We start from the raw sequence: 57,671 nt of genomic DNA, 5'->3' as shown, positions 1-57,671 counted from the left end.
CCGCTCCTGACAAACAGCGCACCATAGCAAACGGCCTGACCACAATGTGGTCAGGCCGTTTCGTTTTCCTCTGGGGCTAGGCTGCCGATCACCCCTTCAACTTGAAGTTCGCCGCCTCGATGCTGTGGCGATTCAACAACTTGTAGAAATCGGTACGGTTACGGCCCGCCATGTTGGCCGCCAGGGTCACGTTGCCTTCCGTGGTACGCAGCAGGCGGATCAGATACTCCTTCTCAAACTCGGCGCGGGCCTCGTTGAAGGAGGGGATGCCACCGACCCCACCGCTCAGGGCCGACTCCACCATGGCCGCCCCTATCACCGGACTGCAGCAGAGGCTGGCGAGCTGATCCACCACCCCGCAGAGCTGGCGCACGTTGCCGGGCCAGGCCGCTGCCGCCAGCAGGGCCAGCGCCTCCGGCGAGAAGCCGAGGGCGGCACAATTGTCGTGGCGACTGCGATAATCATCCAGCGCCTGGCGCGCCAGCAGGGGAATATCCTCGCTGCGGGCACTCAGGGGCGGCAAGGTAATGTTGGCGACGTTGAGACGGTAGAAGAGATCCTCCCGAAAACGCCCCTCCTCCATGGCCGTGACCAGATCCTGGTGGCTGGAGCTGATGACCCTCACCTCCGGGGTGCCCTGACCATATTCTGCCAGCACCTGCAGCAGCTTGGCCTGCAGAGACTCCGACAGGTTGCCTATCTCGTCGAGGAACAGGGTCGCGCCCTTTGCCTGGGCAAACAGGCCGGACTGGCCGTCCTCCCCGAACAGTTGCAGATCCAGCGCGGCCCAGGGCAGAGCGGCGCAGTTGATGGTGTGCAGCGGCTTGTCGTGCCGAGTGCTGGCCTGATGCAGCGCCTGGGTCATGACCCCCTTGCCGGATCCCGACGGCCCCAGGATCAGCACCGGCACCTCCATGGTGGCGATGCTGCTCGCCTGGATCAGCAACTGTTCCATCTGTGGATTGCGGGTCTGGATGAGGGACTGCCACTCCTGCTGCTGCTTGGGGCGAGTGAGGCTGAGGGCATGTTCGATGGTCACCAGCAGCTCATCCTTGTCGATGGGCTTGGTGAGGAAGCTGAACACCCCGGAGCGGGTCGCCTGGATGGCATCGGGAATGGTGCCGTGGGCCGTCATGATGATGACCGGCATGCCGAGCCACTGGGACTGGATCCGCTCGAACAGCGCCAACCCGTCCATGCCCCCCATGCGCAGGTCGCTCAGAACCAGATCGGCCCGCTGCTGGCGCAACCTGTCCAGCGCCCCTTCGGCGCTGTCGGCGGTATCCACCTCATAGCCCTGGCTGCGCAGGCGCATGCTCATCAGTTTGAGCAGGCTGGCATCGTCATCCACCAGCAGAATGCGGCTCATGCCCTCCCCCCTTTCACCAGGATTGCCCCCTTCATGGCCTTGCCAGACGCAATTGTCATGGTTGGGTACCACCATTGAGCTTACGCTGATTCAGCTGCTCATCGATGGTGGTGAGCTGTTCAATCTGGCGGCGCAGACGCTGCACCTCCTGATTCTGGTCATCCCGGCGGCTGTCACGGGCCAGCAGCTCCTCGCCGAGGGCGATCCAGCTGCGCAGAAAGGCCTGGGCATCCAGCCCGAGTTCGGGCAACAGGGTCTTGAGCTGATCCAGCCCGGCCCGGCGGCTCGCCACCGATTCGGAGGGATGGGTGTTGACCATGGCCAGGCTGACCCGACTCTCGAGGTCACTGGCCCCCTTGAGGCGCTGGCGCTCCTGCACCCGCTGCTGGGGATGGCTGGCCAGCAGCCAGTCCGAGTACTGCAGGCGAACCTGCATCTCTTTATTGGCAAATTCCATGCGCTTGGCGATGGCTTCATCAGACGGGGTCGTGAGACTGCCCGACGGCAACAGGGAGCAGCCCGAGAGCAGGCTCATCATCAATATGGGCACAACGAATCGTTTCATTTTGGACTTCACTTCAGATCCAAGCAGGAGACAGGCAACGGCCTGTCTGACGTCAATCAATCTCATCTTCAATCACCCAGGCACCGGATATTCTGAATGGCGCCGGCTCGGGGTTCACTTCAGCGTCAGGCGAAAACAGACATCCGCCTGCTCATCCTCGACCAGTTTCAACTCGCCCCCCAGACTCATCGCCGACTCGCGGGCGATGGAGAGGCCCATGCCTGAACCCTTCAACAAGCCCTGGCGTACCGTGCTGCCCTGTTCGAACGGTTCGAAGATCCGTTCACGCTCGGCAGGGGGAATGGCGGGGCCTTCATTGGCCACTTCCAGCCAGCTACCGCCCGCCTCCACGCCGGCCCGGATCCAGATCTGCCCCCCCTTGGCGCCGTAGCTGACGGCGTTGGAGAACAGGTTGTCCAGGATGAGCCGCAGGCGATAGGGCTCAGCTTGCAGGCTGAGGGGTTCGGACGGCAAGTGTACACTGATTTGCTTGGATTCCAGCGCCAGCCGGTACTCTGCAGACAATTCTGACAACAAGGGACCCAAAGGTACCGCAGTCAAGCTGAACGCCTCCTGCTGGCTGAGTCGATTGAAGTCCAGCAGCCGCTCGATCAGGGTCTGCAGACGGCGGCTGTTCTCCTCCAGCATCTGGCAGATCTCCTGCTGATCCGGGTTGAGGGGGCCCACCAGCTGTTCAGACAGCAGATCCGCCCCTTCCCGCAACACGGCCAGCGGGGTCTTGAGTTCATGGGAGACGTGGCGCAGGAACTGATACTTCTGCTGCTCCAGCTCCTTGAGCTTCTCGTGCAGCCAGCCGATCCGCTCCCCCAGCAGCACCAGCTCGGCGGGGCCGTCCACCGGGCGCTTGTCCGGTTCCACCCCGGCGCCCAGGCTCAGGATCCGCGACTCAATCTGACGTACCGGGTGGATGATGAGGTAGGTGAACAGCAACACCAGCAACAGGCTGAGCACGGCCACGAAGCCGCTGGCCCACAGGATCTCGGTCTTCAGGTCGGCGATGGCGGAGCGCATGCGTATGACCTGCTCATCGACCTGGCCGCCGGTGATCGCCTCCAGCTGATCGTTGAGCCGGTTGAACTCTTCAAACCTGCCGTTGTTCTCGTCGCTCTTGGCCTTGCGCAGATCCTGCAAACCGTCCAGCCAGCTCAGGGCCGCGTCGAGATCGGTATAGATGGCTACGTCAGGAATGGACTCTTGATGGGTGGCAAGCAGGGCGCGATAGCTCGCCAGCTGCTGTTGATAGCTGCCAAGGATGCGTTCGTCCCCCAGGATCGCGTAACGGCGCAGGGTGCGCTCCAGATCGACCGCCTGGGCGCCGAGCAGGGTCGCACGGCGAGTATCGCGCACCGCCCGCTCCAGCTCATCGCTGGTCAGCTGGCTCAGGTGGGAGAGCGCCTGGCTGTCGTGCCAGATCATGCCTCCCAGGGGCATCAAGACCAGCACGAAGCCCATCAACACCACCTGAAGAAGAGAACGGGGCCGAACCTTGGTCATCTCGAACTGTCTCGCTTTTTCATGGGTGGGTCAGCATATCCGCACTCCCCCAAAAAGCAAAACCGGCCAGAGGGCCGGTTAGTTTCGATCGGAGGACTCACGCCAACCCGACGGATAACACACAGATGACGATAATAAAGGCCAATGCCCCGGAGGCGGTCAACAACGCCCATTTCATTTCAACACTCATATGAACCTCCTTTCTGCCAATCAGATTTGGATCACAACAGCTAAAACCATGTTAATTCATAGTGAACACGATAACCGTGAGCTGCGTATATATTTCAGACGAGCCCATCCCAAGGAAGCGGACAGCATGTTTTATCTCTGTAGCATTGGATCGAATCTGGAGCCTGCCCAACATGTCGGTCAGGCCGTCGCCGAACTGCTTGCCCGTTTCGGCCATCTGCGGCTGAGTTCGGTGATCCAGACCAAACCGGTGGGCATGCACTCGCACCACGACTTTCTCAACTGCCTGTTCATCATCGAGAGCGAGCTCTCCCTGCCCCAGCTGAAAGCCGAGTTCGTCCTCATGGAGCTGGCCCATGGCCGGGATCGCAACAACCCCCTGTGCAAGGTGGCGGACAGACCCCTGGATATCGACATCCTTGCACAAGGAGAACGGGACGACTTCGCGAAGGCCGGGGTGGATGCCTATCTGGAAGAGCTGCTGGCCGAATTCTATGGCCGGGGTCAGGTGCGCGATCGCAAGGTGGCGCTGCGGCTGCCGACCAGCAAGGTCTTCACCGCCCCCCTGCTCGGACAGGAGCCCGTCGAACTGTGGCAACCGCTGGAGGAGGGCAAGATCCCGGCCCCGCCGCAGACGGTGCATCCCCATCCCGGCGTCCCCCGCCACTGACCCATCCTGCTCCCCGGCCTGAGGCCGGGGCTTGTCCCTAGATGACCGCCAGGGAGCGCCCGCCATCCACCCGGATGCTGGCCCCCGTCATGTAGTCATTGCTCATCAGCAGCTGTACCGCCTGCCAGATGGGCTCCAGTCCTCCCTCTCTGGCCAGCGGGGTGCGCGCCAGCACCTGCTGGCGCCAGGCTTCCCCGTGTTCATCGAGAAACAGGATGGGGCCGGGCTCTATGGTGTTGACCCTCACCCCTGGTGCCAGCTCGCGGGCGAAGCTCATGGCGAGGGAATGGGCCCCGGCCTTGGTGGCCACGTAGGCGGCAAACTGGGGAGCGGGGGCGTGGATATAGATGTCGGTGATGTGGATGATGCCGGCATTGGGCTGACTTGAAAGCTGGGATGCCAGGGCCCGATTGAGCGCAAAGGGTGCCGCCATGTGCACCCGATAGAAGCGATCGAACTGCTCGTGCTGCGCCGCCGCATCCGTCGCCTCGGGCTCGAAGGCGGAGGCGTTGTGGATGATGAGCGCCAGATCCTCGTGGGCACGCAGGGCATCGATGAGCCGCTCCACCTCCCCAGCCTGGGCAAAGTCCGCCTGCACCAGTTCCACCCCGAGGGCGCGCAGCCGCGCCAGCTCCGGCCGCTCGCTGCGATAGCTGCCCGTCACTTGCCAACCGGCAGCCACCAGCCGCTCACACAGGTAGAAACCCAGTCGGCGGCCGCAGCCCGTCACCAATGCACGCATACCCTCTCCTTGTCTGACAGCGCCCGCCGACGTCTCCGGCGGGCCACAATCTTGCGCCCCGCGCCTATCAATGGGCGAGGCAAAACCCATTGGCCCACCCGTCCTTTCGACGGGCATAGTGACTCCATTGAAACGTACGGAGACTCAAGATGCTACAAGTTCGCGATCATATGCAGCGCCTGACCCAGGCACTCACCCCCGGCATGGGCCTCGCCGAGGCGCTGGATCGGCTGCACGGCACCGGCCTGAGCGGTCTGCCGGTACTGGATGCCCAACGGCAGCTCGTCGGCTTCCTGTCAGAGCAGGACTGCATCCCCAGCCTGCTGAGCGGCAGCTACTACTGCGATACCCGCACCCGGGTCGAGGATCTGATGAACCGCAACCCGCTCAGCGTCGGCCCTGACGACAGCATTCTGGATCTGGCTCGCCAGATGACCGGCGCCAAGCCCAAGATCTACCCGGTGTTGCAGCAAGGCAAGGTGACCGGCCTCATCAGCCGTCGGCAGGTGATGGCCGCCCTCAACCAGCAGATGAAACAGTGCCAGGCGACCTAGAGCTGGTAGCGGCTGCGATCCCCGATATCGAAATGGAGCGGCATGCGCCACTTGGCCAGACTGAGCAGGCCGAGCAGCAGGCCGCTCGCCAGCGCCACCAGGGCACTCGCCCACGCCAGGTGCAGCACCTCCAGCAACCAGCAGAGGGGGAGCAGCACCGGTAGCAGCCGGATACCCGGGATGGCGAAACAGAACTGCTCCTTGAAGACCAACCCGCTCAGGGTGGCCAGCGCCGCCCCCAGCACCAGCGCATCCGGCGCCCCGCAGGCGGCCAGCAGCAGTGCCCCCCATCCCAATCCCTGCAAGAGGAAGCGTATCCGCTTGTCATAGAGGTGCAGGCAGAACGCGCACAGGCCGCTCGCCACCGCCAGCGCCGTCAGCCAGTGGGATGGCGACAATAAATCCAGCCCCGTCAATGCACGACTCCCTCGACACAGGAGCAGCAAAGCTGCCAGACTGAGGCCGAGCCGATAGAGCATGACCGCCACCTTGTCGATGCCATCCAGTTCGCTTTCTATTTCAGGATTCGCCATCTGCTGTCGTCTCTGTGACATAGGTGTCGGCTACTATACCCAAATGATCGCGAGCCTGCCCCGCCCACTCAGGAGATGTGATTTGCGAGCCTTGCTGCTGTGCTGTCTGCTGTTGCCCTGCTGGCTGTCTGCCAAGACGCTGGTCATCGGCGGTACCATAGAGCCGCCCCTGAAGTGGCTCGATGCCGCTGGCCGGCCACAGGGGCTGGATGTGGATCTGGTCAGCACCATCTTCGGCGCACTCAGGGTGCCGATCAGAATCGATCTGATAGAAGCGGGAGCCCGCCTTACCCGCAACGCCCAGAATGGCGAGTACGATCTGGTGCTGACCCACTCCTACAAACCGGAGCGGGACGCCTACCTCCTCTATCCCAAGCAGGCTCACCTGCTGCACAGCTGGCACTTCTTCGTGCGCAAGGAGGACAAGGAGAAGATCCACTACCAGCAGCTCGCCGACCTCAAGCCGTGGCGCATCGGCATCACCAGGGATTTCGCCTATACCCCCGAGCTGATGGCCGCCAGCCGGGATCCGGCTTATCACTTCCAGGAGATCCCCATCAATGCCTTGCAACTGCGCAAGCTGATCGCCGGGCGCATCGACCTGGTGCCCATGCCCCTGGTGACCGCCTTTGCCCAGATCCATGAGGAGCATCTGGAGGGCCAGCTCGACTACCTGCCCAAGCCCCTGCGCACCAGCCCCTATTTCAACGCCTGGACCCGTGCCCGCGCCGACGCCGATACCCCGGCGCTGATGGCCGCCTATGACACCGAGCTGCTGCACATGAAGCAGGATGGGCGTCTGCAGGCCCTCTACGAGAAGCACGGCATCCCCTATCTTGTCCCCTGAAGTGGCTCCGCCGTGCCTGGGCTGCCGATTCCAGCCTGGCTGAGGCAGTCAAAGCCACTACTAAATTAAAAATAACCTCTATCTACATCCGTCATATATCAATAAATCAGCGTATTTATCTGCCTCATCCGCCATCGCCTCGACAAGTCGCCACTCCATTCACCCCGCCACCACGGCCAGCCGCCATGCTCAGGGCTTCACGTCTCGCAGGATGGGGTTTTGCAAGGAGATCAGGGTTTCGGTGGACTGGATCTCGTCGATGGTCTGGATCTTGTGGATCAGCACCGTCTGCAGCTCGTCGATGGAGCGGGTCATCACCTTCATGAAGATGCTGTAGTGGCCCGTGGTGTAGTAGGCCTCCACCACCTCGTCCAGGGCCTGCAGCTTGGCCAGGGCCGAGGGGTAATCCTTGGCGCTCTTGAGGTTGATGCCGATGAAGCAGCAGACGTCGTAACCCAGCTTCTTGGGGTTCACCTGCACCCGGGTGCCCTCGATGATCCCCCCCTGCTTCATCTTCTCCACCCGCACATGAATCGTGCCCGGGCTGACCGCCAGCTGCTTGGCCAGCTCCGCATAGGGGATGCGCGCATTCTCCATCAGGGCGGTGAGGATGGCCTGATCGAGATTATCGATCCGATAATTTTCCGGCACTTTTTTGCACTCCCGTTAACGATACAATATTAATCCAGGGCTTATTTTGAAGAAAAAAACACGACAAGCCTATTTCTATTATCGAATATTGAATTTGATGGTCCATCTGTTGAAGAATCACCACATCCAACGGGTTCGAGACAGGTACTTCAGCATGAAACAGCACTACATTCGCAGCCAACAGCAGATCAGCTTCGTCAAAGAGATGTTCTCCCGCCAACTCGCACTGCAACTCGGTCTGATGGAGGTGCAAGCCCCCATCCTGAGCCGGGTCGGTGATGGCACCCAGGACAATCTCTCCGGCTGCGAGCATGCGGTGCAGGTCAAGGTGAAGACCCTGCCCGAGCACAGCTACGAGGTGGTGCATTCCCTGGCCAAGTGGAAGCGCCAGACCCTGGGTCGCTTCGGTTTCGGTCCCGGCGAGGGCATCTACACCCACATGAAGGCGCTGCGCCCGGACGAAGACCGCCTCACCCCCATCCACTCGGTCTACGTGGATCAGTGGGACTGGGAGAAGGTAATGCCGAGCGAGCGCCGGGATCTGGCCTACTTGCAGGAGACGGTACGCGGCATCTGGAGCGCCATCAAGGCCACCGAGCGCGCGGTCTGCGCCGAGCACGAGCTGACCCCCTTCCTGCCGAGCGAGATCCAGTTCCTGCACAGTGAAGAGCTGCTGAGCCGTTACCCGAACCTCGACGCCAAGGGCCGCGAGCGCGCCATCGCCAAGGAGCTGGGGGCCGTGTTCCTCATCGGCATCGGCGGGGCCCTGTCTCACGGCGAGCGCCACGACGTGCGCGCCCCGGACTACGACGACTGGAGCAGCGAGAACGATCTCGGTCAGGGGCTTGCCGGTCTGAACGGCGACATCCTGGTATGGAACCCGGTGCTCAAGGACAGCTTCGAGATCTCCTCCATGGGGATCCGGGTTGACGCCGAGGCCCTGCGCCGCCAGCTCGCCACCACAGGGGACGAGGATCGCCTGCAATATGACTGGCACCAGGCGCTGCTGGCGGGCGAGATGCCCCAGACCATCGGCGGCGGCATCGGCCAGTCCCGCCTCGCCATGTTGCTGCTGCAAAAGGAGCACATCGGCGAGGTCCAGGTCGGCGTCTGGCCGGCGGAGATGAAGGCTGCCGTACCGGGTATGCTGTAAGAGATTGATTTGATTGCATCTGGTCCCGTGTTGTGGGAGCCGATGCGATAGCGAAGCTGGTCAGCCGGGGTGGAGAGCGTATCCCGGCTGATTGTAAGGCGGGCGTGCCTGCCGACCCTGGGGCTTGCCCCTGCGATCCGCTCAACCCACCTCAGATCGCATCGAATACATTCCTCTCGGCAATCTTCGGATTGCCGCTTTTTTTGTCTTTTCCACCCGATTCAAGCCAGAAAAAAGGGGCCTGAGCCCCTGCTTTCATCATCACTGCCGTCAGTACGCCTTGCTGCCCAGCAGATGGCCATCCACCGGCGAGGCCAGCCCGTACTGGGAATACTTGCCGTGAAACTCCTTGGTGGTCTGGCCGAGATCTCCCTTGTATCGGGGATCCTGGGGGCGCTCCTGACTGTTGATGTAGAAGGAGACGTCCCAGGCCTGCTGATCGCTCAGGCTCCCACCCTGGGAGAGGGGCATGTTGCTCTTGATGAAGGCGGCGGCCTTGTCGATGCCATGCATGCCCGCCCCCCAGTTGTAGCTCTCCTTGCCCCACAGCGGCGGGAACACGAAGCGCTCGGCTACCTTCTTGCCCTCGCCGCTGGCGCCGTGGCAATCGGCGCAGCGCTCCCCATAGACGGCCTGACCCCGCTTGAAGTCAGGGGCCTGGGGCGGCTCGGCCACCGCGAAGAAGTTGCGGCCCGGCAGCTTGTCGCTGATGGCCGCCCCGCTCGCCAGCCAGTAGGAGTAGGCCACCAGATCCCGAATGGCCGGGCTATCATAGGCCGGTGGCTCGCCGCCCTTGGCATTCATGGAGAACAGGAAGCAGCCCTGCAACCTGTCTTCATAGGTGTTCACCTTGTTGTTCTTCTTGCGATAGGCAGGATAGGCGGGATAGGCCCCCCACAGCGGGCTGGCGCCGGGGATGATGCCGCTGCCCAGATGGCAGTTGCTGCACTGCAGGCCGTTGCCTGACTGCCCCTGTCCCTTGAGCTGCTGGGTGTTGACGAACAGGCTGTAGCCACGCTTGATGGCGGCCCCCATTTCGCCGTCCGGTACCTTCGACCAGTCGGGCACCTGATGATACTGGCCATCCGGCGCCTTCTCGCCGAGGGGGACGCTGAACTGATCGTCGAAGGATGCGGCCTGGGCAAATCCGGCCAGCAGGCAAAGCAGCAGATAGGACTGTCTCATTTCGCCACCCCCAACGTCGCAAAGTAGTTGGCCACCGCATCCACCTCGGCGTCGCTCAGGGCCTTGGCGATGGCGGGCATGGAACCCATGGCGCCATCCGGGCGCTTGTTCGCCTTCCAGTAATGAAGCTGGCGCTTGAGGTAGGCGGGATCCTGCCCGGCGAGGCGCGGGAACAGCGGGCTTACGCCGACACCGCTCGGGCCATGGCAGGCCACGCAGGCGGGCAGGTTGCGATCCGGCTTGCCCGCCAGGGCCAGCCGCTCACCCGCTTCCATGTCCCCCGGCCACTTGTCACCGCTCCAGTGCAGGGGGATCTCCTTCGCCTCTGCCTGACTCGAAAAGTGCTTGGCGGCGCGGGCAATCTGCTCATCGCTGAGCTGATAGATGATGGGATTCATGAAGTCGCTGACCCGCTTGCCGCTGCGAAAGGCGCGCAGTTGTTCGCTGATGTAGGCTTCGGACTGCCCCCACAGGTTGGGGATGTTCGGCTCCTTGGGGACGCCGTTCATGCTGTGGCAGGTGGCGCAGATCTCGGGCACATCCTGAACGGCCTGCTCCGCCATCGCCAGGGGCGACCCCAGACTGGCGCAGAGCAGGATGAGTGAGCATGGTATTTTCATCGGCAAAGGTCCCTCTTCTGAAAATAACAACATAATCATCAATGATATGCAGAGTAGCATCCCGATCAGAGGAGACACAGCCCTATTTCCCTCATCCGGGCATGGATATATGAACAGAGACGACAACGCCAGCCCCCAAGGCTGGCGTTTTGCACAGAACAGCTTGCTGAGCCCTTATGTCATTGTGCGACATACCGACACGATACGCCGTTCAACAAAAGCGATATTCAAACCCCGCCCCTATGTGAGTTTGCCGCGGCAGCTCCTTCTTTCGAGCACCTGTACAGTGGCATGCAAAGAGCTGCGTCACCTCTTCTTGCTCCAGATAGGCTCCCAGCGCCTTGGCACGCCCCGCACCCGAAAACTTCAGATGCAGGCCGCCGATGATGGCATGCACCCGCTCATCACCGCAGACCTCTCTGGCCCGCTGGACAATATTCTCGACTCCGGCATGACCACAACCGATAAAGATGATAAGACCTTCGGGACTCTTGTAAGCCAGAGCCGAGTCATCGCTAATAAGATCCTTCTCCACTCGCCCGCCACGCACTATATAGCCGAGCAAGGAGGGTTTGGCCCGATCCCGCCTCAGGATGGATCCCAGAAACACCAGATGTTCAGACAGCCAGACCGGCTCGGCCGAGCACTGGGGGATCAGCCCCCTCGCAGCCAGGGCCGAGAGTTCAAGCCCCCCCGAGAGGCGATAGAGGTTGAATCGCCGAAACGGCAGCGGCAGGAAATAACCCCGTTCATGAAACACGTCAGGGCAGGCGATCAGGGGAATGGGTTCGGTATAGGGTGGCAGCATGTCTATGCCACCCACGTGATCGTAATGGCCGTGGGATAACACCACATGGGAGAGGGAGGCGAGATCCACACCCATTGCCTCGGCATTGGGGCGCAAGGCCCGCCCTCTGCCACTATCAAACAGCACCCTGAGACCATCGCACTCCAGCAGCAGGGCCAGCCCTCTTTCGGGAACACAAGCCGGGTGATGAACTTCGTCATCCACCAGCACAGAAAACTTGATCATCTCACCTCCCTGAACACAAAAACGCAGGCACCAGGCCTGCGTTTTTCATCAATGACACCCTTATGGCTGACTCATGGTGAGACCATTGCTGTCGGCCCCCAGCAGCAGTTTCTTGCCGGGGATGACCCGACCGCTGAGCAGGGCCTGGGCCAAGGGGTTTTCCACCTTCTGCTGGATCGCCCGCTTGAGGGGACGCGCCCCGTAGACGGGATCGAAACCGGCGTGCACCAGCTTGGTCAGCAGCTCCTCGCTCACCTCCACCTCGAAGCCCTGGGACTCCAGGCGGCCCATCAGGCTCTTGAGCTGGATGCGGGCGATGGACTTGATGTGATCCTCGCCAAGCGGGTGGAACACCACGGTCTCGTCGATCCGGTTGATGAACTCCGGACGGAAGCTGCGGGTCAGCAACTCCATCAGCAGGCCCTTCATCTCCTCATAATCCTTCTCGGCATAGTGCTCCTGGATCAGATCCGAGCCGAGGTTGGAGGTCATGATCACCACCGTATTGCGGAAGTCCACGGTGCGGCCCTGACCATCGGTCAGACGACCGTCGTCCAGCACCTGCAACAGGATGTTGAACACATCCGGGTGGGCTTTTTCCACCTCGTCCAGCAGGATCACCGAGTAGGGGTGACGGCGCACCGCCTCGGTCAGATAACCTCCCTCTTCATACCCCACGTATCCCGGAGGCGCACCCACCAGACGGGCCACGCTGTGCTTCTCCATGAATTCGGACATGTCGATGCGCACCATGGCGTCCTGGGTATCGAACAGGAACTCGGCCAACGCCTTGCACAGCTCTGTCTTGCCCACCCCGGTGGGACCGAGGAACAGGAAGGAGCCGATGGGACGGTTCGGATCCGACAAGCCCGCCCGGGAGCGGCGAATCGCGTTGGAGACGGCGTCCACCGCCTCCTCCTGGCCGATCACCCGGCTGTGCAGCTGATCTTCCATCCGCAGCAGCTTGTCCCGCTCCCCTTCCAGCATCCGCGCCACCGGGATGCCGGTCCAGCGGGCCAGCACATCGGCAATCTCCACGTCGGTGACGCGATTGCGCAGCAGGCTGGTCTCCTGCATCTCGGCCTGAGTGGCGAGGTCGAGCTGTTTCTCGAGCTCGGGGATACGGCCATACTGCAGCTCGGACATGCGGGCCAAGTCCCCTGCGCGGCGCGCCACATCCAGATCCTGACGGGCCTGCTCCAGCGCCGCCTTGATGTGCTGGGTGCCGGCGAGGGCTGCCTTCTCGGCCTTCCACACCTCTTCCAGCTCGTTGTATTCCCGCTCTTTTTCAGACAGCTCCTGATTGAGCAAGTCCAGACGCTTGCGGCTGGCATCGTCATCTTCTTTCAGCAGCGCCTGCTGCTCCAGTTTCAACTGGATGATGCGCCGCTCGAGCCGATCCAGGGACTCCGGCTTGGAGTCTATCTGCAGCCGGATGCTGGCCGCCGCCTCATCGATGAGATCGATGGCCTTGTCCGGCAACTGGCGATCCGCAATGTAGCGGTGGGACAGCTGGGCCGCCGCAACAATAGCGGGGTCTGTGATCTGCACGTGGTGGTGCAGCTCGTAGCGTTCTTTAAGGCCGCGCAGGATGGCGATGGTGTCCTCCACCGAGGGTTCCTCCACCAGCACCTTCTGGAAGCGGCGCTCCAGGGCGGCATCCTTCTCCACGTACTGACGATACTCGTCCAGGGTCGTGGCACCGACGCAGTGCAGCTCACCGCGCGCCAGGGCCGGCTTGAGCATGTTGCCCGCGTCCATGGCCCCCTCGCCCTTGCCGGCGCCCACCATGGTGTGCAGCTCGTCCACGAACAGGATGACGCTGCCCTCCTCCTTGGCGAGATCGTTCAGGACCGCCTTGAGGCGCTCCTCGAACTCGCCGCGATACTTGGCACCGGCCACCAGAGCCCCCATGTCCAGGGAGAGCACCCGCTTGTTCTTGAGCCCTTCCGGCACCTCACCGTTGACGATGCGCTGGGCCAGCCCCTCGACGATGGCGGTCTTGCCCACGCCCGGGGCCCCGATCAGCACGGGGTTGTTCTTGGTGCGGCGCTGCAGCACCTGGATGGTGCGGCGGATCTCGTCATCACGACCGATGACGGGATCGAGTTTGCCGAGTTCGGCCCGCTCGGTGAGATCGATGGTGTACTTCTCCAGCGCCTGGCGGTTCTCCTCGGCGTTGGCGTCATCCACCTTCTTGCCACCACGCACCTTGTCGATGGCGGCCTCGAGTTTCTCCTTGGTCAGCCCCTGGGCACGCAGCAGCTCACCCAGGGTGCCCTTCTCGTCCAGAGCGGCCAGCACGAACAGTTCGGATGAGATGAACTGATCCTTGCGTTGCTGTGCCAGCTTGTCACAGACGTTGAGCAGACGGCCGAGGCCGTTGGAGAGCTGCACGTCCCCCTCGACCCCGCTGACGCGAGGCAGGCGATCGAGCTCCTCCCCCAGGCGCGAGCGCAGGGCATTGATGTCCAACCCGGTCAGGGTCAGCAGCGGACGAATGGAGCCGCCATCCTGATTGACCAGAGCGGTCATCAGATGGACGGGTTCGATGAATTGATGATCACGACCCAGTGCCAATGACTGGGCGTCGGAAATTGCGACTTGGAATTTGCTGGTCAGGCGATCGAGGCGCATTGCACTCCCCCTCTTCAGACAGACGCCGCCGGGGCGGCAACAACAGAACTTTCTGACAGGGAAGATGAGGTCTTGGAATGGGATTTCAAGGGGTGACTGTTTATTTTTCCCTCAATAGCGGTGCCAAAAGAGCGCCGCCCTGCATCACAGGGCGGCGCCGGGAAAGGCGCTCGCGGGTATCCGAGCGCTTCTCGAATTATTCCGCCAGCCAGATGATGGAGGCCATTCGGCCGGTCTGGCCGTCACGGCGATAGGAGAAGAAGCGCTCCTCCTCACCGAAGGTGCAGTGTTCGCCACCATAGACGGCGGTCACCCCGGCACGGGCTAGGCGCAGCCTCGCCAGCTGATAGATATCCGCCAGCCACTTGCCCTCGTTGGCCGACTGCACGAAGGCCGCGACCGCCTCAGCCTGCTCGGCCAGAAAGGCATCGCGCACCTCGCCCCCCACCTCGAACGCGGTGGGGCCGATGGCGGGGCCGAGCCAGGCGAGAATGTCGCTCGGCTCGCAACCCATGGCGGCGATGCTGGCTTCCAGCACACCGGCATGAAGACCGCGCCAGCCGGCGTGGGCGGCAGCCACCCGAGTGCCAGCCTTGTCGCAGAACAGCACCGGCAGGCAGTCGGCGGTCATGACTATGCAGGCAAGACCAGCGTCTCTGCCACAGGCAGCATCGGCATCCGGCGCGGCGTCGTAGTCATTGCTGACGGGATGGACGGCAACACCGTGCACCTGATTGAGCCAGTTGAGCCGACCTGGAATGTTCGCGGCCTGTTGCAGCAGGGCGCGGTTCGCCTCGACCCGCCCGGAGTCATCCCCCACGTGGGCTCCCAGGTTCAGCCCCTCGAAGACGCCCTCGCTGATGCCCCCATTCCGGGTAGTCGACAGGGCTCTGACGTTGGCAGCCGCCGGCCAGTGGGGGACTATCCAGTTCATCCGCGATTCCTTCATTGATTCACCTCATATGAAAACGGGGCCCCGCCAAGGGAGCCCCGCTCGATTCATCGTTCAGGCCGAATGCCGAATAACGGCAAGATCCGACGCAGACAGGCTGCATCAGTTCCAGACCAGATCATCCGGGTTGGCCAGGGTGTCTGCCCGCAACACCTCCATCAGATCCAGCATGTCCTGCGGCGTGGAGGAGTGCCACTCCATGACTTCGCCGGTGATGGGGTGAGCCAGCTTCAACATGGTGGCGTGCAGTGCCTGACGGTTGAAGTTGCGCAGGGCCAGGGTCAGCTCCGGGGTCGCATTGCGCAGCAGACGCAGACGGCCACCGTAGGCGGGATCCCCTACCAGCGGGTGCTTGATGTGAGCCATGTGTACCCGGATCTGGTGGGTACGTCCGGTCTCGAGGCGCAGCCGCAGGCGGGTATGGCCGCGGAACTTCTCGTGCACCCGGAAGTGGGTCACGGAGGGACGGCCATTGGGCACCACGGCCATGTGGGTACGCTGGGTCGGGTGACGGCCGATGGGGGCATCGACGGTGCCACCTGCGGTCATGTGACCGATGGCAACGGCCTCGTACTCACGGGTGATCTGGCGTGCCTGCAGGGCTTCCACCAGATGGGTCTGGGCCGGAATGGTCTTGGCGACCACCATCAACCCAGTGGTGTCTTTATCCAGACGGTGCACGATACCGGCGCGGGGCACCTCGGCAATGCCGGGGTAGCGGTGCAGCAGGGCGTTGAGAATGGTGCCATCCGGCGTGCCCGCACCCGGGTGAACCACCAGGCCGGCAGGCTTGTCGATCACCAGAATGTGTTCATCTTCGTAGACGATGTTGAGTTCGATGTGCTGGGCATCCCAGCGGGTATCGTCTTCCAGTTCGACATCTACATGTACCTGTTGCCCGGCCAGGATCTTCTCGCGCGGGGTATTGGCAACCTGACCATCCAGGGTCACTCTGTCCTGTAAAATCCACTCCTTGATGCGGGTTCTGGAGTAGTCTGGAAACAATTCAGCCAGGGCCTGGTCGAGTCGCTGCCCGAATTGGTGATCCTGAAATTCGCCTGTCAGTTCAATATGCTGGCTCATGTATGGTCTCTTGAGCGGGGGTATCAATTCGAAATAATCCGGGTATTCTAGCTTTTCTTTTAGCCAAGCATAACGGATACTTTGCCAATTTCGTGGAAATGGACCGGATGTTGTTGATGGGAAAGAAGTCTCACCTGCTGATGTCACTCGCCTTGATCGCTACCCTGATCACTGGTTGTTCCAGCACCAAACCCAAGGTTCCCGACGAGCCGCCGGAAGTTCTGTACCAGCAAGCCCGCCTCAAACTGGACACTGGTAACTACCTGAACGCCATCGAATTGCTGGAAGCCCTCGACTCTCGCTACCCGTTCGGCGCCTACTCAAACCAGGTCCAGCTCGATCTCATTTACGCCTACTACAAGCAGGACGATACCGCTCAGGCCATCGCCAATATCGACCGCTTCATCCGTCTGAACCCGGCCCACAAGAACATCGACTACGTGTTCTACATGCGCGGGCTGACCAACATGGCGGCGGATTACAACTTCTTCCAGGATTTCCTCGGCATCAATCGTGATGACAAGGATCCGGCCTACGCTCGTCAGGCGTTCCAGGACTTCAAGACCCTGCTGCAGAATTACCCGACCAGCCAGTATGCCGCCGATGCCCGTGCCCGCATGATTGGTCTGAAGACCCGTCTCGCCCGCTACGATCTCAGCGTGGCCGAGTACTACGTCAAGCGTGATGCCCTGATTGCCGCCGCCAACCGTGCCAAGTTGATCGTCGAGACCTACCCCGACACGGTCGAAACCGAGAAGGCGCTGGAGATCATGGTCGAATCCTACGACACCCTGAAGATGCCGACCCTGGCACGCCACGCCCGCGAAGTGCTGGCCAAGAACTACCCGGACAATCGCCTCGGCCGCGGCTGAAAGCGCATCGTTCTGCCATAAAAAAACCGGAGCCTGGGCTCCGGTTTTTTTATGGGCGTTTTTCATCCATGTCGGCCGTCCGCATGGGGAGAGATGGGGCCGATGAATCGCATCACCTCTTACTTGGCCACGTTGCCCGCCACGTTGAGGGCATCCCAGGTGCGGGAGAAGGGCGGGGCGTAGGCGAAGTCCAGCATGCCGAGCTGCTCCGTCGTCACCCCCATGGTGATGGCGACCGCCAGGGCGTCGATACGGTGCACGGCTCCCTTGCGGCCCAGGATCTGTCCCCCCAGCAGGCGCTTGCTGCCCGCCTCATACACCAGCTTGATATGGATGTCGGACTGACCTGGGCTGTAGTTGGTGTGGCACTTGTCCTTGATGACCACGGTGCGATAGTCGATGCCCATCTGCTGGGCCTCTTTCTCAGAGAGCCCGGTGCGACCCGCCTCCAGTCCCAGCACCTTGAGGGCCGCCGAGCCCAAGGTCCCCGGGAACACCTGTTCGGCCCCCGCCAGGTTCTCTCCTACCATGCGACCCAGCTTGTTGGCGATGGTGGCAAGCGGCACATAGACCTGCTGCTGCTTGACGCCGTGCCAGACGCTGGCGCAATCCCCCGCCGACCAGACGTTCGGCAAGGAGCTGCGGCCCTGACGGTCGATCTCGATGGCGCCGTTGGTCAGCCGTTTGATGCCGGTCTCGGCCAGAAACTCGGTGTTGGGCCTGACTCCGGTGCAGACCACCACGATATCGGCCTCGTATTCCCCTTGATCGGTACGCACGCCGGTTACCCGACCATCACCGAGCAAGGCCTCGACCCGCTCGCCGAGGTGCAGGCTGACTCCCTGCTCCCGCAGCTCGGTCTCGATGTGCCGGGTGATCTCGCTATCGAACGCATCCGGGATGACCCGCTCGGCCAACTCGATGAGGCGCACCTCCTTGCCCTGATGGACCAGCGCCTCCACCACCTCCAGCCCGATAAAGCCGGAGCCGATGACGATCGCCTTCTTGTTGTCCTTGTTCTGCACCGCAGCCTTGAGGGCCAGGCCGTCCGCCATGCGGCGCAGGCCGAATACGCCCTCCTGCTGCAGGCTGGGAATGGGTGGCATCACCTCACGGGCGCCGGTGGCGATCATCAGCCGATCGTAGCGATCGGTGAAGGTGTCACCGTCGTGTTCCACCACCAGGGTCTGGGCGGTCGGATCCAGGCTCAGCACCCGGTGACCGGTCTTGACCTCGATCCCCTTGGCGGCGAACTGCTCGACGCTGAGCTCGGCCATGAAGCCGGGATCTTGGAAGTCGTCGCCGACGAAATAGGGCAGACCACAGGCTCCGAAGGAGATCACCTCGGACGCCTCATAGACCAGGATCTCCGCATCCTTGGCCAGCCGGCGAGCCTTGGCGGCCGCACTCATGCCGGCGGCTTCGCCCCCTATGATGACAATACGCATTGCTTGACTCCTGTAACGACAGGGGAGGCCTCGCCTCCCCGTTTCATAGTTCGATGATTAAGAACGTGGGCCCGCTCAGACCCGGGATTCTTCCCCGTCCAGGCTTATCTCGGCATCGTTATTGAACACCGTCATGTCGGTCTGTCCCATCAGCTTGCTGGTGATGGTGCCCGCCGTGATGGAGCCGGAGACGTTGAGGGCGGTGCGGCCCATGTCGATGAGGGGCTCGATGGAGATGAGCAGACCCGCCAGGGCCACCGGGAAGTCCAGGGCGGAGAGCACGATCAGCGCCGCGAAGGTGGCACCGCCCCCGACCCCGGCCACCCCGAAGGAGCTGACGGTGATGATGGCAATCAGGGTCATGATGAAGCCGGGATCCAGAGGATTGACCCCCACGGTCGGGGCTATCATCACCGCCAGCATGGCCGGGTAGATACCGGCGCAACCGTTCTGGCCTATGGTGGCGCCGAAAGAGGCGGCGAAGTTGGCGATCCCCTCCGGGATGCCGAGCGCCTTGGTCTGGGTCTGCACGTTCATGGGGATGGAGCCCGCGCTGGTGCGGGAGGTAAAGGCGAAGGCCAGCACCGGCATGATCTTCTTCAGGAAGCGGGCCGGGTTGATCCCCACCAGGCTCACCAGCAGCAGGTGCACGGCGAACATGATGGCGATGGCGCCGTAGGAGGCCAGCACGAAGTTCAGCAGGTTGAGGATGTCAGCGTAGTTGGAGCCGGACACCACCTTGGCCATCAGCGCCAGCACGCCGTAGGGAGTGAGGCGCAGCACCAGGGTCACCATCCGCATGACGATGGCGTGGGCCACCTGCATGAAGCGCTCGAAGCTGGCGAAGATCTCCGGCTGCTTGCGGGCGATGCCAGTGGCCGACAGGCCGATGAAGATGGAGAAGATCACCACGGCGATGGTGGAAGTCTTGCGCACCCCCGTCATGTCGAGGAAGGGGTTGGCCGGAATGAATTCCAGCACCATCTTGGCAAACGACATGTGTTCGACGCTGCCGAGGCTGGTCTGCAAGGCGGCCCCACGGGCTGTCTCGGCGGCGCCGGCGGTGAGCCCCTCGGCAGTCAGGCCGAACAGGTTGGACATCAGAATGCCCGCCCCGGCCGCAATCATGGTGGTGAAGATCAGCACCCCTATGGTCAGGCCGCTGATCTTGCCGAGTGCACTGCCGCCGGAGAGCTTCAGGATGGCGCCGATGATGGAGACCATGATGAGGGGGATGATGATCATCTGCAGCAGCTTCACATAGCCGCTGCCGACGATATCCAGATAGTCGACGGTCTTCACCAGTACATCGGCGCCGACGCCGTACAGCAGTTGCAGTGCGCCGCCGAACAGGATGCCGAGGCCCAGACCCGCGAAGACCCGGCGGGTGAAGCTGACGTGGGTTTGCTGCAGGCGATAGAGAAACAGCAGCAACATGACCAGGATGGCCAGATTACCGATAACGCTAAGTGTCATGATATTCCCCAAATGACCGGGCCTGGCCCGGGATGAATGGACGAGCACCTCATGTGCATCCGTCCTGAAACTGGCCGCATCGTGGCGGCACGCCCCCCGGTATGGCCGGGGTGGCGCCAGTCAAAGACAGAGGGTGGCCTGCGCCACCCTCTTCATCAGCTCGCCTTGCCTTGTTGCTTGGCCCGCATGATGTTGATGATCTCGATATCGGTATCCAGCATCCCCTGCTTGGAGAGCCGGCCCAGGTTGGCGATGGTCTGGTCCACGTCATCGGAGACGATCCCCTCGCTCTGGGGCACTCTCAGGTTGTTGATGGCCATCAGGGAGGATTTGACCGCCGCCGAGGTGGAAGTGGAGACCTTCATGGAGCAGGCGCTGCCCGCTCCGTCGCAGATAATACCGGAAACGTCGCCAATCATGTTGTTGATGCAGTGGCTGATCTGTTCGAACTGGCCGCCCAGCAGCCAGGTGATGGCGGCGCCCGAGCCCATGGCGGCGGTACTGGCGGCGCACAGGGCCGACAACTTGTTCTGGTAGGCCTTGATGTAGATGGCCACCAGGTGGCTCATCACCAGGGCCCGCGCCAGCTGCTCGTCGCTCGCGTTGAGGAAGCGGGCGGCGGCGACCACCGGCATGGTGGCGGCGATGCCCTGATTGCCGGAGCCGGAGTTGGACATGGCGGGCAGCATGGCGCCATCCATGCGCGCATCGGAGGCGGCAGAGGAGAGGCGCATGGCCAGCGTCATCAGGTCGTCGGAGAGCAGCTTGCGCTCCACCTGATCGGTCAGGATCTTGCCGATGCGCAGGCCATAGCCCTGCAACCCCTCATCCGCCAGCGCCTGGTTCATGCTGGCCGCCTCGCGAATGAAGTCGATCTCCGCCAATGGTGCTTCCAGCGCAAACTCCACGATCTCCTTCAGGGTCATGGTGGGCTTGTCGGATTTGGCGGGCTGGATCTGCACCCCGGGGGCGCTGTCCTGCTCCATCAGCACCTCGCCATCCTTCTCCATCAGCACGATGCGGGTGTGATCGGTGCAGATCACCACCCGGGCGCTGTGGCCGTCTGCTTCGGCCAGCACCTCGGCGTAGAGCACATCCGGCACATCCTTCACATCCACCTGAATGAGGGGGAGCAGCGTCTTGGCCGCCTCCACCTGGGCCGGCGTCAGGGTCTTGAGCACCTCGAGGCCCGCATCCGGGTTGCCCCCTGTGATGCCGACGGCGGCAGCCACCGGCAGACCAATCATGCCGGTGCCGGGCACGCCCACCCCCATGCCGTTCTTGAACAGGTTGCCGCTCACCCAGACGCTGATGCGGGCAGGATCCTGCCCCAGCAGCCTGCGGCAGTTGGCCGCCGCCAGCGCCACCGACATGGGTTCGGTGCAGCCAAGGGCCGGCACCACTTCACGCTTGAGCAGGGTTATGAAATCGGTCCATTGTGCTTTCATCTGTGGTTCTCGTATTCACTGTGCCGCGTGACATTGCTGGCCCGGCGGATGGATCTGGTGGAAGGAAAGCCGCTGCGGGCCCGCCCGTTCCTGTAACTTTATTTGATTTTAATGACGTCAGAATCAAATAAAATTGAAGCCGTTCGCCTTTTGCCTTTTGCCTTTTGCCTTTTGCCGCCATTATGCCTTCCAGCAGGAGGAACGTCACCGGATTGCGATCCGGATCGCCATTTGGAGTCCAAACGAACCCGCTCGTCGCCGACGCCAAACTTCCCCCGGCCCCTGTCCCAACCGCCTGTGATCGGGCCGAACGCCTAATACCGGGCAATAAAAAAAGGAGGCCGAAGCCTCCTTTTTTTATTCCGCTGACGCTTACAGCGCCTTGAGGATCGCCTCGACGCTGGCCTTGGCATCGCCAAACAGCATCTGGGTATTTTCCTTGAAGAACAGCGGGTTCTGGACACCGGCGTAGCCAGTGTTCATGGAGCGCTTGAAGCCGATGACGTTCTGCGCCTTCCACACTTCCAGCACCGGCATGCCAGCGATGGGGCTGCCCGGATCTTCCATGGCGGCCGGGTTGACGGTGTCGTTCGCACCGATCACCAGCACCACGTCAGTATCGCTGAAGTCCTCGTTGATCTCGTCCATTTCCAGCACGATATCGTACGGGACCTTGGCTTCCGCCAGCAGCACGTTCATGTGACCCGGCAGACGACCGGCCACCGGGTGGATACCGAAGCGCACCTTGACGCCACGATCACGCAACTTCTGGGTGATCTCGGCCACCGGATACTGAGCCTGTGCCACCGCCATGCCGTAGCCCGGGGTGATGATGACGGAGCTGGCGCTTTTCAGCATCTCGGCCACGTCTTCGGCATTCGTCTCGCGGTACTCGCCCAGTTCCTGGTCGGCGGTGGAGGCCACGCCATCGGAGCCGAAGCCACCGGCGATGACGGAGATGAAGGAGCGGTTCATCGCCTTGCACATGATGTACGAGAGGATGGCACCGGAGGAACCCACCAGGGCACCGGTCACGATCAGCAGGTCGTTGGAGAGCATGAAGCCCGCCGCCGCCGCTGCCCAACCGGAGTAGGAGTTCAGCATGGAGACCACGACCGGCATGTCAGCGCCACCGATGGAGGCGACCAGGTGCCAGCCGAACGCGAAGGCGATCAGGGTCATCAGCAACAGGGCGAAGGTGGAGCCACCGGCATTGACGAAGTGGATCATCAGTGCCAGCGACACGACCACGGCCAGCAGGTTCAGCTTGTGGCGATGGGGCAGTTGCAGCGGCTTGGAGGAGATGAGGCCACGCAGCTTGCCGAACGCGACTATGGAACCGGTGAAGGTCACGGCACCGATGAAGACGCCGAGGAAGACTTCCACCAGGTGGATGTTCAGCATGGCGCCAGACAGGTGCTCGACCTGGGCGACACTGGCCGCCTGCTCGAACGCCGCCCGGGCTGCCGCCAGGGTGGCATCCAGGTTGGAACCGACGGAGACCACCACCTCGGCAGGGGCGGACGGGTGCAGGTCGATGAAGCTGTTGAAGCCCACCAGTACCGCCGCCATGCCCACGAAGCTGTGCAGCACGGCCACCAGCTCGGGCATCTCGGTCATCTCGACCTTGAGTGCCAGCCGCACGCCGATGGCGCCGCCGATGACCATGGCCAGGATGATCCAGTGCACGCCACTGGTTTCCGGGTTGAAGACGGTGGCGAGCAGGGCGATGGCCATACCCGCGATACCGAACAGGTTGCCATGCTTGGCCGTCTCTTGCTTCGACAGTCCCGCGAGACTGAGGATGAAGAGCACGGCGGCAACGATATAGGATGCTGTTACCAGTCCTTGAGACACGTTAAACCCCCTTAATCCTTACGGAACATCTTCAGCATGCGCTGAGTAACGGTGAAGCCACCGAAGATGTTGATACTGGCAATCAGCACGGCGATAAAGGCCAACACGGTGACCAGGGTCGACCCTTGCCCTATCTGCAGCAGGGCGCCGACCACGATGATGCCGGAGATGGCATTGGTGACCGACATCAGCGGCGTGTGCAGGGAGTGGGAGACGTTCCACACCACGTAGTAACCGACCACGCAAGCCAGGATGAAGACGGTGAAGTGGGAGAGGAAGGCGGCAGGGGCCACCGCAGCCACCCAACCGAAGGCGGCGATGCCGAGGGCACCGAACACGAACTTCTTGTTGGAGGGTTTCTTCTCTTCCACCTTCTTCGGCGCAGCCTTGGCGGCCGGCTTCTGGGGAGCGGCGGAGACAGAGATCGCGGGGGGCGGGAAGGTTACTTCACCGGCCTGGATCACCGTCATGTTGCGCTGGACCACGTCCTCGAAGTCGATGGCGACGCTGCCGTCCTTCTCCTTGCACATCAGCTTCATCAGGTTGACCAGGTTGGTCCCGTAGAGCTGGGAGGATTGGGCAGGCAGACGACCCGGCAGGTCGGTGTAACCGATCACCTTGACGCCGTTCGGGGTGACGAACAGCTCGGTCGGCACCGTGTATTCGCAGTTGCCGCCGGTGGCGGCCGCGAGATCCACAATCACCGAGCCCGGCTTCATGCTGTCCACCATCTCTTTGGTGATGAGCTTGGGAGCAGGGCGGCCCGGGATCAGGGCGGTAGTGATGATGATGTCCACTTCCTTGGCCTGCTGGGCGAACAGCTCCATCTCGGCCTTGATGAACTCATCGGACATGACCTTGGCGTAACCGTCGCTGGAGGCGCCATCTTCACCGCCGAAGTCCAGCTTGAGGAACTCGCCACCCATGGACTCGATCTGCTCGGCCACTTCCAGACGGGTGTCGAAGGCACGCACGATGGCGCCGAGGGAACCGGCGGTCCCGATGGCGGCCAGACCGGCCACGCCGGCACCGATCACCAGTACCTTGGCAGGGGGAACCTTGCCGGCGGCGGTGATCTGACCGGTGAAGAAGCGACCAAACTGGTGGGCGGCTTCGACCACGGCGCGATAGCCACCGATGTTGGCCATGGAGGAGAGGGCATCCAGGGACTGGGCACGGGAGATCCGCGGCACCATGTCCATCGCCATCACATTGATGTTGCGCGCGGACAGCTTCTCGACCAGCTCGGGGTTCTGGGCGGGCCAGATGAAGCTCACCAGGGTGGCGCCATCCTTAATTTCTGCGATCTCGGCGTCGGTCGGCGCATTGACCTTGAAGATGAGGTCGGCTTGCCAGACGCTCGGCACCACGCTGGCACCGGCAGCCTCGAAGGCGGCATCATCGAAGCTGGCCAGCTGGCCGGCACCGGCCTCGATGGCAACCTCGAAGCCGAGCTTTTTCAGCTGCTCGACGGTGGCCGGGGTCGCTGCGACCCGGGTCTCACCGGCGAGACTCTCTCTCGGTATTCCAATCTGCATGACTATTCCCTGATGGTTAATAAACAATCATTGCCCAGTCTCTCATGTCTGAGCAGACAAGGCATGATCAAAGTACAGGTCACGGGCCCTTTGTTATGAAAATCAGCAGGCGTTACCTCAACCTCCTGTCATGGTCAGGCCCCCGCTTTTCAGGCGCGAAGGTGATTAGTATCAAATTTTGGAGTTTTATTACAACCGCAGCCCGGACGGCGTCGGTACAGAATTCAGCCCAACCCGACCCATGATTAAAAAAAACAAACTAAATTAGCGACTTATACCAGCAAAAAGCACCAAAAAAAGTGATCCAACCAGTCAAAAAAAATGTTTAACCGGCCCTCTATCTTAGCGTTTTTTGTTCTTACGAAATCTGCCGTTGGCGCATGGGATGAGACGAAGCGGAAAAAAGTAACCGTTTTGTAACGAGAACGGGGCCACTTCCCCGCCCGCAGGCTGAGGAAGGGCCCCGCTATACATAGCCGACTGGCACTGGCAGCAGCTGGGTTCCGCTTACCAGGCAGCCTCATAAATATGCTTGCTCTGGGCGAGGTCGATGTCGCCGTGCTCACCCAGGCTGGTCATGCCGTGCTCTTCCAGCTTGGCCAGCAGGGTATCGATGCCCGCATCCGCCAGACCATAGTCCCGCAGGCGGGTCTTGATCCCCATCCGCTCGAAGAAGTCGCGGGTGGCTTTGATGGCGCCGTCGATGCGCTCTTCCTCGGTGCCACTGCGCAGATCCCAGACTCGCTCGGCGTATTGCAGCAGCTTGGCATGTTTCTGCTCACGCTTGGCCTGCAGCAGGGCCGGCAGCACTACCGCCAGGGTCTGGGCGTGATCCAGGCCGTGCAGGGCGGTGATCTCGTGGCCCAGCATGTGGGTCGCCCAGTCTTGCGGCACGCCGGCACCGATCAGGCCGTTCAGGGCCAGGGTGGCGCTCCACATGATGTTGGCACGCACGTCGTAGTTTTCCGGCTCCACCAGCGCCTTGGGACCTTCCTCGGCCAGGGTCAGCAGCAGGCCTTCGGCGAAGCGATCCTGCACCTTGGCATCGACCGGGAAGGTGAGGTACTGCTCCAGGGTGTGGATGAAGGCATCCACCACGCCGTTGGCGACCTGACGGGCCGGCAGGGTATAGGTCAGCACGGGATCCAGCACGGCGAAGCGCGGCATCACGAAGGGGGAGAAGAAGTGCTGCTTGTCACCACTGCTCTTGCGGGTGATGACGGCGCCCATGTTCATCTCGGAGCCGGTGGCCGGCAGGGTCAGCACGGCGCCGAGGGGGATGGCGGAAGCCACCTCACCGCCGACGGTCTCGAGGATGTGCCAGGGGTCTTTGGCCAGATCGTAGTGGGCGGCGGCGGCGATGAACTTGGTGCCGTCCAGCACGGAGCCACCACCGACCGCCAGCAGGAAGTCTACCTTCTCGGCGCGGGCCAGTTCGACGGCGCCCATCAGGGTCTCATAGGTGGGGTTTGGTTCGATGCCGCCGAATTCGAACAGGGTCATGCCCGCCAGATCCTGCTTGATCTGGGCCAGCAGGCCGCTGCGCACCACGCTGCCACCACCGTAGGTGATGAGGATGCGGGCGTCCTGGGGAAGCTGCTCGCGCAGGTGGGCGACCTGGCCCTTGCCGAACAACACCTTGGTCGGAGTGTGCAGAGTGAAGTTGTACATTGGGATTACCTCTGGATGGCTGCGCGGCCTGGCCGCAAAATGATGATTGCATTTTTCTACAGTCAGACCTTACCATCAAGGCAACATTCTGCAGATTGCTTGCCTATTTCTGCAAACATTGAAATTTACCTGGAGTACCTATGTCCGACCGCTACGCCGACCTCGCCGCCCGGCTGACCCGCCACGTGGCGGCCCCGGGCATCACTCCCTCTCCAGTCTCCCAGGTCAATATCATCTACACCACCGAGCCCCACGGCCGCCTGCCGGTGCTCTACCAGCCGCGGATGATAGTGATCTTGCAGGGCCACAAGGTGGGCTACCTGGCGGACCAGGTGTTTCGCTACGATCCCAGCCATTACCTGCTGATGACCCTGCCCCTGCCCTGCGAGTGCGAGTGTTTCGCCTCCCCCGAGCAGCCCCTCATCGGCTTCTCCCTGGAGATCAACGTGGCCACCCTGCAGGAGCTGCTGCTGGAGCTGGGGGACAATCTGCCACCCCCGCCGCCCCAGAAGAGCGGCGTGCTGGCGGTGCCCCTCTCGGAGCAGATGTTCTGCGCCGCCGAGCGACTCATCGACCTGATGGACAAGCCCCATCACGCCCGGGTGCTGGGGCCCCAGACGGTGCGGGAGATGCTGTTCTACGCCCTGCACGAGGGCGGTGGCCCGGCCCTGCAGGCCCTGGCCAACCGCCACAACCACATGGGGCAGATAGCCCGCGTGCTGCGGCTCATCGAGCAGCGCTACGCCGACACCCTGACCATGGAGGAGCTGGCGCGGGAGGTGAACATGAGCGTGTCGGCCTTCCACCACCACTTCAAGGCGGTCACCGCCACCTCGCCCCTGCAGTACATCAAGTCGTTCCGGCTGCACAAGGCGCGCATGATGATGCTGCACGACGGCATCAAGGCGGGCACGGCGGCGGCCAAGGTCGGCTACGAGAGCGGCTCCCAGTTCAGCCGGGAGTACAAGCGCTTCTTCGGCAGCACCCCCACGGATCAGGCCTCCCGCTTTCGGGACGGCCAACTGCGCATCATGGAGGGGTGATCCCCTTGTCTACGGCCATCGCCGGGATCCCGAGGGGCCGCGGCTAACTTGCATGCGCGGAGTCCCTCCGGCAGCGCCACAGGGCCGGATGAGCCCCCATTATTCATCCGGTGCATGCGGTTGCAGTTTCCATTCTCACCATGAATAAAGGCGGCCTGTGCCGCCTTTATGATCGCCGTGACGCCCCGTTCAGAGCCGGAAGCGGCCAATCTCCTGCTCCAGTCGCTCGGTCAATCCCTTGAGGGTCGCCGCCTGCTTCGCTTCTTCCCGCGCCTGCTCCGCCAGCTCCTGGGAGACATGGCGGATGTTCTCGGTGTTGCGGCTGATCTCGCCGGTGACCGAGGTCTGCTCCTCCGCCGCCGCCGCAATCTGGGTCGCCATGTCGCTGATGGTACCGATGGCCTCGTTGATCTGGCCGAGGCTCCGGTTCGCCGCTTCGGCATCCTCCACGCTGGTGCCCGCCAGCTGACGGCTGCTCTCCATGCCGCTGACGGCACGGCGGGTGGTCTGCTGCAGCGCCTCTATCATCTGCTGGATCTCGGCGGTGGAGTCGTGGGTGCGCCGCGACAGCACCCGCACCTCGTCCGCCACCACCGCAAAACCGCGCCCCTGCTCCCCGGCCCGGGCCGCCTCGATGGCGGCGTTCAGGGCCAGCAGATTGGTCTGCTCGGCGATGCCGCTGATGGTGGCCAGGATGCCGCTGATCTTCTGGGCATGGGCGTCGAGTTCATGAATGGTCTGGCTGGCATCGGCGACCTCATCGGCGAGGCTCGTGATGCTGCGCTGGCTCTGGCCGACCTGGGACTGGCCCGCCACCGCGAGGTGCACCGCCTCCCCGGAGGTGGTGGCGGCAAACTCGGCGTTGCCGGCGATCTCCTGGGTGGCGGAGGCCATCTCGGTCACCGCGGTGGCCACCATCACGATCTCGTCCTGCTGCTGGCGCACCCGCTCGCTGCGGGACTCGGCACCCCGGGCCTGGGCGCGGGACTGATCCGCCAGTTCGATGGTCACCTCCCGCAGGCGGCTGACGATGCCGTGCAACCTGGCCACGAACTGGTTGAAGCTCTGGGCGAGCTGGCCCACCTCGTCCTGGCTGCGGGTGGCGATCTGCACCGTCAGATCCCCCTCCCCGTGGGCGATGTCGGCCAGCGCCTTCGACACCCGGCCGAGATCGGCGAACAGGTAGTTGAAGGTGGCGATGAGCAGGGCGCTGAACAACAGCAGGAGCACCAGGGTCAGCCCCACCAGCTGCCACAGCAGGGTGGCGAAGGGCGCCTCCAGCACATCCTGGTACATCACCATGGCCAGCAGCCAGTCGGTGCCGGGCACCGCCTGTACCGACAGCAGCACGGCGCGGCCATCGATGATGGCCGGGTGCAGCTCGCCGCTCTGACTCCAGCTCGTCAGGGCCGCCCCCGAGAGATCCGGTGCCAGCTCGGCCACCTGCTTGAGGGCCAGATCCTTCTGGGGGTGGCCGACGATGAGGCCGGTGCGGTCCAGCAGCATGGCATAGCCCTCCCCCTGCACCTTCATGGCCAGCACCTCGTCGATGAGGGCATCCAGGGAGAGATCCGCCCCGACGGTGCCGATCACCTGACCCTGATGCAGCACGGGTTCGGCCAGGGTCACCACCATCTGCTGCATGGTCACGCTCACATAGGGCGGGGTGACGATGAACTTGCCCGCCTTGACCGCGTTCTGGTACCAGGGGCGGGCGCGCGGGTCATAGTTGGCGGTGTTGAGAGAAGGGTCGTGACGGATCATCTGCCCGTCGCTGCCACCGAAGTAGGTGAGCCCGAAGCCGCCGGAGGTGCGGGTCTGCAGCAGATGGGGCACCAGGGTCGCCTGCGGGTTCTCGGCGATGACGGCGGCCAGGGCATCCACCGCGTGCTTGCGGTCCTCCATCCAGCTGCCGATGGCCACCCCGTGGGCATGACCGTAGTTGACGGCCTCGCTCCGGATGGCCTCCAGGGTACGGGACTTGAGGGTCTGGAAGGCGACCACGCCGAGCAACGCCGCCATCAACAGCACTACCCCCAGGCTGGTCGCGAGCAGCTTGCCGCGCAACGAGAGTGTCATGACTACAGATCCTTGTGGTGACGGGAGGCAGAGATACCTCCATCTTGGTAGGGCTATCGGCGCTGACGGGGCAGGACTTTAGTGAATCTGATCTATTTATTGATAATTTTCCGCATACTGTACTGCCGATCACGCTTCTGGCTCTGCCTCCTGCTGCCGCAGACCGGCGCCTCCCAGTTCACTCAGCAGCAGATCCAGCAGGGCAGGCGGGCGCTCCCCGTGCCAGGCCAGCGCCGTGGTGACCACCTGCACCTCCCCCGCCAGGGGGCGGATCACCACGTTGGCCGGGGCGCTCTTGTGCAGGGTCTCCGGCACCAGGGCCACTCCCTGGCCGCAGCCGACGAAGGCCACCTGTGAGGCCACGGTGCGCGCCTCGTGCAGCACCCGGGGGGCGAACCCCGCCTCGTGGCAGCAGGCCATCAGGGTATCGAAATAAGCCGGGTTGAGGGCCCGGGGGAACAACACGAACGGCTCCTCCGCCAGGGCGGCGAGGGGCACCGCCGCGTCCCCCGCCAACGGATGGGTGGCGGGCAACGCCACCGCCAGCCGATCCTGCTTCAGGGGGCGCACCCTGATGCTCCCCTCGTCCCGCCCGGCCAGCCGCACCAGCGCCAGATCCAGTTCGCCGCTCTCCAGCGCCGGGATGGCATCGGCGCTGTCTATCTCCCGCACCGAGACGGTGACGCCGGGGTGGCTCAGCTTGAGCCGCTCGATCACCGCCGGCAGTTCATCCAGCATGGCGGAGGTGATGGCCCCGATGGTCAGCAATCCCACCTGACCCGATGCCGCCTCCCGCACCGCCAGCTCCAGATGTTCCAGCTGATCCGCCAGCCGCCGCACCGCGGGCAGGATGGCCTGCCCCGCCGGGGTGAGTTGCACGCCCTTGGGGGTGCGATCGAACAGCTTCACCCGCAGGGCGTGCTCCAGCACCTTGATCTGCTCGGTCAGGGGCGGCTGGGTCATGCCGAGACGGCGGGCGGCACGGCCGAAATGGCGCTCCTCGGCCACCGCCAGAAACAGCCAGAGATGGCGGACGAGTCGGAAGTTGATCATGGTCGATAGCCTGTTCGAATCGGGTCGTTACTTTCTTTGGATTTTACGTATAGGTGGCGCCTCACAACAATGGCGATCACCTCTCGCAACGCGGCACAGGAAGCGCAGTGCAACTCTACCTCATGTTTCTCACCCTGGCGGGGCTCACCATACTGAGCCCGGGCCCCAGTACCCTCAAGTCCCTCACCAATGCCCTCAACCACGGCCTGGGGGCGGCCCTGGTCGGCATGCTTGGCCTCACCTGCGGGGTGCTCGGGGTGGCCATCCTCTCCGCCACCAGCCTGGGCGTGCTCATCGCCACCTCCCCCACCGCCTTCCAGTGGGTGCGCTACGGCGGCGTGCTCTACCTGGCCTGGCTCGGGGTGAAGTTGTGGCGCAGCGTCCCCCGCCCCCTCGGTGAAGTGCCACCGACCGCCCGTCGCCATCTGTTTCTGGAGGGGGTCATGCTGCAATTCACGAATCCCAATGCGCTGATCTTCTTCCTATCCATACTGCCCCAGTTTATCGACCACCAGCGGGCCTATCTGCCACAGTTTGTGCTACTGGTTTCCAGTTTCTGTCTGCTGATGATGGGGGTCCACGGCGGCTACATCCTCTCGGCCCGCAAGGCGCGGCGTTGGCTGCAGGGGGGCGGCGGACGCTGGATCAACCGCATCAGCGCCCTCGCCTTCCTGCTGCTCGCCCTGGTGCTGCTGCGGGGCTGACCGCACCCGCCATTCCGGGTTGCGCGCACCGGGTCGACGCTGCGTGACCGCGCCGTCAAACGGTCCGGTGCGCGATGCCTGCTATTGGCCGAGGTAGCGCTCGCTCTCCTCGAAGAACTCCGCAAGGGCCCACCACATCAGCACCGGGTTCGAATACATGGGGAAGTGGCCACAGCGGGGGATCTCGGTCAGCCTGACTCCGGCCTGCGACAGCGCCCCGAGATAAGAGAGATGGGCGTTCTGTTCCCCGTACATGAAGTGCCGGGGGCACGGCAGGGCGAGGAACTTGCCGAGCAGATCCCCCTCATCGCTGTGCTGCACCATGGAGCGGAAGATGGGCCGCACCGCCCCGCTACGCACCTTGTGCTGCAGGCTGGCGGCGTAAAGGGCGCTCGCCATGTCCCGGCCGTGGCGGGTGCGCGCGATGAAGTCGGCGAAGAAGGCCTCGTCACTCTCTGCCGGATGGGCGTGAACCTGGCGGCTCAGGAAGCAATCCTCCGGTGCCAGGTTGCCCTCGATGCTGGTGAGGCTGAGCACCCGTTCGGGATGGCGATGGGCCAGCAGCAGGGCAGTCAGCCCGCCCATGGAGTGACCCACCAGATGGAAGCGCTCGAACCCTTTGCTCTCTGTCATCCGCACCGCCGTCTGCACCAGCAGATCCAGATCGATGCGGGCCGGGACGTCGATGGAGGAGGCGCCACAGCCCGGTGCATCCCAGGCGAGGAAGGGCCTATCCTCGAAGTCGGGATGGTGGACGAGATCGGCGTAATCCTCCTTGGTGGAGCCGAAACCGTGCAAGAAGACGACGGGGGCGCGCAAGCCGGGGCGGCCGATGGCGGCGATCTCGAGCCGCACCTCCCCCAATTGCAGGGGTTGGGTCCATTCGGTGAAGCAGGGGGACATGGGATCTCCTGTGAGTGAGCCGGATGGCGGCCCCCGATTATGGCCAGCCCGGCCCGCCCGGTGAATTTTGATCAGCGTATCGACACCATTCGCTCAGGCTATGAGGAGGGGGCCATTGATTCGATTGACCAGGGTGTCATGCCCCCGCCTGATGTCGCCCCCCTCTGTTTCGCCCATGAGAAAGGCCGCCAGATGGCGGCCTCGTGGCGTTCGGGACGGCGCTACTTCACCCTGGCGATGGCGGTGTTGAGCCGCAGGTTGGTGGCATCCAGGCCCGGGGTCTGGCCATGGAAGTCGAAGGCCAGTTCCACCCCCTTGCGAAACACCAGACAGTGGGTCGAGCCGCCGAAGTGGAACATGCCGAGCTGATCCCCCTTCTTCACCCTGTCCCCCGCCTTCACCGTGATGTCGCAGCTCGATACTTCTGCCATGCCCACCGGTACCACGCACATCAGGCCTATTCTGGGGTTGTCCGCCTCGATGAAGATCAGCGCCCGGGTCGCCACCGAGGTGAGGAAGGGCTGGGAGTTGTTGGGGGCACTGGGATCGGCCCCGTCCGCGTCGAGGAAGCCCTCGTACTGGTTTTCCAGGTAGTAGGTGCCGTTGACGATGCGCACCTTGCGGATGGTGCCGCTCACCGGGCTGTGCCAGCGGTGATAGCTCAGGGCGCTGAGGAAGGCCTGGTAGACGGTACCGCCGTCGAACAGGGGCGCGGTGTCATCAAAGTCGAGCATGTTGTCGAGGGAATAGGGCTGCCCCTTGAGCCAGAAGCAATCGCTGCGGCTCACCCCGGTCTTGACCTGCAGCGGCGCCGACTCGCAGACATTGACGATGACGCCGTCATCCCCGGGGGCGGAGACCGGCCGCACGCCGGGACGGAAGGTGCGGGTGAAAAAATCATCCCAGCAGCCGAAGCCATGGTACGGCTCCGCCGGATGGCACTGGAAGATGGCATCGAAACGGGCCGGGGTCGGATTGCTGCCCTCCCCCCGGGCCGAACCGGCCACCTTCACCATCTCGGCCTGCGCCACCTCGCCGAGCCAGGGGACGATCAGGGTCTCCTTGTCCAGCCGGCTGACCGGCTCGGTCAGCACGTAGCGGGACGCCGGGCTCTGCAGAAACTGCGACCAGTAGCCGAGGATCTTCTTGAACTGCTGGTTGACCAGGGTGTTGGCAAAGAACAGGTAGCCGGAGCGGGTGGCCATGGGCCAGTCCAGCAGGGCATTGATGGGGAAGCCGATGAGGCCGGAGGGCTCCTGGCTCGGGATGTCCTGATAGGCCTCCGGGGCCGTGGTCATGATGCCGTTGAGCAGGACCAGAAATTCGTCGAAATCTTTCAGCGCCATCTGCCCGAGAGGGGTCAGGTGCTCGTGGCGCCAGGCCTCCTTGAACATGGCATCGGCCTGGGCATGCAACAGGGGATCGGATTTCACCAGATCCTGCAACTGGGCGATGGGGGCCACCAGCGGCCGCGGTTGCTGCGTCACATATGCCTGCAACCGCTTGATCCAGCGATCGATGTGGTGCTGATCCTGTGGTACCCAGCCACCGGGGCGGGACTTGTTCAAGCGGGTTTCAACGGCCTTGTTCATGATGACTCTCCTCGCGATGTCCTCGATGCCAGCCAGGGCTGGCGCATCCATGCAGGCGACCGACTCAGACAGGATCATGGTGCCGAGTGGCGCAGCCCATGTGGTGTAGCACAGGGGGCAAGAGCACACGACTGCCAGAAACGACAGGGCAGGAAAGCGCGACTGGGACTAGCGCAGGAGCATGCAGACAAGAAATTGAAAAATAACGGGTATTTTTTCTGGATCGAGCGAGCCGGACAGAAGAGGCAAGGCACTTGCCACAGAAAAGTGGCGGGACGGAAATGCGAAAGGCCAGCTCAATGAGCTGGCCTCTCTGAAAAATGGCAGGGGCGGCAGGACTCGAACCCGCAACCATCGGTTTTGGAGACCGCTGTTCTACCAATTGGAACTACGCCCCTGCAACAAACGAGGCGAATTATACAAAGCCGGGATCAAAGGTAAAGGCTTTTTTCGCACTTTCGATGCGATTGCGCAAATCACGAGCAGATACCGTCGATTTGGGCAGCCTCTGGGGGTAACTCGCTGTATTTACAGCCTTGTCAGGGTAGGAAAGCCACCAAAATGGAGGTAGGGTGGGATCAAGGGCTAGGCAAGAGGAGAGTGCTCATGCTCAATTACCGCTTACTTCAACAACTTGCACCGCTCAACTTCAGGGACGAGAGCAAAACAGAACCCCTGCCCGACTATCTGGCACGGGTCGGCCCCGCGGTCCCCTTCATTCCCCCCAATGTGCTGAGCCAGTGGATTTACCGTCATTGGCGCGGTTTCGAGTCCAACTGGAGCTTTATCGATCTCGCCAGCCACGACTTCCAGTGCGAACACTGGCCCACGGCGCGCATCCTGGCCGACATCGATTCCCGCCACATGGAGGTGATCGAGCGCTGGGGGGAGCTGCTGCGCCACAATCGCTACGTGCGCCGCTCCTGGCTCGGGGAGAAGATGCTGACCCTGGGCACCTGGACCGAGCCCATCATAGTGCTGGATCCCGCCCTCGTCGCCAGCTACCCGGATGGCCAGCCCCTGCCCGGCCCCTACTGCCTGCTGGAGGGGCACCACAGACTCGGCTATCTGCGCAGCATGGCGCAGGATGGGCTGCCGTTGCAGGATGAGCACCAGGTCTGGGTTTGCCGACCCGTTCGCGCCAGTTAAACGTTTTTTTGTTGAAAAAATGCCTAAGAAATAAATTTTTGACAATTCAAAAACCGACTCTATAATCGTTGCGGTTTTGAAAAAGGTCAGGACAGGACGATGCCGTTTTTGATGAAAAAAGCAGCCTTGCAGACGGGTGGAACGCACCAGAGCGGCCCCGTTGTTTCCGGTTCCCGACCCACAGATCCCCAATTGTTTTTAAAAAGAGCCCCTGTTTCAGGGGCTTTTTTTTGTGCCCGAAAAACCTTCATTGATGCCAAAGGGAATGCAGACGATGACCAATCCACTCTATAACAAACACGTCATCTCCATCTCGGATCTGACCCGGTCCGACATGGAACTGGTGGTCGCCACCGCACAGCGGTTGAAGGCCGAACCCGACACCCGCCTGCTGAAAGACAAGCTGGTCGCCAGCTGCTTCTTCGAAGCCTCCACCCGCACCCGCCTCTCCTTCGAGACCGCGGTACAGCGCCTCGGCGGCAACATCATCGGCTTCGCCGACGGGGGCAACACCAGCGCCAAGAAGGGGGAGACCCTGGCGGACTCCATCAAGATCATCGGCTCCTACTCCGATGCCGTGGTGATGCGTCATCCGAAGGAAGGGGCGGCCCGCCTCGCCTCCGAGTTCTCCCGGGTGCCCGTCATCAACGGCGGCGACGGCTCCAACCAGCATCCGACCCAGACCCTGCTGGACCTCTTCTCCATCCATGAGACCCAAGGCAAGCTGGACGGCCTCAACGTCGCCTTCGTCGGCGACCTGAAATACGGCCGCACCGTGCACTCCCTGGCCCAGGCCCTCAGCCTGTTCAACTGCCGCTTCTTCTTCATCTCGCCGGAAGCGCTGGCGATGCCGGACTACCTGTGCGAGGAGCTGGAAGAGAAGGGCATCCAGTTCAGCGTGCACGAGACCATGGAAGAGGTGATGCCGGAGCTCGACATCCTCTACATGACCCGGGTCCAGAAGGAGCGCTTCGACGAGACCGAGTACAAGCACATGGCCGCCAAGTTCGTGCTGGAATTGGCCACCCTGGAAGGGGCCAAGCCGACCATGAAGATCCTGCATCCCCTGCCCCGCGTCGACGAGATCGAAGTCGCGGTCGACAAGACGCCCCACGCCTACTACTTCCAGCAGGCGGAGAACGGGGTCTATGCGCGCCAGGCACTGCTGGCACTGGTACTGAACGAAACCGTCTAAGGGAAAGGGGAACATCATGTCCGAGAAGAACCAACTGCAAGTCGAAGCCATCCGTCAGGGCTCCGTCATCGACCACATCCCCGCCGGCCAGGGCATCAAGATCCTCAAGCTGTTCCAGCTGATCGAGACCCAGGAGCGCATCACCGTCGGTTTCAACCTCAAATCCGGCGCCCTCGGCAAGAAGGATCTCATCAAGATCGAGCACACCCGGCTGACCGAACAGCAGGCCAACCAGCTGGCCCTGTTCGCCCCCAAGGCGACCGTCAACATCATCGAAGACTTCGTGGTGGTGAAGAAGCATCAGCTGGCGCTGCCGGAGTTCATCACCGGGGTGTTCCACTGCCCGAACTCCAACTGCATCTCCCACAACGAGCCGGTGGACAGCTACTTCCGGGTACGCGAGGTGAAGGGCGCGGTGCGCATGAAGTGCAAATACTGCGAAAAATCCTTCACCCAGGACATCGTCAGCGAACGTTACTAATAGCCAAGCGGGCCCCACGGGGCCCATTTTTGACCCCTGTCACATCACTTATTCCCCCTTTGGTTATAATTTGCCATCCCATAACGGCTAAACGCCGCTCATTCGCTGCCCGATTCTTTTTCAACAGCATTTTTTGCTAGCAAACGGACATAAGGTAGTGGTGAAGCCTAGCCTCCGGTCATCATCAAAGGACATCCCCGTGGTCAAGACCCTCAGCCGTCCCGTCGAAATCGAGTCCGACCAGGCCCAGCTGGACGCCTGTCGCCAGATCATCGGCCAGCACTGCTACAGCACCCAGGAGGAGATCCGCCGCGAGCTGGCCGACCGGGGCTTCGCCGACATCAGCCAGTCCACCATCTCCCGCCTGCTGCGCCGCCTCGGCGTGGCCAAGGCCCAGAATGCCAACGGCAAGAAGGTCTACACCCTGGTGGACGAGCAGCTGGAACCCGCCGGCAGCACCCGCTCCATCCACGACATGGTGCGCGGCGTGGTTCACAACCAGCAGATGGTGCTGGTCCACACCACCCCGGGGGCTGCCACCGTGGTGGCTCGCCTGCTGGATCGCAACGCCGATCCCGAGATCCTGGGAGCCGTGGCCGGCAACGATGTGGTGCTGGTCGCCCCCCGCCACATCAGCCGCACCCGCCAGGCCCACGCCGCCGTGGTGCGCACCCTGGCCCAGGCCCGCTAAGTTTTTCTCCTCCCATGCAAATAACAAAGGCGACCCCGGGGTCGCCTTTGTTATGCCCGCTCGCGCCACCTCTCGCTTGCCGTCCCTCTACCTCAACCGCACATCAGCAGGCTTTCGAACCGACTCTCCGGTCGGCATGACCTTCCCCAGCCGCAATAAAAAACGGGAGCCAGTGGCTCCCGTTGTTTAGCGTATGTCCCATCAGACCAACATGGCACCCAGGCTCAGGCAGACCACGATCAGCACGGTCAGGATGCCGAGCAGCGGGGCCACCCACTTCAGCCAGCGTACATAGGGCACCTTGGCAATCGCCAGGCCACCCATGACCACGGCGGAGGTCGGGGTCACCAGGTTCACCAGGCCGGAGGCAGACTGGTAGGCCGTCACTACCAGCTCGCGACCCACGTTGGCGAAGTCGGCGAGCGGCGCCATGATCGGCATGGTCAGCACCGCCAGACCGGAAGAGGACGGCACCAGGAAGGAGAGCACCACTTCCAGCACGAACATCACGTTGATGAACACCACGGTGGAGAGGCCGGTCACGATGCCTTCCGCACTGTGCAAGATGGTGTGGGTGATCATGCCGTTGTCCATCACCACCACGATACCGCGGGCGATACCGATGATGAGGGCCACGCCGAGCAGGTCACGGGCACCGTCGATGAAGTTGGAGGTCAGCTCCTCCTCGCTCATGCGGGAGATCACGCCGACGATGATGGCGGCAGCCAGGAAGACGCCGGAGATCTGCGCCATCCACCAGCCGAGCACGGCCACCCCGTAGATCATCACGGCGAAGGCGGCGACGAAGATGCCCAGCACGATCTTGCGGGTCAGGGTGAACTCCAGCATCTCGTCGCTGCGGTTGCCGAGGAAGTGGGCACGGTTCTCTTCCCACTTGTCAGCCACCAGGGACTTGCTCGGATCGTTGCGCACCATCTTGGCGTAGCGCATCACATAGGCCACGCACAGCAGCCAGCCGGCCACCAGCATGGCGACACGCAGCCAGATGCCGTCGGTGAAGGAGATGCCCGCCGCGTTGGCAGCAATCACGGTCGCAAACGGGTTGATGGTGGAGCCCAGGGTACCGATACCGGCGCCGAGCAAGACGGTTGCGGCAGCCACGACTGGGTCGAAGCGGGCGGCCATCATCACCGGCACCAGCAGGGTGTAGAACGGCAGGGACTCTTCCGCCATACCGTAGATGGTGCCGCCCGCGGCGAACAACGCCATCAGGATCGGGATCATCCACTCCTCGCGGCCACGCAGACGATCGGTGACGCGCTCGATACCGGCATCGATGGCACCCGTCTTGGTCACTATGCCAAGGAAGCCACCGATGATCAGGATGAAGAGGGAGACGTCGATGGCGCCAGCCTCATAGGTATCGTGGTTGTAGAGGCCGTCGATGGGTGCCAGCAGCACGTCGACGATCCCCTGGGGATTGGCATCCACCAGCTTGTAGGTACCGGCTACCGGTACTTCCTTGCCGAGGGACTCGTTCATGGTCATGTCATATTTGCCCGCCGGAACTATCCAGCTCAGGGCGGCCACCAGGGCGATCAGCACAAACAGTATCGTGTAGGCTGACGGGAACTTGAATTTGGTCATGGTCCAGCTTCCTTCTGTGGGTGTGGTATCCATGCAATCTGCGGGTGTAGGGTTAGAGGTATTGTGCCGCTGTCACATGGTCGAAAAGCCGGGGGTCACCCCCCGGCACCACTACTGCGACCTTAGTCGCCCAGCGTAGCAACCATCACTGCCTTGATGGTGTGCATCCGGTTTTCGGCCTCGTCGAATACGATGCTGTGTTCGGATTCGAACACGTCCTCGGTCACTTCCAGACCCTTCATGCCGTATTTGTCGGCCACTTCCTTGCCCATGGTGGTCTCGTCGTTGTGGAACGCCGGCAGGCAGTGCATGAACTTCACATCCGGGTTCTTGGTGGCGTTGATGACGTCCATGTTGACCTGATAGGGGGTCATCAGTTTGACGCGCTGATCCCAGGCTTCTTTCGCTTCACCCATGGAGACCCAGACGTCTGTGTAGAGGAAGTCGGCACCCAGCACGCCCTCTTTCACATCTTCGGTCAGGTGGATGCGGGCACCGGTCTCTTCAGCGATCTGGCGGCACTGGGCGACCAGCTCTTCTTCCGGCCAGAAGGCCTTGGGCGCAACCAGACGGATGTCCATGCCCATCTTGGCGGCACCGACCATCAGGGAGTTGCCCATGTTGTTGCGAGCGTCACCCAGGTAGGCGAACTTGATCTGATCCAGACGCTTGCCCTTGCCGTGCTCCAGCATGGTCATGAAGTCGGCCAGGATCTGGGTCGGGTGGAATTCGTTGGTCAGGCCGTTCCAGACCGGCACACCGGCATGGGCACCCAGCTCTTCCACGATTTCCTGACCATAGCCACGGTACTCGATGCCGTCATACATGCGGCCCAGGACGCGGGCGGTATCCTTCATGGACTCCTTGTGACCAATCTGGGAACCGCTTGGGCCAAGGTAGGAGACTTGTGCCCCCTGGTCGAAGGCCGCGACTTCAAACGCGCAACGGGTGCGGGTGGAGGTCTTCTCGAAGATCAGGGCGATGTTCTTGCCGGTGAGGTGCTTGCGCTCATAGCCACCGTATTTGGCCTTCTTCAGGTCGATGGCGAGATCGATCATGTATTGGATTTCGCGCGGGGTGAAGTCCAGCAGTTTCAGGAAGTTACGGTTACGCAGATTAAAAGCCATGATGAGTTCTCTCTATATTTGTTCAGACCAATGTGGGCAGTGTTATTGACTACGCAGTAATTCAACGACTCAGGCATTCACGGTATTGGTGGCGACGATATTGGTGCCGGCTTCGCCCCTCAGGATGGCCAGGCCATCTTCCAGGGAACCGATCCCGACCATGCCGCCGGTCGCCTTGACGAATTCGCAGGACGCTTCAACCTTGGGTCCCATGGAGCCGGCATCGAACTTGACGCCAGCCAGCTCGTCCGGGCTGGTGATCCGCAGCGGACGCTGGGTCGGCTTGCCCCAATCCAGGTAGACGGCATCGGCGTCGGTCAGGATCAGCAGGGCGTCGGCCTTGATCTGCTTGGCCAGGTAGGCGGCAGACATGTCTTTGTCGATGACGGCTTCGATGCCGGTCAGGCTCTGGCCATCCCAGGTCACCGGAATGCCACCACCACCGGTACAGATGATGAGATGGCCCTGGGCGATCAGGGTTTCGATGGCGTCGCCTTCGACGATGCGCTGGGGCAGCGGGGATGGCACCACGCGGCGGAAGAACTTGCCGTCAGCCTTGACGCTCCACTGCTTCTCGGCAGCCAGGGCGCGGGCTTCCGCCTCTTCGTAGACGGGACCGATGAACTTGGTCGGGTTGGCGAAGGCGGGATCCTTGGGATCGACCTGCACCTGAGTCAGCAGCGCGGTGACGTTGCGGCTCGGCATCAGGTTCTTCAGCTCCTGGATCAGCATGTAGCCGATCATGCCCTGGGACTCGGCGCCCAGCACATCCAGGGGATAGGGAGAAACCTTGGTATAGGCGCTGTTTTGCAGGGCCAGCAGACCGACTTGCGGGCCGTTGCCGTGCACCAGCACCACGTTGTAATCCTCGGCGATGCGGGCGATGGTCTTGGCGGCGGTGGCGATGTTCTTGCGCTGGATGTCCGCTTCGAGGGGCTCACCGCGGCGGAGCAAGGCATTGCCACCCAGGGCGACGACGACAGTTGGTTTTTTCATGATATTGATCTCGAAAGTGAGTCTGTGTGGCGCCAGCCTCCGCCGGCGCCACGCCGTCGGTTAGATGCCGTCACGTTCCATCGGGCAGCTCATGCAGCGGGCGCCGCCGCGGCCACGTCCCAGCTCTTCACCCGGGATGGGCAGCACAGTGATGCCGGCCTTGTCGTATTTCTCGTTGGTGTAGGTGTTGCGCTCGTAACCCACGACCACGCCAGGACGCACGGTCAGCACGTTGTTGGCGTCATTCCACTGCTCGCGCTCGGCCTCGAAGGTGTCGCCGCCGGTGGTGATGAGTTTCAGCTGATCCACACCCAGCGCCTTCTCGATGGCGGTCACGAAGTAGCCTTCTTCCTTGATGCTCATGCCGGTGGCGCCGCCCGGGGTCAGGCTCCAGCAGTTCACATCCTTGCGGATGACTTCCGGATAGACGGAGAAGGTGTCTATGTCCATGTGGGTCATGACGGTGTCCAGGTGCATGCAGCTGCGGTGTTTCGGCAGTTGCATGGCGATGACCTGCTTCGCCTGGCCGTGCTTGAACAGGCCGCGGGCCAGGTGTTCGACACCCTGCGGCGTGGTGCGCTCGGACATGCCGATGAGCACGGCGCCACGACCGATGACCAGGACGTCGCCCCCTTCGATGGTGGAGTTGTCGTAGTCACGCTCTTCGTCACCGAAGTACTTGATGAAGTCCTGACCGGCGAACTGCGGGTGCCAGCGGTAGATGGCCTTCACATGGTTGGTTTCGCGGCGACGGGCGGCCTTGGCCATGGGGTTGATGGAGACGCCACCGTAGACCCAGCAGGAGGTGTCACGGGTGAAGAGGTGGTTGGGCAGTGGCTCGATGATGAAGTCGGTCGGAGCGTGCATGCCCACGACCATGTTGACGCCGCTGTAGGGCATCTCGGAGTAGGTCAGGCCGCCGGAGAGGATGCGAGCCAGCTCGCGGTGCGGCATGTCGGCCAGGAAGCAGCGCACGTCGTTGGCCAGTGCGGTGCCGAGGCGATAATCGGAGACCTGGTTTTGCAGCAGCCAGGCTTTGGCTTCCGGCACATCCAGGGTTTCGGCCAGCAGATTGGTCAGTAGGAAGACTTCGACATTCTGATCGCGCAGCACTTGAGCGAATTTGTCGTGCTCCTGGCCGGCGCGTTCCACGGACAGGACGTCATCGAACAGCAGATCCTGACAGTTGGAAGGGGTCAGACGCTTCAGACTGAGGTTGGGGCGGTGCAGCATGACACGGCGCAATTGGCCAACTTCAGAACCTACATAAAATTTGCTCATGATTATATTCCGTCTAGCAGTGGTCCCTGCGAGTGATTGAATAGATTCCTTCTATTCTGGCTCGTGGCTAAGGCGGGATATTCTTTATGTAGGGTACTCAGCTTGTGTTCTATCCTGCCCTTGCCTTTCGACGCAGAGATTAGGCCTGCAAACCACTGCAAACTTAGACATTGATCACATTCAATCCGAACTGAATAAAACCATGAGTTAATTTTTGATGGAGTTTACATAACTGGCATTTAGCCATTCACCCCATCCGAATCGATAAGCAAAAAACACCTTGTTTATTTCAATTAGAGACCGTTTTCATTCACTGAAAATATCTACAAAGGGATATGTAAGATAATAAATAAATAACAAAATCAATCAGATAAAAACAAATTACAGATGAATTGAATTTTCTATGCTGAAGAGTGAATGGATCGCCAAAAAAATCCCGCCTGGCCTCCACATAAATAGTCACTCGCATCACCGAGCCTGCATAATCAGTTTCTTGTCCAAGATCATGGCAATGACGCCAAGCCGCCTTCCCAGCCCCCCAAATGACAAGATTCGTCCTATGTCATTTATATGGATATGCATTTTGTTCGCATCCGAATGGTGCTTTTTTCAACCCGATGATGGCGACCCGATTTTAAACTTTTTTCATTAGTTGAATTTATCGTCCCTCCTTGCGGCGTCCCCCACCTCGACTTAACTCAAAAAGTGATTCAGATCACACCGAGTCCTGTCACCAAGGAGATATCCATGAAGATCAAATCGCTGTTTCTGCTCATCGCCCTGGTCCTGCCCGCCACCCCGACTCTGGTCAGCGCCCAGGGCGCTCCCGCCATTCCCCTGGTGGTCTGTCATGTCGGCCAGGCTCCCCAGATGCTGGTACCCGAATATGTGTGCCAATGGCATGGCGGCAGCCAGCACTATTAACCCCTGAGCCCAAGGGGAGGTTTCTTCCTCCTCTTGGCCAGATCCCCGCGAGCGCCATCATTCCCTTCTTATCCTTTCATTCATCCAGACCATCAGAGCCCGCCACAGGCATCGAGACCATGGCGTTGCCCGCTCACCGTCGTTGATGGGCAAGTCTCTAGCCCTCTCCGTATCGCCATTCACTGCAAGATGGTTTCCTCTCCCGGGAAGGCTAGCCGGGTGCCCTTTGGGAGGAATGGCATGGTGCTGCGACTCGGGTCAGATGGCTGGCATTCAGGCTCTCCTTCGCAAACGACTCCGCCATTTGTCAGGTTCCTGAACCCCAGTTAAATGGCGTGTGAGACATTCGCCATTACATGCGTAAGCCAGACTCCCGACAATATCCCGCCATAGTCGGAATTATGGATCGAAAAACCTGCCACAAAAAACAATAACTAATTGATAAATAAAGATATAAAACTTCCTTTGTTTCCTGGGAAACGAGTTAGGTAAAAACGTTTTTCAGCATGCCGTTGTCGTCCCCCGCGAAATCCTTATAGTTACTCCTGCACGGACGCAATGAAGTCGATCAGGACGATTGGCTGCCAGGGTTGGGCAAATGGACTCACCACAGGATGTGGTAAAGGACACCTCCCAGGACGGAGAAAGTGCGACGGGAATGGATGACTCGTCAGGCCATGATGGCTAAAGGACACCCCAAAGGATTGGGAAGGGGAAACCTAAAGGAAGAGGTATAGTCAGGGATTGCAGGGAGCAACTTCGTTCAAGGACATGAGCGATAAGACTATCGGGGGCGACGCAAGTCGCCCCCATCTTTTTTGCCCATTTTCTGGTTTTTCCGATATGCCGGCCGGGGCAACCCCGACCAGCCTCTCAATGCCTCACCGATAAAACCTCACTGCCAGCGGTCATGTCTGCCGCTCATTGCAGGCGAAAGTGCCCCACTATCTCCCTCAGCCTGTCATAGGTGTGCTGCATGGACGCCGAACTGTCCACCGTCCGCTCGCCGTTACCCTTGAGCTGAGTGATCACCTCGGCAATGGCGCTCATGTTGCGATTGATCTCCTCCGCCACCGCGCTCTGTTCCTCGGCCGCCGTGGCGATATGGCTGATGAGATCGTTGATCTCCACCACCTCTCCCGCCATGGCATCCAGGGAGGCATTCACCTTGTTGGTATTCTGCGCCGCATCCTGACAGCTCTGGCGGGTGTTGCCCATGGCCTCCACCACCGTCTGGGTGCCGCGCTGCAACCGGCTCAGCATGGTCTGGATTTCGGCGGTGCTCTGCTGGGTGCGCCCGGCGAGAGAACGCACCTCGTCTGCCACCACGGCGAAACCGCGACCCTGCTCTCCAGCCCGGGCCGCCTCGATGGCCGCGTTGAGGGCCAGCAGGTTGGTCTGCTCGGCAATACCGCCAATGACCCCGAGGATGGAGCCTATCTGCTGCACATCCTGCTGCATGGCAGCGATGGAGCTGGCGGTGGTCTCGACCTCCGCCACCAGCGCGGTCACGCTGTTCATGGCTCTGTCCACCACCAGTCGTGACTCACTCGCCAGCTGCTGGCTCTGACCGGTCAGCTGGGCCGTGCTGGCCGCACTCTCCGATACCGAGATGGCGGTACGGCTCATCTCGTTGATGGCGGTGACCACCAGTTCCGTCTCGCGCACATGTTCCGCCAGCAACCCCTGGGCCGAGCCCGTCTGCCTGGCGAGATCCGAGATCCCCTCGTTGAGCTGGCCGCTGGCCTTGCTCACCTCCCCCATCATCTCCTGCAGTCGCTCGATGAAGCGGTTGATGCCGGCGGAGATCTGGCCCAGATCATCCTTGCTGGTGACCGCCAGGCGGCGAGTCAGATCCCCGCTGCCCTGGGACAGCTCCTGCACCAGATCCCGCAGGGAGAGGATGGGGCGGTAGGCCAGATTGAGCGCCACCACGGAGATAATCAGCACCAGGACTGCCACCCCAAACAGGGCCATGGTGATCTTGCCGTTGAGGGCCTGGGTCATGGCCTGGATATGGTCCAGATCCACGTAGCCGGTCAGGGTCCACTGACTGCCCCGGATATCGAGCTGATTGGGGCGCGCCTCACTCTCTCCCTTTGGCTTGCCGTCATGGAGCACGTTGCCCTGGCTGTCGGTCAGGGAGAAGTAGCGCCCCTCCCCGCTCACCTTCTCAAGCAGGTGCTTGAATTCGCTCATGTCGAGGTAATAGAGGTAGGCCGAATCCGCCCCCCTGGGCACCAGGATGGAGATGACCGGCTTGCCGTCGAGCTGCTCCAGCGGGCTCACGGTGATCTGGTTGTTGGCGGCGGGGATGAGCTTGCGCAGGGTCTCCACCCTGGCGCTGTCGTCAATGACCCCGTTCACATCGAACGCCATGTCTCCCACCAGCTTGACGATGTTGTGGAAGCCGGTCTCCTGCAGGGCCTTCTTGACGCTGGTCACCCCGAGGTTGAGGTTGGCTGCCAGCAGCACTCGCTGGTTGATGTCTCCCGCCAGCTTCTCCTTGACCAGGGTGATCTGCTCGTTGATGTTCTGGGTGGCCTGGGTGCGGATGTAGTTGCTGATGAAGTGATTGACGCTGAGCCAGGCGGTACCGATGGTGGCCAGGATGGCGAGCAGCAGCAGGACGTTGATTTTGACTTTGAACGGCATGGGATGGATCCCTCCAAAAAAAGAGGGCCGGAATTGCTCCAGCCCTCTTCGCAATGCTTACTTCTTCTTGGCGTACTTCATGGAATCCAGCGCCACCGCCAGTATGATGATGCCGCCCTTGATGATGAACTGCCAGTAGGGGCTGACCCCGATGTAGGTCAGACCGTAGTTGATCAGGGTAAAGATGAGCACACCGGTGATGACCCCGGCCACCGTACCCACACCACCGGCAAACGATACCCCGCCCACCACACAGGCCGCGATGGCATCGAGTTCATACATGAAGCCAAGGTTGTTGGTGGCACTGCCGACCCGACCCGCTTCCAGCATGCCGCCGAAGGCGTAGAAGATACCGGCCAGGGCATAGATCATCACCAGGTTGACAGCCACGTTGACGCCGGAGACCTTGGCGGCTTCCGGGTTGCCACCGATGGCGAAGATGTTCTTGCCAAAGCGAGTCTTGTTCCACAGAACCCAGACGAAGATACTGGCGATGGCCGCATAGAAGGTCAGATACGATAGTTTAAATCCCCCTATCCGTATAAAACCCTGCGCAAAGCTGGAGAAACGGGGATCAAAACCCGCTACCGGCGAGGCGCCCACGGAGTCGAAATAGAGGGAGTTGATGCCGTAGACAATGATCATGGTCCCCAGGGTGGTGATGAAGGGGGTCACGTTCAGATAGGCCACGATCAGGCCGTTGATGAGACCAATCACCGCACCCACGACGCAGACCAGCAGGATCACCGCCGGGATGGGAATTTCTCCCAGGCTTGGGAACACCTTGTTGATGTTGGTTGTGGCCTGCAGCATGGTCGCCGCAATCAGCGCTGCCAGACCGACCTGACGGCCAGCCGACAGATCCGTCCCCTGGGTGATGATGATGCCTGCCACCCCGAGGGCGATGATGACCCGCACCGAGGACTGGGTCAGGATGTTGCTGAGGTTGGTGAGGCTCAGGAAGGAGGGTTCCTTGATCACGATGACCATGAGCAACACCAGCAACACCACATAGATGCCGTTCTCTTTGAGCGCCTGCATCAGATTGAAATTTTTAGCCGACTCCATAAATGCCTTCCTGTCTTATAGGTACAGAGATGCCAGGCGCAGGATCTCGCTCTGGTCAGTTTCTTTGGTGTTGACGATCCCCGCGACCCGGCCATTGCTCATGACCATGATCCTGTCCGTGATCCCCAGCAATTCGGGCATCTCGGACGAGATGATGACGATCCCCTTGTCCTTCTTGGCCAGCTCCAGGATCAGCTGATAGATCTCGAACTTGGCCCCCACGTCGATACCGCGGGTCGGTTCGTCCAGCATCAGGATCTCGGGCTGGGTCAGCAGCCAGCGGCCTATGATGACCTTCTGCTGGTTGCCGCCGGACAGGGAGCCTATCTGGGTCTGCTGGGTCGGGGTCTTGACCCGCATGGAGTCGATGACCCACTGGGTATCGCTTTTCATCTTGTTGTCGCTGAGCAGCCCCATGGAGCTCTTGTAGCTGTCCATGTTGGCGATCAGGGAATTGAAGGCGATGTCGAGACGCGAATAGATGCCGGTGGAGCGACGCTCCTCGGTCACCAGGGCGAAACCGTTCTGGATCGCCTCGTGGGCATTGTGGTTCGCCACCGCTTTGCCGTGCAGCTTGATGGTGCCCTCGCTGCGATCGCGGATGCCGAACAGAGTCTCGACGATGTCGGTACGCTTGGCCCCCACCAGTCCGGCGATGCCGAGGATCTCCCCCTTGTGCAGGTTGAAGGTCACGTCCTGAATGGAGGGTTGGTTCTTCGCCGTCAGATGTTCGACCTCGAGGATCACCTCCTTCGGCTGGTTGGTTTTCTCCGGGAAGCGCTGGGTGAGCTCACGGCCGACCATCATGCCGATGATCTGATCCATGGTCATGCCCTTGAGCGGCTGAGTCGCTACCCATTGCCCATCCCGCAATATGGTGATCTCGTCACACAGCTGGAAGATCTCTTCCATCTTGTGGGAGATGTAGACGATGCCGCAGCCCTTCTCCTTGAGTTTGTTGATGATCTTGAAGAGGTGATTGACCTCTTTCTCGGTCAGGGAGGAGGTGGGCTCATCCATGATGACGATCTTGGCGTCGTAGGAGAACGCCTTGGCGATCTCGATCATCTGCATCTGGGAGACGGACAGGGTGCCGACCTTGACCCGCGGATCGATGTCGATGTCCAGCTCGTCGAAGATCTGCTTGGTTTCTTCATACATCTTGCCGTGATCGATGAACCAGCCCTTGGTGGGGTAGCGGCCGAGCCACATGTTGTCCATCACGGTGCGCTGCAACACCAGGTTCAGCTCCTGGTGCACCATGGAAACGCCGTTCTCCAGCGCCTCCTTGGAAGAGGTGAAATTGATCTCCTCCCCCTTGAAGAAGATCTTGCCCTCATCCTTCTCGTAGATGCCGAACAAGCACTTGAGCAGCGTGGATTTCCCCGCGCCATTCTCGCCCATCAACGCATGCACAGAATGAGGACGGACCCGTAAATTGACTTTATCGAGTGCCTTGACGCCAGGGAAACTCTTACTGACGTCAATCATCTCCAACAGCCATTCTGATTGTTGCCGTGTTGTCATATCAGCCATCACATCTGGTTGAAACGAAGGGCAAGGGGGTGACCCTTGCCCGGGAGGAGGGAATTACTCGAACTGGGACAGATTGTCTTTATCCACGCCCACGTAAGGAACACGCACAATCTTGTTGTCGATCTTCCAGTTGGTGCCTTCACCGGCCGGCTTGCCTTCAGCCAGGTTCTTGACCAGGTCGAAGGTCGCCTTGGCCTGGTTGGCCGCATCGTTCAGCACGGTACCTGCCATGGCGCCGCTCTTGACCATGGCCAGGGCTTCCGGCAGGGCATCGACGCCGAACACCGGAATGGCACTCTTGCCCTGGGCTTTCAGGGATTCAACAGCCCCCATCGCCATGCCGTCGTTGTTGGCGATGACCACTTCGATCTTGTTGGCGTTCGGGCCGGAGATCCAGGCGTCCATCTTGTCTTTCGCCATGGCGGTATCCCACATACCGGTATCCATGTGCAGCTGCTGGGTCTTGATGCCGCCGTCATTCAGGGTCTTGACGACATAGGTGGTGCGGGCTTCCGCATCCGGGTGACCCGGCTCGCCCTTGAGCAGCACGAACTGGATGACGCCATCCTTGTTCAGATCCCACTCGGGGTGTGCCTTCCAGTGCTTGGCGATCAGCTGGCCCTGGATGATGCCTGACTCCTTGGAGTCGGTACCCACGTAGTAGGCCTTGTCATAGCTGGCCATGTCCGCCGCGCTCGGTTCCTTGTTGTAGAACACCACGGGGATCTCGTCGGCACGCGCCTTCTCGATCACGACAGAGGCCGCCGCCGGGTCGACCAGGTTGATGGCCAGCGCTTTCACGCCCTTGGCCAACAGCACGTCGATCTGGTCATTCTGCTTGGACTGGTCGTTCTGGGAGTCATTCATCAACAGCTCAACATCCGGGTTGGCCGTCGCTTCCTTCTCGATGGCCTTGCGCACAACGGCCATGAAGTTGTCGTCATATTTGTAGACGGTGACCCCGATACGGGTATCAGCCTGGGCTTGGGCTCCCGCCATCAGTCCCATCAGCAGGGTGGCGACTGTCGTGAGTTTTTTCATTGTTATGCTCCGATCTCTATATCTGTTTTTGTAGGGAATGCTGTACACCATCTGAGCTGGCGCCAGCCTAATGTAATCAATTTGTTGTCCGATGTTCTGTGATCCTGACAACAAAATGAAAACGTTTACACTCTGTTACATAGACATTAAATGCTTAAAAATCAATGTAGTACAAACCAATGGGGCTCTAGTGACGCTTATCGCCTATTCTGGCGGGCCAGACTCAGCGTAGAACACAGTTCCAATAGTAGCTCCCCGACCGCAGCCAATATTCCGGTCGCACGCTCTGGCTCCAGGAGTCATCCCCGCCGATCCCCATGTGGAAGCCATCGAGGCAGAGGTGCAATCCCCCTTCGGCCACCAGATCGGTCTGGTGACGGGCCAGGGCGAGTTGCTGCTGGCTGTAGCGACTGAGGCTGAAATGGAAGCGGCCCTGGATGTCGATATCCCCCAGTTGCAGTTGACGGGTGTCGCAACGCAGCCCGTTGTCGGTCGGGAACACATAGGGGGTGTGCAGCCCATCGAGCGGCTGTTGCCAGCGGCCCTGATCGGCGGCGAGCAGCCGGTCCGGGTAGTTTTCGTGGGGGCCGCGCCCCAGCCAGCTCACCCCATCCGTTGCCGTCATCACCTCGTCCACCAGCCAGAGCCTGGCGCCGATCCGGGGCAGGGAAGGCATGCCAGGGGCCACCTCCACCTCGATGGCGAGCTGCATGGCCCCATCGGCTGAGAAGGCGTGACGCCAGCGGGTCAGCAGTTTCAGGCTGTCATCGGCGAAATAACCGTGGGTGACCACAATCACCCCCTGCTCCGGGCTCGCCGTCATGCCGAGGCAGCGGTGTTGCAATCCGTTAAGGCCAGCCTCCTGCCAGCGGACAATCCAGGCGTTGGGGTCCGCGTGATCCGCCTCGCTGGTGCCGATGTCGTTGTCGAGCGGCGCCCGGTAGAAGTGATCGGCGATGGCCTCCTTCAGCTGCTCCCGCCCCTGTTTGCGCCAGTTGCGGATACGGCCGCTCACCTTGTCCAGTTGCCATTCACTGCCTGCGGCGGCAGCAAGCCAATGATCCGGCTGCTCAAGCAAGGCCGTGCAGTGGAATACCACTGGCAATGTCAGGGGAGATGGCAGAATAAACTGCTGACGAGCCACCTCGTGGCCCGCCTCGGCCCAGGCCGTGGCCGCGGGCTGCACTATGGCCAGATCCAGCGAGACCAGGCTCCCCGGGGCAAAGGCCGGCAGCGATGCCAGCAGGGTCAGCGCCGCACCAGCCTGGGGAGCCAGGCTGAGTGGGCATTCACCTTCCTGCAGTACGCGGCCATCCTCCCGCAGTTGCCAGTGCAGCCGCTCGTTGTCCGTGGCACGGAACAGATAGTCGCTCACCACCTCCACCACCAATGGCTGCTGGCTCACCAGTTTCAGAGCGAACAGCTGCTGGGCCCGCTTGGCTTCGGCCAGGGAGGGATGGGGACTCCTGTCCGGGAACAGCAGGCCGTTGCAGCAGAACTGGCGGTCGTTGGGGGTATCGCCAAAATCGCCGCCATAGGCCCAGAAATGGCGGCCGTCATCAGTCAGCTTGTCGAGCCCCTGATCCACCCAATCCCAGACGAAACCACCCTGCAGGCGCGGATGGGAGCGAAACGCCTGCCAATACTCGGCATAGCCTCCCAGGCTGTTGCCCATGGCATGGGCGTACTCGCACAGGATCAGCGGCCGGGTCTCGCCGGGCAGGCCGATCCACTTGGCCAGCGCCCACTTGGGCACCGCCGGGAAGGGTTGATCCTGATGGGTACGGGCATACATGGGGCAGATGATGTCGGTGGCCGGGGTATCGGCGCCGCCCCCCTCGTACTGGACCGGGCGGCTCGGGTCGCTCCCCTTGACCCACTGATACATGGCGTCGTGGGCGGGGCCGTAGCCGGATTCGTTGCCGAGCGACCAGATGATGATGCTGGGATGGTTGAAGTCCCGCGCCACCATGCGGGTCACCCGCTCTAGAAAGGCGCCGCTCCAGGCGGGGTCCCGCGCCAGCCGCCCCATGGGGGTCATGCCATGGGTTTCCAGATTCGCCTCGTCCACCACGTAGAGGCCGAGCCTGTCGCACAGCCGATAGAATTCCGGGTGATTCGGATAGTGGGAGCAGCGCACCGCATTGAAGTTGTTCTGCTTCATCAGCCGCAGATCCAGCGCCATGGCGGCGGGGGTCACCACGTGGCCGAGGGCCGGATCGTGCTCGTGGCGGTTGGCGCCACGAATGAGCAGGGGCTGGCCGTTGACCCGCAGCAGGCCGTCACGGATCTCCACCGCCCGAAAGCCCACGTCATAGGCCTCACACTCGATGCACTCACCCTGCTCGTCCAGCAGGGCCAGGGTCAGCCGGTAGAGATTGGGGGTCTCGGCGCTCCACTTGTGGGGGGCGGGTACCTCCAGCCACAGCTCGCTTCTGTCCTCAAAGGCCCCCTTCTCGTCGATGGGTGCCGTGCCGAGGGGTTGGCGCTTGCTCACCACCAGGGCGTCGCCGAAATAGAGGGCCGCCTCCACCAGAAGGCCGGCGCCGGCACTCGCCTGCACCTCCAGCTTGAGGCGGGCATCCCGGTAACAGGCATCCAGCACCGGGGCCAGCCGCACGTCCATCAGCTGGCGTTCCGGTTTATGCAGCAGTGTGACGGAGCGGAAGATGCCGCTCATGCGCCACATATCCTGATCTTCGAGGTAGGAGCCATCGGACCAGCGCAGTACCAGGGCTGCCAGCCGGTTCTGACCGGCCTGCAGGAAGGGGGTCAGATCGAATTCGGCGGGCAGGCGGCTGTCCTGGGAGTAACCGACCCAGCGGCCGTTGCAGAACAGATAGAAGGCGCTGTCCACCCCATCAAACGTGATGCGGACCTGGCCGCTAGCCAGCCAGTCGGCGGGCAGGCTGAAAGTGCGGGAGTAGCAGCCGGTGGGGTTTTGCGCAGGCACCCTGGGGGGATCGCAGGGGAAGGGATACTTGATGTTGGTGTAGATGGGGCGATCGAAGCCCTGCAACTGCCAGTTGCCGGGAACCTGCACCGTGGTGGCATCCGCCAAGTCCTGTTCGATCCACTCCGACGGCACCTGCTCGGGGGCATCGAAGAAGGAGAACTGCCAGTCACCATCCAGCAGCAGGCGCGAAGGGGACGGGAGCCCGGCCCGGGCATCCGCCTCGCTGCGCCAGCTGGACAAGGGGGTATGGGCAGGCAACCGGTTGACGGATGTGATCGCCTGGGTTTGCCAATCCTGACGGGCCAAGATCTCCCTGAGCATCCTTATCTCTCCCTGCATTGAATCGTGTCTATGAAAACGTCTGCAGTGTAGGAGAGTTTGATTCGGGAAACGGCGATCCCGCTCACACGGGTGTAAACGATTACACGGCAAATGTTAAGTAAAACGAGGTAAAAACGATTAAAGATAAGTAAAAACCAGATCTGCGTCATGAGATAACCGATGACGGATGAAAAGGAGGGAAACAGGGGGTGAAAGAGAGCCTGAAGTAGAGAGAGGGAGCAGCACCGTCACCCCGGTGCAACCCGAAGCATGGTGCGAGTCTGGGCATGGGGCGCAGGGGATAACCCCGCCCGCCTTCCTGCAAGAGACAAGCTCAGTGTCTGGCCGATATCACCGGGGTTGTGGGTCAGGGGTGAACATGCAGGGATGATTTATGCCAGCAGCCACATAACCCTGCCACACCGGGGTCAGGCCTGGTCAGGGTCACCGGATGGGGATTGATCCGCGAGTCGTGCAGACGCAGATATTGCCGATCCTGTGTCTGCTGGCGAGAGGGGAGATCAGCGTCTGACCGCTCCATCGGGTGGTGATTGATCTGTGATGTCTCGTGCAGCCGCAGATGCTGCCGATCTCGCGCCTTCTGACGAGCGGCTAGGTCAGAGGCTGGCCGGAGTCAGCAGATGGAGATGGATCCACGATATGCCGTGCAGGGACGACCCTATCGACCAGCGTGCACCCTGTCACACCGGGGTCAGAGCCTGACCGGGGCGACCGAGTGGCGGTTGATCAGGGTCGGCGTGTAGACGCGGCTCGCCACCGCCTCGCTCTCTCCGGCTGCCAGTTGCAGAGCCAGCTTGGCCGCCTGGGCCGCCATCAGCTCGATGGGGTAGCGCATGGTAGAGAGCTTGGGTCTCAGGTATCTGGCATAGATGATGTCATCGAAACCGACCACGGAGACCTCTTCCGGCACCTTGAGGCCGTTGTCCGCCAGCACCGAGATGGCTCCCGCCGCCATGGCATCGTTGTAGGCCACCACGGCCGTGATGGGCAGTCCCTTGGCCAGCAGGTTGAGCATGGCCCGCTCGCCCCCTTCCTCGTTTGGCACGCCATTTTCCACCAGTTCGGGATCCACCGAGATACCCGCCTCCAGCAGGGCATCCTGGTAGCCCTGATGGCGCAAGATGGCATCCTCGATGGCGTGATCCGAGCTGACGAAGGCGATATGACGGTGTCCCAGATCCAGCAGATGGCGGGTGGCGGTCGCCGCCCCCTGGCGGTTGTTGAGGGAGATGCAGCGCCCCTTCAGCGCCGGAATGTCGCGGTTGATCAGCACCATGCCGGGGGAGCGCTGGGCATAATCGATCAACTCCTCATCGCTCAGCGCCTTGCTGTGGACCACCAGCGCGTCGCAGCGCTTGCCGATCAACAGCTCGATGGCGGCCCGTTCCGGCTCCGCCTTGTGAAAACCATTACCCATCAGGAGGTGTAGCCCCTGTTCCACCGCCACCCCGGCGACCCCCTTGACCAGGGCACCGAAGAAGGGATCGGCCACGTCACCCACCACTACCCCCATGGTATCGCAGGTCTGGCTGACCAGGGCCCGAGCGTTGGCGTTGGGGGTATAACCCAGCTCGGCCATGGCTTTCTGGACCACCTCGCGGGAGGCGGCACTGGCCTTGGGTGAGTTGTTCATCACCCGTGAAACCGTTGCCACCGAAACATTGGCCAAACGGGCGACATCCTTGATGGTACTCATGCTGTTTTCACTTATTTCACTGTGCAAGACGGGGCCATTATACCGAGCAATCCCACTGATAACAGGGGAAAAACCGAGATGACCCGGGTTTTGCCCACCATCATTAGTGTAATCGTTTACATAAATATGTTACCCCGCTCACAGTTTGGGAATGAAGCCCTCGGCTAGACTCCTGCTCAGACTGTTCAAGTAGGGAGCACAGACGTGGAGAAGAGGATAAAAGTGTTGGTCACCGGCGGTTGCGGCTATATCGGCAGCCACACCTGTCTCGCCTTGCAGGCCGCCGGCATGGAGCCGGTGGTGGTGGACAACCTCTGCAACAGCAAGCGAGCCGTCTTGGCCAGGATCGCCGCCATCAGCGGCCAGGCGCCCTTGTTTTACGAGGGAGACATCCGCGACGAGGCCCTGCTGACCCGCATCTTCAACGAGCAGGAGATAACCGCCATCATCCACTTCGCCGCCCTCAAGGCCGTCGGCGAGTCCACCCGCATTCCCCTCGCCTACTACCAGAACAACCTCGCCGGCACCCTCTGCCTGCTGCAGGCCATGAAGCAGGCCGGCGTCCACAATCTGGTGTTCAGTTCGTCCGCCACCGTCTACGGCGATCCGGCCAGCACTCCCATCCGGGAGGATTTCCCCCGCAGCGCCACCAATCCCTATGGCCGATCCAAGCTGATCATCGAGGAGATCCTCGAGGATCTGCAGGCCGCCGAACCCCACTGGAGCATGACGCTGCTGCGTTACTTCAACCCGGTCGGCGCCCATGAATCAGGCACCATGGGGGAAGATCCCCAGGGCGTACCGAACAATCTGATGCCCTTCCTGACCCAGGTCGCCATCGGTCGCCGCGAGCACCTCTCCATCTTTGGAAACGATTACAACACCCCGGACGGCACCGGGGTACGCGACTACATCCACGTGATGGATCTCGCCGAAGGGCACGTCAAGGCGCTGAATCACTGTGCGGGTCGGGGCGGCGTCCATACCTACAATCTGGGGACCGGCCAGGGGCAGAGCGTGTTGCAGATGGTGGCGGCCTTCGAGGCGGCCAGCGGTCGTCCCCTGCCTTATCGCATCGAACCAAGACGCCCGGGGGATATCGCCGAATGCTGGGCCGATCCGGCCAAGGCCGAGCGCGAGCTGGGCTGGCGTGCCAGCCGGGATCTCGCGGCCATGTGTGCCGACAGCTGGCGCTGGCAGTCCGCCAACCCGAACGGTTACGAAGAGTAGGCCCAGGCCGGCTCCCCACGATGTTCTCTTACCTCATTATCTGGAGTGATGATGTTCAACCCGATTGATCACCCGCACCGTCGTTTCAACCCGTTGACCGGCCAGTATGTGCTGGTCTCCCCCCACAGGGCCAAACGCCCCTGGCAGGGTCAGATCGAGAAGATAAGCCAGACGCCGAGCCAGGCCCACGATCCCGATTGCTTCCTCTGCGCGGGCAACAAGCGCGTCTCCGGCGACCAGAACCCCGACTATCGGGACACCTTCGTCTTCACCAACGACTTCGCCGCCCTGATGCAGGACACCCCGGCCGCCGCCACCGAACAGGATCCCCTGCTCAAGCTGGAAGCCGCCCGCGGCACCAGCCGGGTCATCTGCTTCTCGCCGGATCATGGCAAGACACTCCCGGAGCTGTCTCTGCCCGCCATCGAGGCGGTGATCACCACCTGGATGAGCCAGGTGGCCGAGCTGTCCCGGCAGTGGGAATGGGTGCAGGTGTTCGAAAACAAGGGCGCCGTCATGGGCTGCTCCAACCCGCATCCCCACGGCCAGCTGTGGGGCAGCGACTTCCTGCCCAACGAAATAGCCCGCGAGGAGGCGAATCAGCGCGCCTGGCTGGCCGAACACGGCAGCCCGCTGCTGGTCGACTATGTGCAGAGGGAGCTGGCAGATCGTTCGCGCATCGTGGTGGAGACGGAGCATTGGCTGGCGGTGGTGCCCTTCTGGGCAGCCTGGCCATTCGAGACCCTGTTGCTGCCCAAGGCCCATGTGCCCTCCATGCTGGACCTCACCCCGGCCCAGCAACAGGATCTGGCGGTGGCGCTCAAGGAGCTCACCAGCCGTTACGACAACCTGTTCGAGTGCAGCTTCCCCTACTCCATGGGCTGGCACTTCGCCCCGCCGAACACGGATAGCCCCGAGGCCTGGCAGTTGCACGCCCACTTCTACCCGCCTCTGCTGCGCTCCGCCACCGTGCGCAAGTTCATGGTGGGCTTCGAGATGCTGGCGGAAACCCAGCGAGACCTGACGCCGGAACAGGCCGCAGAGCGACTGCGCGCACTCTCCCCCATTCATTACAAGCAGCAAGCCAATGAGGTGACCCCATGACCCCCAGCCAACGCGTCAGCGCCGTCTTCGCAGAACAGTTTGAACGCCAGCCCGATCTGCTGGTGCGCGCCCCCGGCCGCGTCAATCTCATCGGCGAGCACACCGACTACAACGACGGCTTCGTGCTGCCCTGCGCCATCGACTACGAGACCTGCGTCGCCATCGGCCTGCGCGATGACAACCTGGTCCATGTGATCGCCGCCGACTACGACAACCAGCGCGACCTGTTCAACCTGGATGAAGCCATCACCCACCACCCGGATCAGCGCTGGAGCGACTATATCCGCGGCGTGGTGAAGTATCTGCTGGCGCGCGGGCATGCCTTGCGCGGCCTCAACCTGGTGGTTTCCGGCAACGTGCCCCAGGGCACGGGGCTCTCCTCTTCCGCCTCCCTGGAAGTGGCCATCGGCCAGGCCTTCAAGGAAGCGCTGGGGCTCGACATCAGTCAGGCCGAGATCGCCCTCAACGGCCAGCAGGCGGAGAACCAGTTCGTCGGCTGCAACTGCGGCATCATGGATCAGATGATCTCCGCCAGCGGCGAGGTGGACCACGCCCTGCTGCTGGATTGCCGCTCCCTGGAAACCCGCCTCATCCCCATGCCGACCAACC

Annotated in this window: 49 protein-coding genes and 1 tRNA gene (2 of these 50 cut by a window edge); 16 read left to right on the top strand and 34 right to left on the bottom strand. The window is 62.0% G+C overall.

Features of this window, described 5'->3' with window-relative positions; genetic code table 11:
- Positions 1-10 carry the 3' end of a DUF1097 domain-containing protein gene (locus tag ACW5W7_RS14480; RefSeq protein WP_456502163.1) on the top strand. Its footprint begins 470 nt before the window's first position, so 10 of the gene's 480 nt are visible here — the last part of the coding sequence; the start codon falls outside the window, past its left edge; the stop codon is at positions 8-10.
- Between the two features lie 78 nt (positions 11-88).
- Here the strand turns inward: ACW5W7_RS14480 and ACW5W7_RS14475 are convergent, their stop codons facing one another.
- The 4 genes from ACW5W7_RS14475 to cydH form a co-directional block, all read right to left on the bottom strand.
- Complete coding sequence (locus ACW5W7_RS14475; RefSeq protein WP_349920135.1) at positions 89-1,369, bottom strand: sigma 54-interacting transcriptional regulator; 1,281 nt, start codon at positions 1,367-1,369, stop codon at positions 89-91.
- Between the two features lie 55 nt (positions 1,370-1,424).
- Positions 1,425-1,934 carry a hypothetical protein gene (locus ACW5W7_RS14470; RefSeq protein ID WP_349920136.1) on the bottom strand — a complete coding sequence of 170 codons (510 nt, stop codon included), beginning with the start codon at positions 1,932-1,934 and terminating at the stop codon, positions 1,425-1,427.
- Between the two features lie 114 nt (positions 1,935-2,048).
- A complete protein-coding gene (locus ACW5W7_RS14465) occupies positions 2,049-3,449 on the bottom strand; it encodes a sensor histidine kinase (protein ID WP_456502162.1) in 1,401 nt (466 codons plus the stop codon).
- A gap of 97 nt (positions 3,450-3,546) precedes the next feature.
- A complete protein-coding gene (cydH, locus tag ACW5W7_RS14460; RefSeq protein ID WP_349920139.1) occupies positions 3,547-3,639 on the bottom strand; it encodes a cytochrome bd-I oxidase subunit CydH in 93 nt (30 codons plus the stop codon).
- A 126-nt stretch (positions 3,640-3,765) separates the two neighbouring features.
- Here cydH and ACW5W7_RS14455 point away from each other — a divergent pair, with 126 nt between their 5' ends.
- Positions 3,766-4,308, top strand: coding sequence for a 2-amino-4-hydroxy-6-hydroxymethyldihydropteridine diphosphokinase (locus ACW5W7_RS14455; protein ID WP_456502161.1), 543 nt, complete (start codon positions 3,766-3,768; stop codon positions 4,306-4,308).
- 37 nt (positions 4,309-4,345) lie between these two features.
- Here the strand turns inward: ACW5W7_RS14455 and ACW5W7_RS14450 are convergent, their stop codons facing one another.
- The gene (locus ACW5W7_RS14450) at positions 4,346-5,050 is read right to left on the bottom strand and encodes an SDR family oxidoreductase (protein WP_456502160.1); all 705 of its coding nucleotides are present in this window, start codon (positions 5,048-5,050) and stop codon (positions 4,346-4,348) included.
- A gap of 149 nt (positions 5,051-5,199) precedes the next feature.
- Between ACW5W7_RS14450 and ACW5W7_RS14445 the strand changes: the two genes are divergently transcribed.
- Complete coding sequence (locus tag ACW5W7_RS14445; protein WP_349920145.1) at positions 5,200-5,604, top strand: CBS domain-containing protein; 405 nt, start codon at positions 5,200-5,202, stop codon at positions 5,602-5,604.
- Here ACW5W7_RS14445 and ACW5W7_RS14440 read toward each other — a convergent pair.
- Complete coding sequence (locus ACW5W7_RS14440; protein WP_456502159.1) at positions 5,601-6,137, bottom strand: DUF2301 domain-containing membrane protein; 537 nt, start codon at positions 6,135-6,137, stop codon at positions 5,601-5,603. The two genes, ACW5W7_RS14445 and ACW5W7_RS14440, sit on opposite strands and share 4 nt — an antisense overlap.
- 91 nt (positions 6,138-6,228) lie before the next feature.
- Between ACW5W7_RS14440 and ACW5W7_RS14435 the strand changes: the two genes are divergently transcribed.
- Complete coding sequence (locus ACW5W7_RS14435) at positions 6,229-6,984, top strand: substrate-binding periplasmic protein (RefSeq protein ID WP_456502180.1); 756 nt, start codon at positions 6,229-6,231, stop codon at positions 6,982-6,984.
- Positions 6,985-7,173: 189 nt separating this feature from the next.
- Here ACW5W7_RS14435 and asnC read toward each other — a convergent pair whose 3' ends face one another.
- Positions 7,174-7,635 (bottom strand): transcriptional regulator AsnC, encoded by a 462-nt coding sequence (gene asnC, locus ACW5W7_RS14430; protein WP_349920149.1) that lies wholly within the window; start codon positions 7,633-7,635, stop codon positions 7,174-7,176.
- A gap of 154 nt (positions 7,636-7,789) precedes the next feature.
- On the opposite strand from asnC, the gene asnA reads away from it, so the two are divergent.
- Complete coding sequence (gene asnA, locus ACW5W7_RS14425) at positions 7,790-8,788, top strand: aspartate--ammonia ligase (protein WP_456502158.1); 999 nt, start codon at positions 7,790-7,792, stop codon at positions 8,786-8,788.
- 270 nt (positions 8,789-9,058) lie between these two features.
- On the opposite strand, the gene ACW5W7_RS14420 is transcribed toward asnA, so the two are convergent.
- The 6 genes from ACW5W7_RS14420 to rluD form a co-directional block, all read right to left on the bottom strand.
- Positions 9,059-9,973, bottom strand: a complete 915-nt coding sequence (locus tag ACW5W7_RS14420) for a c-type cytochrome (RefSeq protein WP_456502157.1) — start codon at positions 9,971-9,973, stop codon at positions 9,059-9,061.
- Positions 9,970-10,593, bottom strand: a complete 624-nt coding sequence (locus ACW5W7_RS14415; RefSeq protein ID WP_456502156.1) for a c-type cytochrome — start codon at positions 10,591-10,593, stop codon at positions 9,970-9,972. Before ACW5W7_RS14415 ends, ACW5W7_RS14420 begins: the two co-directional genes overlap by 4 nt.
- Before the next feature lie 211 nt (positions 10,594-10,804).
- Complete coding sequence (locus ACW5W7_RS14410; protein WP_456502155.1) at positions 10,805-11,626, bottom strand: MBL fold metallo-hydrolase; 822 nt, start codon at positions 11,624-11,626, stop codon at positions 10,805-10,807.
- Positions 11,627-11,686: 60 nt separating this feature from the next.
- A complete protein-coding gene (clpB, locus tag ACW5W7_RS14405) occupies positions 11,687-14,263 on the bottom strand; it encodes an ATP-dependent chaperone ClpB (RefSeq protein ID WP_456502154.1) in 2,577 nt (858 codons plus the stop codon).
- 196 nt (positions 14,264-14,459) lie between these two features.
- Positions 14,460-15,197, bottom strand: coding sequence for a peptidoglycan editing factor PgeF (pgeF, locus tag ACW5W7_RS14400; protein WP_456502153.1), 738 nt, complete (start codon positions 15,195-15,197; stop codon positions 14,460-14,462).
- 120 nt (positions 15,198-15,317) lie between these two features.
- Entirely contained in the window at positions 15,318-16,298 is a 981-nt protein-coding gene (gene rluD / locus ACW5W7_RS14395; protein WP_349920158.1) for a 23S rRNA pseudouridine(1911/1915/1917) synthase RluD, read from the bottom strand.
- Positions 16,299-16,414: 116 nt separating this feature from the next.
- On the opposite strand from rluD, the gene ACW5W7_RS14390 reads away from it, so the two are divergent.
- On the top strand, positions 16,415-17,170 hold the full coding sequence (locus ACW5W7_RS14390; protein ID WP_349920160.1) for an outer membrane protein assembly factor BamD: 756 nt from the start codon (positions 16,415-16,417) through the stop codon (positions 17,168-17,170).
- 119 nt (positions 17,171-17,289) lie between these two features.
- On the opposite strand, the gene ACW5W7_RS14385 is transcribed toward ACW5W7_RS14390, so the two are convergent.
- From ACW5W7_RS14385 to yqhD, 6 genes are all read right to left on the bottom strand, one after another.
- Complete coding sequence (locus ACW5W7_RS14385) at positions 17,290-18,618, bottom strand: CoA-disulfide reductase (protein WP_456502152.1); 1,329 nt, start codon at positions 18,616-18,618, stop codon at positions 17,290-17,292.
- 75 nt (positions 18,619-18,693) lie between these two features.
- Positions 18,694-20,094, bottom strand: coding sequence for an L-cystine transporter (locus tag ACW5W7_RS14380; RefSeq protein ID WP_349920163.1), 1,401 nt, complete (start codon positions 20,092-20,094; stop codon positions 18,694-18,696).
- Between the two features lie 155 nt (positions 20,095-20,249).
- Positions 20,250-21,542, bottom strand: a complete 1,293-nt coding sequence (locus tag ACW5W7_RS14375) for an L-cysteine desulfidase family protein (protein WP_349920164.1) — start codon at positions 21,540-21,542, stop codon at positions 20,250-20,252.
- Between the two features lie 372 nt (positions 21,543-21,914).
- On the bottom strand, positions 21,915-23,399 hold the full coding sequence (gene pntB / locus ACW5W7_RS14370) for a Re/Si-specific NAD(P)(+) transhydrogenase subunit beta (protein WP_349920165.1): 1,485 nt from the start codon (positions 23,397-23,399) through the stop codon (positions 21,915-21,917).
- An 11-nt stretch (positions 23,400-23,410) separates the two neighbouring features.
- Positions 23,411-24,937: a Re/Si-specific NAD(P)(+) transhydrogenase subunit alpha gene (locus ACW5W7_RS14365; RefSeq protein ID WP_456502151.1), complete on the bottom strand. Its 1,527-nt coding sequence runs from the start codon at positions 24,935-24,937 to the stop codon at positions 23,411-23,413.
- Between the two features lie 507 nt (positions 24,938-25,444).
- On the bottom strand, positions 25,445-26,608 hold the full coding sequence (yqhD, locus tag ACW5W7_RS14360) for an alcohol dehydrogenase (protein WP_349920169.1): 1,164 nt from the start codon (positions 26,606-26,608) through the stop codon (positions 25,445-25,447).
- A gap of 140 nt (positions 26,609-26,748) precedes the next feature.
- Here yqhD and ACW5W7_RS14355 point away from each other — a divergent pair, with 140 nt between their 5' ends.
- On the top strand, positions 26,749-27,651 hold the full coding sequence (locus ACW5W7_RS14355; protein ID WP_456502150.1) for an AraC family transcriptional regulator N-terminal domain-containing protein: 903 nt from the start codon (positions 26,749-26,751) through the stop codon (positions 27,649-27,651).
- A 189-nt stretch (positions 27,652-27,840) separates the two neighbouring features.
- On the opposite strand, the gene ACW5W7_RS14350 is transcribed toward ACW5W7_RS14355, so the two are convergent.
- Positions 27,841-29,730 carry a methyl-accepting chemotaxis protein gene (locus ACW5W7_RS14350; protein WP_456502149.1) on the bottom strand — a complete coding sequence of 630 codons (1,890 nt, stop codon included), beginning with the start codon at positions 29,728-29,730 and terminating at the stop codon, positions 27,841-27,843.
- A 129-nt stretch (positions 29,731-29,859) separates the two neighbouring features.
- On the bottom strand, positions 29,860-30,783 hold the full coding sequence (locus tag ACW5W7_RS14345; protein WP_456502148.1) for a LysR family transcriptional regulator: 924 nt from the start codon (positions 30,781-30,783) through the stop codon (positions 29,860-29,862).
- 107 nt (positions 30,784-30,890) lie between these two features.
- Here ACW5W7_RS14345 and ACW5W7_RS14340 point away from each other — a divergent pair, with 107 nt between their 5' ends.
- Entirely contained in the window at positions 30,891-31,487 is a 597-nt protein-coding gene (locus ACW5W7_RS14340) for a LysE family translocator (RefSeq protein WP_349920175.1), read from the top strand.
- An 81-nt stretch (positions 31,488-31,568) separates the two neighbouring features.
- Here the strand turns inward: ACW5W7_RS14340 and ACW5W7_RS14335 are convergent, their stop codons facing one another.
- The 3 genes from ACW5W7_RS14335 to ACW5W7_RS14325 form a co-directional block, all read right to left on the bottom strand.
- Positions 31,569-32,390, bottom strand: coding sequence for an alpha/beta hydrolase (locus tag ACW5W7_RS14335; RefSeq protein ID WP_456502147.1), 822 nt, complete (start codon positions 32,388-32,390; stop codon positions 31,569-31,571).
- A gap of 221 nt (positions 32,391-32,611) precedes the next feature.
- Entirely contained in the window at positions 32,612-33,982 is a 1,371-nt protein-coding gene (locus tag ACW5W7_RS14330) for a phophatidylserine decarboxylase associated domain-containing protein (RefSeq protein ID WP_456502146.1), read from the bottom strand.
- Positions 33,983-34,303: 321 nt separating this feature from the next.
- Positions 34,304-34,380, bottom strand: a tRNA-Trp gene (locus ACW5W7_RS14325).
- 208 nt (positions 34,381-34,588) lie between these two features.
- On the opposite strand from ACW5W7_RS14325, the gene ACW5W7_RS14320 reads away from it, so the two are divergent.
- The 4 genes from ACW5W7_RS14320 to ACW5W7_RS14305 all read left to right on the top strand — a co-directional run bounded on the left by ACW5W7_RS14320 (position 34,589) and on the right by ACW5W7_RS14305 (position 37,498).
- Positions 34,589-35,131, top strand: a complete 543-nt coding sequence (locus ACW5W7_RS14320) for a hypothetical protein (protein WP_456502145.1) — start codon at positions 34,589-34,591, stop codon at positions 35,129-35,131.
- Between the two features lie 274 nt (positions 35,132-35,405).
- Entirely contained in the window at positions 35,406-36,326 is a 921-nt protein-coding gene (pyrB, locus tag ACW5W7_RS14315) for an aspartate carbamoyltransferase (protein ID WP_349920180.1), read from the top strand.
- Between the two features lie 16 nt (positions 36,327-36,342).
- Positions 36,343-36,807 (top strand): aspartate carbamoyltransferase regulatory subunit, encoded by a 465-nt coding sequence (gene pyrI / locus ACW5W7_RS14310; protein WP_349920181.1) that lies wholly within the window; start codon positions 36,343-36,345, stop codon positions 36,805-36,807.
- 199 nt (positions 36,808-37,006) lie between these two features.
- Complete coding sequence (locus tag ACW5W7_RS14305; RefSeq protein ID WP_349920183.1) at positions 37,007-37,498, top strand: arginine repressor; 492 nt, start codon at positions 37,007-37,009, stop codon at positions 37,496-37,498.
- A gap of 201 nt (positions 37,499-37,699) precedes the next feature.
- Here the strand turns inward: ACW5W7_RS14305 and ACW5W7_RS14300 are convergent, their stop codons facing one another.
- The 4 genes from ACW5W7_RS14300 to arcA form a co-directional block, all read right to left on the bottom strand.
- Entirely contained in the window at positions 37,700-39,106 is a 1,407-nt protein-coding gene (locus tag ACW5W7_RS14300; RefSeq protein WP_456502144.1) for a YfcC family protein, read from the bottom strand.
- A 122-nt stretch (positions 39,107-39,228) separates the two neighbouring features.
- Positions 39,229-40,233, bottom strand: a complete 1,005-nt coding sequence (argF, locus tag ACW5W7_RS14295; protein ID WP_041997948.1) for an ornithine carbamoyltransferase — start codon at positions 40,231-40,233, stop codon at positions 39,229-39,231.
- Between the two features lie 69 nt (positions 40,234-40,302).
- Entirely contained in the window at positions 40,303-41,229 is a 927-nt protein-coding gene (locus ACW5W7_RS14290; RefSeq protein ID WP_349920187.1) for a carbamate kinase, read from the bottom strand.
- Between the two features lie 60 nt (positions 41,230-41,289).
- Complete coding sequence (arcA, locus tag ACW5W7_RS14285) at positions 41,290-42,510, bottom strand: arginine deiminase (RefSeq protein WP_434664653.1); 1,221 nt, start codon at positions 42,508-42,510, stop codon at positions 41,290-41,292.
- Positions 42,511-43,257: 747 nt separating this feature from the next.
- Between arcA and ACW5W7_RS14280 the strand changes: the two genes are divergently transcribed.
- Positions 43,258-43,434, top strand: coding sequence for a hypothetical protein (locus tag ACW5W7_RS14280; RefSeq protein WP_349920189.1), 177 nt, complete (start codon positions 43,258-43,260; stop codon positions 43,432-43,434).
- Positions 43,435-44,355: 921 nt separating this feature from the next.
- On the opposite strand, the gene ACW5W7_RS14275 is transcribed toward ACW5W7_RS14280, so the two are convergent.
- The 6 genes from ACW5W7_RS14275 to ACW5W7_RS14250 form a co-directional block, all read right to left on the bottom strand.
- A complete protein-coding gene (locus tag ACW5W7_RS14275) occupies positions 44,356-46,089 on the bottom strand; it encodes a methyl-accepting chemotaxis protein (protein ID WP_456502143.1) in 1,734 nt (577 codons plus the stop codon).
- Positions 46,090-46,146: 57 nt separating this feature from the next.
- Positions 46,147-47,157, bottom strand: a complete 1,011-nt coding sequence (gene mglC, locus ACW5W7_RS14270) for a galactose/methyl galactoside ABC transporter permease MglC (RefSeq protein WP_349920191.1) — start codon at positions 47,155-47,157, stop codon at positions 46,147-46,149.
- 15 nt (positions 47,158-47,172) lie between these two features.
- Complete coding sequence (gene mglA / locus ACW5W7_RS14265) at positions 47,173-48,693, bottom strand: galactose/methyl galactoside ABC transporter ATP-binding protein MglA (RefSeq protein WP_349920192.1); 1,521 nt, start codon at positions 48,691-48,693, stop codon at positions 47,173-47,175.
- Positions 48,694-48,747: 54 nt separating this feature from the next.
- Positions 48,748-49,734 carry a galactose/glucose ABC transporter substrate-binding protein MglB gene (gene mglB / locus ACW5W7_RS14260; RefSeq protein ID WP_349920193.1) on the bottom strand — a complete coding sequence of 329 codons (987 nt, stop codon included), beginning with the start codon at positions 49,732-49,734 and terminating at the stop codon, positions 48,748-48,750.
- Positions 49,735-49,957: 223 nt separating this feature from the next.
- Positions 49,958-53,011: a beta-galactosidase gene (locus ACW5W7_RS14255; protein ID WP_456502142.1), complete on the bottom strand. Its 3,054-nt coding sequence runs from the start codon at positions 53,009-53,011 to the stop codon at positions 49,958-49,960.
- A gap of 712 nt (positions 53,012-53,723) precedes the next feature.
- Positions 53,724-54,728 (bottom strand): substrate-binding domain-containing protein, encoded by a 1,005-nt coding sequence (locus tag ACW5W7_RS14250; protein WP_349920195.1) that lies wholly within the window; start codon positions 54,726-54,728, stop codon positions 53,724-53,726.
- A gap of 216 nt (positions 54,729-54,944) precedes the next feature.
- Here ACW5W7_RS14250 and galE point away from each other — a divergent pair, with 216 nt between their 5' ends.
- The 3 genes in view from galE to galK are tightly spaced (at most 51 nt apart) and all read left to right on the top strand, a layout consistent with a single transcriptional unit that may run on beyond the window.
- Positions 54,945-55,958, top strand: a complete 1,014-nt coding sequence (gene galE / locus ACW5W7_RS14245) for a UDP-glucose 4-epimerase GalE (RefSeq protein WP_456502179.1) — start codon at positions 54,945-54,947, stop codon at positions 55,956-55,958.
- A 51-nt stretch (positions 55,959-56,009) separates the two neighbouring features.
- On the top strand, positions 56,010-57,062 hold the full coding sequence (locus tag ACW5W7_RS14240; protein ID WP_434664659.1) for a UDP-glucose--hexose-1-phosphate uridylyltransferase: 1,053 nt from the start codon (positions 56,010-56,012) through the stop codon (positions 57,060-57,062).
- A protein-coding gene (gene galK, locus ACW5W7_RS14235) for a galactokinase (RefSeq protein WP_456502141.1) crosses the window boundary here: on the top strand, positions 57,059-57,671 show its 5' portion. The gene runs 536 nt beyond the window's last position; 613 of the gene's 1,149 nt are visible here — the first part of the coding sequence; it begins with the start codon at positions 57,059-57,061; its stop codon lies beyond the right edge, outside the window. The genes ACW5W7_RS14240 and galK overlap by 4 nt, the downstream gene beginning before the upstream one ends.

The organism is Aeromonas intestinalis (assembly GCF_054052485.1).
This window is presented reverse-complemented; position numbering and strand designations above follow the sequence as displayed.

What these genes read in the sequence shown, in the direction of transcription:
- ACW5W7_RS14475 (WP_349920135.1), bottom strand. Translation starts at nt 1,369, where the DNA reads ATGAGCCGCATTCTGCTGGTGGATGACGATGCCAGCCTGCTCAAACTG.
- ACW5W7_RS14470 (WP_349920136.1), bottom strand. Translation starts at nt 1,934, where the DNA reads ATGAAACGATTCGTTGTGCCCATATTGATGATGAGCCTGCTCTCGGGC.
- ACW5W7_RS14465 (WP_456502162.1), bottom strand. Translation starts at nt 3,449, where the DNA reads ATGACCAAGGTTCGGCCCCGTTCTCTTCTTCAGGTGGTGTTGATGGGC.
- cydH (WP_349920139.1), bottom strand. Translation starts at nt 3,639, where the DNA reads ATGAGTGTTGAAATGAAATGGGCGTTGTTGACCGCCTCCGGGGCATTG.
- ACW5W7_RS14455 (WP_456502161.1), top strand. Translation starts at nt 3,766, where the DNA reads ATGTTTTATCTCTGTAGCATTGGATCGAATCTGGAGCCTGCCCAACAT.
- ACW5W7_RS14450 (WP_456502160.1), bottom strand. Translation starts at nt 5,050, where the DNA reads ATGCGTGCATTGGTGACGGGCTGCGGCCGCCGACTGGGTTTCTACCTG.
- ACW5W7_RS14445 (WP_349920145.1), top strand. Translation starts at nt 5,200, where the DNA reads ATGCTACAAGTTCGCGATCATATGCAGCGCCTGACCCAGGCACTCACC.
- ACW5W7_RS14440 (WP_456502159.1), bottom strand. Translation starts at nt 6,137, where the DNA reads ATGGCGAATCCTGAAATAGAAAGCGAACTGGATGGCATCGACAAGGTG.
- asnA (WP_456502158.1), top strand. Translation starts at nt 7,790, where the DNA reads ATGAAACAGCACTACATTCGCAGCCAACAGCAGATCAGCTTCGTCAAA.
- ACW5W7_RS14420 (WP_456502157.1), bottom strand. Translation starts at nt 9,973, where the DNA reads ATGAGACAGTCCTATCTGCTGCTTTGCCTGCTGGCCGGATTTGCCCAG.
- ACW5W7_RS14415 (WP_456502156.1), bottom strand. Translation starts at nt 10,593, where the DNA reads ATGAAAATACCATGCTCACTCATCCTGCTCTGCGCCAGTCTGGGGTCG.
- ACW5W7_RS14410 (WP_456502155.1), bottom strand. Translation starts at nt 11,626, where the DNA reads ATGATCAAGTTTTCTGTGCTGGTGGATGACGAAGTTCATCACCCGGCT.
- clpB (WP_456502154.1), bottom strand. Translation starts at nt 14,263, where the DNA reads ATGCGCCTCGATCGCCTGACCAGCAAATTCCAAGTCGCAATTTCCGAC.
- pgeF (WP_456502153.1), bottom strand. Translation starts at nt 15,197, where the DNA reads ATGAACTGGATAGTCCCCCACTGGCCGGCGGCTGCCAACGTCAGAGCC.
- rluD (WP_349920158.1), bottom strand. Translation starts at nt 16,298, where the DNA reads ATGAGCCAGCATATTGAACTGACAGGCGAATTTCAGGATCACCAATTC.
- ACW5W7_RS14390 (WP_349920160.1), top strand. Translation starts at nt 16,415, where the DNA reads ATGGGAAAGAAGTCTCACCTGCTGATGTCACTCGCCTTGATCGCTACC.
- ACW5W7_RS14385 (WP_456502152.1), bottom strand. Translation starts at nt 18,618, where the DNA reads ATGCGTATTGTCATCATAGGGGGCGAAGCCGCCGGCATGAGTGCGGCC.
- ACW5W7_RS14380 (WP_349920163.1), bottom strand. Translation starts at nt 20,094, where the DNA reads ATGACACTTAGCGTTATCGGTAATCTGGCCATCCTGGTCATGTTGCTG.
- ACW5W7_RS14375 (WP_349920164.1), bottom strand. Translation starts at nt 21,542, where the DNA reads ATGAAAGCACAATGGACCGATTTCATAACCCTGCTCAAGCGTGAAGTG.
- ACW5W7_RS14365 (WP_456502151.1), bottom strand. Translation starts at nt 24,937, where the DNA reads ATGCAGATTGGAATACCGAGAGAGAGTCTCGCCGGTGAGACCCGGGTC.
- yqhD (WP_349920169.1), bottom strand. Translation starts at nt 26,608, where the DNA reads ATGTACAACTTCACTCTGCACACTCCGACCAAGGTGTTGTTCGGCAAG.
- ACW5W7_RS14355 (WP_456502150.1), top strand. Translation starts at nt 26,749, where the DNA reads ATGTCCGACCGCTACGCCGACCTCGCCGCCCGGCTGACCCGCCACGTG.
- ACW5W7_RS14350 (WP_456502149.1), bottom strand. Translation starts at nt 29,730, where the DNA reads ATGACACTCTCGTTGCGCGGCAAGCTGCTCGCGACCAGCCTGGGGGTA.
- ACW5W7_RS14345 (WP_456502148.1), bottom strand. Translation starts at nt 30,783, where the DNA reads ATGATCAACTTCCGACTCGTCCGCCATCTCTGGCTGTTTCTGGCGGTG.
- ACW5W7_RS14335 (WP_456502147.1), bottom strand. Translation starts at nt 32,390, where the DNA reads ATGTCCCCCTGCTTCACCGAATGGACCCAACCCCTGCAATTGGGGGAG.
- ACW5W7_RS14330 (WP_456502146.1), bottom strand. Translation starts at nt 33,982, where the DNA reads ATGAACAAGGCCGTTGAAACCCGCTTGAACAAGTCCCGCCCCGGTGGC.
- ACW5W7_RS14320 (WP_456502145.1), top strand. Translation starts at nt 34,589, where the DNA reads ATGCTCAATTACCGCTTACTTCAACAACTTGCACCGCTCAACTTCAGG.
- pyrB (WP_349920180.1), top strand. Translation starts at nt 35,406, where the DNA reads ATGACCAATCCACTCTATAACAAACACGTCATCTCCATCTCGGATCTG.
- pyrI (WP_349920181.1), top strand. Translation starts at nt 36,343, where the DNA reads ATGTCCGAGAAGAACCAACTGCAAGTCGAAGCCATCCGTCAGGGCTCC.
- ACW5W7_RS14300 (WP_456502144.1), bottom strand. Translation starts at nt 39,106, where the DNA reads ATGACCAAATTCAAGTTCCCGTCAGCCTACACGATACTGTTTGTGCTG.
- argF (WP_041997948.1), bottom strand. Translation starts at nt 40,233, where the DNA reads ATGGCTTTTAATCTGCGTAACCGTAACTTCCTGAAACTGCTGGACTTC.
- ACW5W7_RS14290 (WP_349920187.1), bottom strand. Translation starts at nt 41,229, where the DNA reads ATGAAAAAACCAACTGTCGTCGTCGCCCTGGGTGGCAATGCCTTGCTC.
- arcA (WP_434664653.1), bottom strand. Translation starts at nt 42,510, where the DNA reads ATGAGCAAATTTTATGTAGGTTCTGAAGTTGGCCAATTGCGCCGTGTC.
- ACW5W7_RS14280 (WP_349920189.1), top strand. Translation starts at nt 43,258, where the DNA reads ATGAAGATCAAATCGCTGTTTCTGCTCATCGCCCTGGTCCTGCCCGCC.
- ACW5W7_RS14275 (WP_456502143.1), bottom strand. Translation starts at nt 46,089, where the DNA reads ATGCCGTTCAAAGTCAAAATCAACGTCCTGCTGCTGCTCGCCATCCTG.
- mglC (WP_349920191.1), bottom strand. Translation starts at nt 47,157, where the DNA reads ATGGAGTCGGCTAAAAATTTCAATCTGATGCAGGCGCTCAAAGAGAAC.
- mglA (WP_349920192.1), bottom strand. Translation starts at nt 48,693, where the DNA reads ATGGCTGATATGACAACACGGCAACAATCAGAATGGCTGTTGGAGATG.
- mglB (WP_349920193.1), bottom strand. Translation starts at nt 49,734, where the DNA reads ATGAAAAAACTCACGACAGTCGCCACCCTGCTGATGGGACTGATGGCG.
- ACW5W7_RS14255 (WP_456502142.1), bottom strand. Translation starts at nt 53,011, where the DNA reads ATGCTCAGGGAGATCTTGGCCCGTCAGGATTGGCAAACCCAGGCGATC.
- ACW5W7_RS14250 (WP_349920195.1), bottom strand. Translation starts at nt 54,728, where the DNA reads ATGAGTACCATCAAGGATGTCGCCCGTTTGGCCAATGTTTCGGTGGCA.
- ACW5W7_RS14240 (WP_434664659.1), top strand. Translation starts at nt 56,010, where the DNA reads ATGTTCAACCCGATTGATCACCCGCACCGTCGTTTCAACCCGTTGACC.